The 55,410-nt window shown below is 73.2% G+C and carries 52 protein-coding genes; 34 read left to right on the forward strand and 18 right to left on the reverse strand.

Features of this window, described 5'->3' with window-relative positions; genetic code table 11:
* The first annotated feature begins 135 nt into the window (after nucleotides 1-135).
* The 7 genes from ABT129_RS24240 to ABT129_RS24270 all read left to right on the forward strand — a co-directional run bounded on the left by ABT129_RS24240 (nucleotide 136) and on the right by ABT129_RS24270 (nucleotide 9,670).
* Entirely contained in the window at nucleotides 136-975 is an 840-nt protein-coding gene (locus tag ABT129_RS24240; RefSeq protein ID WP_351905260.1) for a TrmH family RNA methyltransferase, read from the forward strand.
* Nucleotides 976-1,056: 81 nt separating this feature from the next.
* Complete coding sequence (locus ABT129_RS24245) at nucleotides 1,057-2,202, forward strand: sensor histidine kinase (protein ID WP_351905263.1); 1,146 nt, start codon at nucleotides 1,057-1,059, stop codon at nucleotides 2,200-2,202.
* Nucleotides 2,203-2,367: 165 nt separating this feature from the next.
* Nucleotides 2,368-3,507: a phenylalanine--tRNA ligase subunit alpha gene (gene pheS, locus ABT129_RS24250; RefSeq protein WP_351905266.1), complete on the forward strand. Its 1,140-nt coding sequence runs from the start codon at nucleotides 2,368-2,370 to the stop codon at nucleotides 3,505-3,507.
* The gene (pheT, locus tag ABT129_RS24255) at nucleotides 3,507-6,035 is read left to right on the forward strand and encodes a phenylalanine--tRNA ligase subunit beta (protein ID WP_351905269.1); all 2,529 of its coding nucleotides are present in this window, start codon (nucleotides 3,507-3,509) and stop codon (nucleotides 6,033-6,035) included. The genes pheS and pheT overlap by 1 nt, the downstream gene beginning before the upstream one ends.
* A gap of 315 nt (nucleotides 6,036-6,350) precedes the next feature.
* Nucleotides 6,351-7,418 (forward strand): PP2C family protein-serine/threonine phosphatase, encoded by a 1,068-nt coding sequence (locus ABT129_RS24260; protein ID WP_351905272.1) that lies wholly within the window; start codon nucleotides 6,351-6,353, stop codon nucleotides 7,416-7,418.
* 318 nt (nucleotides 7,419-7,736) lie between these two features.
* Entirely contained in the window at nucleotides 7,737-9,077 is a 1,341-nt protein-coding gene (locus ABT129_RS24265; RefSeq protein ID WP_351905275.1) for an NsdA family TPR-like regulatory protein, read from the forward strand.
* A gap of 62 nt (nucleotides 9,078-9,139) precedes the next feature.
* A complete protein-coding gene (locus tag ABT129_RS24270) occupies nucleotides 9,140-9,670 on the forward strand; it encodes an NUDIX hydrolase (protein ID WP_351905278.1) in 531 nt (176 codons plus the stop codon).
* Between the two features lie 94 nt (nucleotides 9,671-9,764).
* Here ABT129_RS24270 and ABT129_RS24275 read toward each other — a convergent pair whose 3' ends face one another.
* Nucleotides 9,765-10,625 carry a 3-hydroxybutyryl-CoA dehydrogenase gene (locus tag ABT129_RS24275; protein WP_351905281.1) on the reverse strand — a complete coding sequence of 287 codons (861 nt, stop codon included), beginning with the start codon at nucleotides 10,623-10,625 and terminating at the stop codon, nucleotides 9,765-9,767.
* 174 nt (nucleotides 10,626-10,799) lie between these two features.
* Between ABT129_RS24275 and ABT129_RS24280 the strand changes: the two genes are divergently transcribed.
* Nucleotides 10,800-12,047: a glycoside hydrolase family 10-like protein gene (locus ABT129_RS24280; protein ID WP_502981888.1), complete on the forward strand. Its 1,248-nt coding sequence runs from the start codon at nucleotides 10,800-10,802 to the stop codon at nucleotides 12,045-12,047.
* A 44-nt stretch (nucleotides 12,048-12,091) separates the two neighbouring features.
* Here the strand turns inward: ABT129_RS24280 and ABT129_RS24285 are convergent, their stop codons facing one another.
* Together ABT129_RS24285 and ABT129_RS24290 are read right to left on the reverse strand one after the other, a co-directional pair.
* Nucleotides 12,092-12,295 (reverse strand): DUF1918 domain-containing protein, encoded by a 204-nt coding sequence (locus tag ABT129_RS24285; protein ID WP_351905286.1) that lies wholly within the window; start codon nucleotides 12,293-12,295, stop codon nucleotides 12,092-12,094.
* 84 nt (nucleotides 12,296-12,379) lie between these two features.
* Entirely contained in the window at nucleotides 12,380-13,453 is a 1,074-nt protein-coding gene (locus ABT129_RS24290; RefSeq protein ID WP_351905289.1) for a DMT family transporter, read from the reverse strand.
* On the opposite strand from ABT129_RS24290, the gene ABT129_RS24295 reads away from it, so the two are divergent.
* The 4 genes from ABT129_RS24295 (at nucleotide 13,452) to ABT129_RS24310 (ending at nucleotide 17,315) form a co-directional block, all read left to right on the forward strand.
* The gene (locus ABT129_RS24295) at nucleotides 13,452-14,888 is read left to right on the forward strand and encodes an aminotransferase-like domain-containing protein (protein WP_351905291.1); all 1,437 of its coding nucleotides are present in this window, start codon (nucleotides 13,452-13,454) and stop codon (nucleotides 14,886-14,888) included. The genes ABT129_RS24290 and ABT129_RS24295 overlap by 2 nt on opposite strands.
* 111 nt (nucleotides 14,889-14,999) lie before the next feature.
* Entirely contained in the window at nucleotides 15,000-15,452 is a 453-nt protein-coding gene (locus tag ABT129_RS24300; RefSeq protein WP_351905294.1) for a GNAT family N-acetyltransferase, read from the forward strand.
* Between the two features lie 69 nt (nucleotides 15,453-15,521).
* The gene (locus ABT129_RS24305) at nucleotides 15,522-16,097 is read left to right on the forward strand and encodes a histidine phosphatase family protein (protein ID WP_351905296.1); all 576 of its coding nucleotides are present in this window, start codon (nucleotides 15,522-15,524) and stop codon (nucleotides 16,095-16,097) included.
* 54 nt (nucleotides 16,098-16,151) lie between these two features.
* Nucleotides 16,152-17,315, forward strand: a complete 1,164-nt coding sequence (locus ABT129_RS24310) for a methyltransferase (RefSeq protein WP_351905299.1) — start codon at nucleotides 16,152-16,154, stop codon at nucleotides 17,313-17,315.
* A gap of 123 nt (nucleotides 17,316-17,438) precedes the next feature.
* Here ABT129_RS24310 and ABT129_RS24315 read toward each other — a convergent pair whose 3' ends face one another.
* Entirely contained in the window at nucleotides 17,439-17,843 is a 405-nt protein-coding gene (locus tag ABT129_RS24315; protein ID WP_351905301.1) for a VOC family protein, read from the reverse strand.
* 134 nt (nucleotides 17,844-17,977) lie between these two features.
* On the opposite strand from ABT129_RS24315, the gene ABT129_RS24320 reads away from it, so the two are divergent.
* Both ABT129_RS24320 and ABT129_RS24325 read left to right on the forward strand, forming a co-directional pair.
* Nucleotides 17,978-18,997, forward strand: a complete 1,020-nt coding sequence (locus ABT129_RS24320) for an MDR family NADP-dependent oxidoreductase (RefSeq protein ID WP_351905304.1) — start codon at nucleotides 17,978-17,980, stop codon at nucleotides 18,995-18,997.
* Nucleotides 18,998-19,088: 91 nt separating this feature from the next.
* Nucleotides 19,089-19,493 carry a MerR family transcriptional regulator gene (locus ABT129_RS24325; RefSeq protein ID WP_351905307.1) on the forward strand — a complete coding sequence of 135 codons (405 nt, stop codon included), beginning with the start codon at nucleotides 19,089-19,091 and terminating at the stop codon, nucleotides 19,491-19,493.
* A 144-nt stretch (nucleotides 19,494-19,637) separates the two neighbouring features.
* Here the strand turns inward: ABT129_RS24325 and ABT129_RS24330 are convergent, their stop codons facing one another.
* The 7 genes from ABT129_RS24330 to ABT129_RS24360 form a co-directional block, all read right to left on the reverse strand.
* Complete coding sequence (locus tag ABT129_RS24330; protein ID WP_351905310.1) at nucleotides 19,638-20,552, reverse strand: sigma factor-like helix-turn-helix DNA-binding protein; 915 nt, start codon at nucleotides 20,550-20,552, stop codon at nucleotides 19,638-19,640.
* A gap of 235 nt (nucleotides 20,553-20,787) precedes the next feature.
* A complete protein-coding gene (gene argG, locus ABT129_RS24335) occupies nucleotides 20,788-22,242 on the reverse strand; it encodes an argininosuccinate synthase (RefSeq protein ID WP_351905312.1) in 1,455 nt (484 codons plus the stop codon).
* Between the two features lie 218 nt (nucleotides 22,243-22,460).
* Nucleotides 22,461-23,060 carry a dihydrofolate reductase family protein gene (locus ABT129_RS24340; protein WP_351905315.1) on the reverse strand — a complete coding sequence of 200 codons (600 nt, stop codon included), beginning with the start codon at nucleotides 23,058-23,060 and terminating at the stop codon, nucleotides 22,461-22,463.
* Entirely contained in the window at nucleotides 23,057-24,049 is a 993-nt protein-coding gene (locus ABT129_RS24345) for a metalloregulator ArsR/SmtB family transcription factor (RefSeq protein ID WP_351905318.1), read from the reverse strand. Before ABT129_RS24345 ends, ABT129_RS24340 begins: the two co-directional genes overlap by 4 nt.
* A 179-nt stretch (nucleotides 24,050-24,228) precedes the next feature.
* Entirely contained in the window at nucleotides 24,229-24,747 is a 519-nt protein-coding gene (locus tag ABT129_RS24350) for a DUF3291 domain-containing protein (protein ID WP_351905321.1), read from the reverse strand.
* A 32-nt stretch (nucleotides 24,748-24,779) separates the two neighbouring features.
* The gene (locus tag ABT129_RS24355; RefSeq protein WP_351905324.1) at nucleotides 24,780-25,562 is read right to left on the reverse strand and encodes a helix-turn-helix transcriptional regulator; all 783 of its coding nucleotides are present in this window, start codon (nucleotides 25,560-25,562) and stop codon (nucleotides 24,780-24,782) included.
* A gap of 178 nt (nucleotides 25,563-25,740) precedes the next feature.
* Nucleotides 25,741-26,478: a VOC family protein gene (locus ABT129_RS24360; RefSeq protein ID WP_351905327.1), complete on the reverse strand. Its 738-nt coding sequence runs from the start codon at nucleotides 26,476-26,478 to the stop codon at nucleotides 25,741-25,743.
* Between the two features lie 181 nt (nucleotides 26,479-26,659).
* On the opposite strand from ABT129_RS24360, the gene argC reads away from it, so the two are divergent.
* Genes argC through ABT129_RS24385 form a run of 5 tightly spaced genes read left to right on the forward strand, consistent with a single transcriptional unit; the run spans nucleotide 26,660 to nucleotide 31,541 of the window.
* Nucleotides 26,660-27,688, forward strand: a complete 1,029-nt coding sequence (gene argC / locus ABT129_RS24365; protein ID WP_351905329.1) for an N-acetyl-gamma-glutamyl-phosphate reductase — start codon at nucleotides 26,660-26,662, stop codon at nucleotides 27,686-27,688.
* On the forward strand, nucleotides 27,685-28,863 hold the full coding sequence (gene argJ, locus ABT129_RS24370; RefSeq protein WP_351905331.1) for a bifunctional glutamate N-acetyltransferase/amino-acid acetyltransferase ArgJ: 1,179 nt from the start codon (nucleotides 27,685-27,687) through the stop codon (nucleotides 28,861-28,863). The genes argC and argJ overlap by 4 nt, the downstream gene beginning before the upstream one ends.
* On the forward strand, nucleotides 28,860-29,801 hold the full coding sequence (argB, locus tag ABT129_RS24375; RefSeq protein ID WP_351905334.1) for an acetylglutamate kinase: 942 nt from the start codon (nucleotides 28,860-28,862) through the stop codon (nucleotides 29,799-29,801). Before argJ ends, argB begins: the two co-directional genes overlap by 4 nt.
* Nucleotides 29,801-31,003 (forward strand): acetylornithine transaminase, encoded by a 1,203-nt coding sequence (locus ABT129_RS24380; RefSeq protein WP_351905337.1) that lies wholly within the window; start codon nucleotides 29,801-29,803, stop codon nucleotides 31,001-31,003. The genes argB and ABT129_RS24380 overlap by 1 nt, the downstream gene beginning before the upstream one ends.
* Before the next feature lie 7 nt (nucleotides 31,004-31,010).
* The gene (locus ABT129_RS24385) at nucleotides 31,011-31,541 is read left to right on the forward strand and encodes an arginine repressor (protein WP_266889818.1); all 531 of its coding nucleotides are present in this window, start codon (nucleotides 31,011-31,013) and stop codon (nucleotides 31,539-31,541) included.
* 16 nt (nucleotides 31,542-31,557) lie between these two features.
* Here ABT129_RS24385 and ABT129_RS24390 read toward each other — a convergent pair whose 3' ends face one another.
* Complete coding sequence (locus ABT129_RS24390) at nucleotides 31,558-32,244, reverse strand: L,D-transpeptidase family protein (protein WP_351905340.1); 687 nt, start codon at nucleotides 32,242-32,244, stop codon at nucleotides 31,558-31,560.
* A gap of 10 nt (nucleotides 32,245-32,254) precedes the next feature.
* Nucleotides 32,255-32,854: a pyridoxamine 5'-phosphate oxidase family protein gene (locus ABT129_RS24395; protein ID WP_351905343.1), complete on the reverse strand. Its 600-nt coding sequence runs from the start codon at nucleotides 32,852-32,854 to the stop codon at nucleotides 32,255-32,257.
* Nucleotides 32,855-33,032: 178 nt separating this feature from the next.
* Here ABT129_RS24395 and argH point away from each other — a divergent pair, with 178 nt between their 5' ends.
* Nucleotides 33,033-34,460, forward strand: a complete 1,428-nt coding sequence (gene argH / locus ABT129_RS24400) for an argininosuccinate lyase (protein WP_351905345.1) — start codon at nucleotides 33,033-33,035, stop codon at nucleotides 34,458-34,460.
* Nucleotides 34,461-34,504: 44 nt separating this feature from the next.
* On the opposite strand, the gene ABT129_RS24405 is transcribed toward argH, so the two are convergent.
* Nucleotides 34,505-35,014 (reverse strand): HAD domain-containing protein, encoded by a 510-nt coding sequence (locus ABT129_RS24405; RefSeq protein ID WP_351905346.1) that lies wholly within the window; start codon nucleotides 35,012-35,014, stop codon nucleotides 34,505-34,507.
* An 84-nt stretch (nucleotides 35,015-35,098) separates the two neighbouring features.
* Between ABT129_RS24405 and ABT129_RS24410 the strand changes: the two genes are divergently transcribed.
* Both ABT129_RS24410 and ABT129_RS24415 read left to right on the forward strand, forming a co-directional pair.
* Nucleotides 35,099-35,650 carry a TetR/AcrR family transcriptional regulator gene (locus ABT129_RS24410; RefSeq protein WP_351905348.1) on the forward strand — a complete coding sequence of 184 codons (552 nt, stop codon included), beginning with the start codon at nucleotides 35,099-35,101 and terminating at the stop codon, nucleotides 35,648-35,650.
* Nucleotides 35,647-37,191: an MFS transporter gene (locus ABT129_RS24415; RefSeq protein ID WP_351905350.1), complete on the forward strand. Its 1,545-nt coding sequence runs from the start codon at nucleotides 35,647-35,649 to the stop codon at nucleotides 37,189-37,191. Before ABT129_RS24410 ends, ABT129_RS24415 begins: the two co-directional genes overlap by 4 nt.
* Before the next feature lie 71 nt (nucleotides 37,192-37,262).
* Here the strand turns inward: ABT129_RS24415 and ABT129_RS24420 are convergent, their stop codons facing one another.
* The gene (locus ABT129_RS24420; RefSeq protein ID WP_351905352.1) at nucleotides 37,263-37,934 is read right to left on the reverse strand and encodes a lysophospholipid acyltransferase family protein; all 672 of its coding nucleotides are present in this window, start codon (nucleotides 37,932-37,934) and stop codon (nucleotides 37,263-37,265) included.
* A 220-nt stretch (nucleotides 37,935-38,154) separates the two neighbouring features.
* On the opposite strand from ABT129_RS24420, the gene ABT129_RS24425 reads away from it, so the two are divergent.
* The 3 genes from ABT129_RS24425 (at nucleotide 38,155) to ABT129_RS24435 (ending at nucleotide 40,585) form a co-directional block, all read left to right on the forward strand.
* Complete coding sequence (locus ABT129_RS24425) at nucleotides 38,155-39,336, forward strand: glycerophosphodiester phosphodiesterase (RefSeq protein WP_351905354.1); 1,182 nt, start codon at nucleotides 38,155-38,157, stop codon at nucleotides 39,334-39,336.
* 102 nt (nucleotides 39,337-39,438) lie between these two features.
* Entirely contained in the window at nucleotides 39,439-40,044 is a 606-nt protein-coding gene (locus ABT129_RS24430) for a sigma-70 family RNA polymerase sigma factor (RefSeq protein ID WP_351905356.1), read from the forward strand.
* A gap of 37 nt (nucleotides 40,045-40,081) precedes the next feature.
* Nucleotides 40,082-40,585, forward strand: a complete 504-nt coding sequence (locus ABT129_RS24435) for a GNAT family N-acetyltransferase (RefSeq protein WP_351905358.1) — start codon at nucleotides 40,082-40,084, stop codon at nucleotides 40,583-40,585.
* A gap of 28 nt (nucleotides 40,586-40,613) precedes the next feature.
* On the opposite strand, the gene ABT129_RS24440 is transcribed toward ABT129_RS24435, so the two are convergent.
* A complete protein-coding gene (locus tag ABT129_RS24440; protein ID WP_351905360.1) occupies nucleotides 40,614-41,048 on the reverse strand; it encodes a hypothetical protein in 435 nt (144 codons plus the stop codon).
* Nucleotides 41,049-41,050: 2 nt separating this feature from the next.
* Nucleotides 41,051-41,413, reverse strand: a complete 363-nt coding sequence (locus ABT129_RS24445) for a hypothetical protein (RefSeq protein WP_351905362.1) — start codon at nucleotides 41,411-41,413, stop codon at nucleotides 41,051-41,053.
* A gap of 572 nt (nucleotides 41,414-41,985) precedes the next feature.
* Here ABT129_RS24445 and ABT129_RS24450 point away from each other — a divergent pair.
* The 8 genes from ABT129_RS24450 (at nucleotide 41,986) to ABT129_RS24485 (ending at nucleotide 53,370) form a co-directional block, all read left to right on the forward strand.
* On the forward strand, nucleotides 41,986-43,065 hold the full coding sequence (locus tag ABT129_RS24450) for a methionine ABC transporter ATP-binding protein (protein ID WP_351905363.1): 1,080 nt from the start codon (nucleotides 41,986-41,988) through the stop codon (nucleotides 43,063-43,065).
* Entirely contained in the window at nucleotides 43,062-43,730 is a 669-nt protein-coding gene (locus ABT129_RS24455; protein WP_351905365.1) for a methionine ABC transporter permease, read from the forward strand. The genes ABT129_RS24450 and ABT129_RS24455 overlap by 4 nt, the downstream gene beginning before the upstream one ends.
* Nucleotides 43,731-43,824: 94 nt before the next feature.
* Entirely contained in the window at nucleotides 43,825-44,679 is an 855-nt protein-coding gene (locus ABT129_RS24460) for a MetQ/NlpA family ABC transporter substrate-binding protein (protein ID WP_351905367.1), read from the forward strand.
* 197 nt (nucleotides 44,680-44,876) lie between these two features.
* On the forward strand, nucleotides 44,877-45,512 hold the full coding sequence (locus tag ABT129_RS24465) for a GNAT family N-acetyltransferase (RefSeq protein WP_351905369.1): 636 nt from the start codon (nucleotides 44,877-44,879) through the stop codon (nucleotides 45,510-45,512).
* A 69-nt stretch (nucleotides 45,513-45,581) separates the two neighbouring features.
* Nucleotides 45,582-46,823, forward strand: a complete 1,242-nt coding sequence (gene cbiE, locus ABT129_RS24470; protein ID WP_351905371.1) for a precorrin-6y C5,15-methyltransferase (decarboxylating) subunit CbiE — start codon at nucleotides 45,582-45,584, stop codon at nucleotides 46,821-46,823.
* Between the two features lie 316 nt (nucleotides 46,824-47,139).
* Nucleotides 47,140-50,766, forward strand: a complete 3,627-nt coding sequence (cobT, locus tag ABT129_RS24475; protein WP_351905373.1) for a nicotinate-nucleotide--dimethylbenzimidazole phosphoribosyltransferase — start codon at nucleotides 47,140-47,142, stop codon at nucleotides 50,764-50,766.
* 427 nt (nucleotides 50,767-51,193) lie between these two features.
* Complete coding sequence (cobA, locus tag ABT129_RS24480) at nucleotides 51,194-52,456, forward strand: uroporphyrinogen-III C-methyltransferase (protein ID WP_351905375.1); 1,263 nt, start codon at nucleotides 51,194-51,196, stop codon at nucleotides 52,454-52,456.
* Between the two features lie 95 nt (nucleotides 52,457-52,551).
* Nucleotides 52,552-53,370 carry a TrmH family RNA methyltransferase gene (locus ABT129_RS24485; RefSeq protein ID WP_351905377.1) on the forward strand — a complete coding sequence of 273 codons (819 nt, stop codon included), beginning with the start codon at nucleotides 52,552-52,554 and terminating at the stop codon, nucleotides 53,368-53,370.
* Between the two features lie 33 nt (nucleotides 53,371-53,403).
* Here the strand turns inward: ABT129_RS24485 and ABT129_RS24490 are convergent, their stop codons facing one another.
* Complete coding sequence (locus tag ABT129_RS24490) at nucleotides 53,404-54,648, reverse strand: serine/threonine-protein kinase (RefSeq protein WP_351905379.1); 1,245 nt, start codon at nucleotides 54,646-54,648, stop codon at nucleotides 53,404-53,406.
* A gap of 511 nt (nucleotides 54,649-55,159) precedes the next feature.
* Between ABT129_RS24490 and ABT129_RS24495 the strand changes: the two genes are divergently transcribed.
* Nucleotides 55,160-55,327, forward strand: coding sequence for a hypothetical protein (locus ABT129_RS24495; protein WP_351905380.1), 168 nt, complete (start codon nucleotides 55,160-55,162; stop codon nucleotides 55,325-55,327).
* The last annotated feature ends 83 nt before the right edge of the window (nucleotides 55,328-55,410 follow it).

Consider the following 55,410-nt stretch of genomic DNA (forward strand, 5'->3'; position numbering starts at 1 on the left):
GTGCGGCGGAACCGGGCCCGACCGGCCCGGAGCCGCCGCCCCCGGTCACCGAAGCCGCCGGGCACCGTAGCCGCCCGGCCGGTGGAACCCCGGACCCCGTAGCCCCCGGCCCCGAAGAGAGAACCGCCGCACCTCATGGTCACCCCCGAGCTGATCTCCCCGCGTTCCCCGCGCGTCGTCGCCGCCCGGCGGCTCGCCAAGCGCAACTTCCGGGGCAAGGACCGCCTCTTCATCGCCGAGGGCCCGCAGGCCGTCCGCGAGGCCGTCGAGCACCGCGGCTCCACCGGAGAGCCCACGCTCGTCGAGCTCTTCACCACCGTCGAGGCCGCCGAGCGCCACAGCGCCATCATCGACGCCGCCCTCGCCGCCGGAGCCCGTGTCCACCACGCCTCCGACGCCGTCCTCGCCGAGGTCTCCCAGACCGTCACCCCGCAGGGGATCGTCGGCGTCTGCCGGTTCCTCGACTCGCCGTTCGAGGAGATTGTCGCGGCCCGGCCCAAGCTGGTCGCCGTCCTCGCCCACGTACGCGACCCCGGGAACGCCGGCACCGTGCTGCGCTGCGCCGACGCCGCCGGCGCCGACGCGGTGGTCCTCACCGACGCCTCCGTCGACCTGTACAACCCGAAGTCCGTCCGGGCCTCCGTCGGCTCGCTCTTCCACCTGCCGGTCGCCGTCGGCGTCCCCGTCGAGCAGGTCGTCGCCGGGCTGAAGGGCGCGGGCGTCCGGATCCTCGCCGCCGACGGGGCCGGCCAGGACGACCTCGACGCCGAGCTCGACGCCGGCACCATGGGCGGCCCCACCGCCTGGATCTTCGGCAACGAGGCCTGGGGACTGCCCGAGGAGACCCGGGCCCTCGCCGACGCCGTCGTCCGCGTCCCCATCCACGGCAAGGCCGAGAGCCTCAACCTCGCCACCGCCGCCGCGGTCTGTCTGTACGCCTCCGCCCGCGCCCAGCGACCCCGAACCTCCGCCTGAGGGGTCCATTCCGCCCTCCCCGCCCAGTAGAGTGACGCACTCGGGGGCCCACTGCGCTACACGGAGGGGTGGGGTACGGGGATGACGGTCGGCACGGACAGTCCCGCACAGGCACGGAGCGCCGAGCCGCACGCCCCGGAGCCACCGGACCCGGCGGACGTGACCGACGGTTTCGTCGGGGTCGGCCCCGACGACCTGCCCGACGGGCTCGTCGTCGCCGACGAGAACGGCCTCGTCGTCTGCTTCAACGCCGCCGCCAGCCGCATCACCGCCGTCCCCGGCGACCGCGCCCTCGGCCTCCCCCTGGACGTGGCACTGCCCCTGGAGGACCTCAAGGGGCGCCGCTGGTGGTCCCTGACCGACCCGTACGGCGGGCTCGCCACCCGCCGCGGCCAGCCCGAGCGCAACCTCCTGCTGCCCGGCGGCCGCGAGGTCCTCGTCTCCGCCCGGTACGTCCGAGAGCACCCCACCGGCCCGGTGCGCCGGGTCGTGGTCTCGCTGCGCGGCACCGAGGCGCGCCGCCGCACCGAGCGCAGCCACGCCGAGCTCATCGCCACCGTCGCCCACGAACTGCGCTCCCCGCTGACTTCCGTCAAGGGCTTCACCGCCACCCTCCTGACCAAGTGGGAGCGGTTCAACGACGAGCAGAAGCGGCTGATGCTGGAGACCGTCGACGCCGACGCGGGCCGCATCAAGCGGCTCATCGCCGAACTCCTCGACATCTCCCGGATCGACTCCGGCCGGCTGGAGGTGCGCCGCCAGCCCGTCGACATCGCCGCCGCCGTCGGCCGGCACGTCCAGGTGCACACCACCGGCGGCCAGTCCCCGGACCGGTTCTTCGTACGGATCAGGCCCCAGCTGCCCGCCCTCTGGGCCGACCCCGACAAGATCGACCAGATCCTCGGGAACCTCCTCGAAAATGCGGTGCGCCACGGAGAGGGAACCGTCACCATCGAGGTGGCACCCGCGAGCGCGGGCGACGACGGAGAAGAGGGGACGGAGGTCACCGTGAGCGACGAGGGCCCCGGCATCCCCGAGGAGTCGATGAGCCGCGTCTTCACCCGCTTCTGGCGGGGCAGCAAACGCGGCGGCACCGGGCTCGGCCTCTACATCGTCAAGGGCGTCGTCGAGGCCCACGGCGGCACCATCACCGTCGGAAGGGGCCCCCGAGGCGGGGCCGAGTTCCGATTTATCCTGCCCGTCGGCACCCCGGCCCATCTCATCTGACGAGATCTGACAGGAATCAGACAGGATCGGACGAGATCAGGAGCCGCCCGGCCTGCCCACGGGCTCATTCGCGTCCCCCCACCCCGTTAGACTCGTCCTTTGGCACGTTTGCGCCCTTGACGTCGAGCGGGGCCGCCCAGCCAGCCAACGGAAGCACGGGAAGAGATGTCCGCACCCAATAAGTCGTACGACCCGGTTGAGGTCGAGGCACTGAAACCGGAAGAGATCGAGCGCATGCGGGACGAGGCGCTCGCCGCCTTCGCCACCGCGGGCGACCTCGACGCGCTCGCGCAGGCGAAGACCGCGCACACCGGCGGCACCTCGCCGCTGGCGCTCGCCAACCGGGAGATCGGTGCCCTGCCCCCGCAGGCGAAGGCCGCCGCCGGAAAGCTCGTGGGCCAGGCCCGCGGCGTCGTCTCCAAGGCGCTCGCCGCCCGCCAGACCGAGCTGGAGGCCGAGCGGGACGCCCGCGTCCTCGTCGAGGAGGCCGTCGACGTCACCCTGCCGTACGACCGCGTCCCGGCCGGTGCCCGCCACCCGCTGACCACCCTCATGGAGCGCGTCGCCGACGTGTTCGTCTCCATGGGGTACGAGGTCGCCGAGGGTCCCGAGGTCGAGGCGGAGTGGTTCAACTTCGACGCGCTCAACTTCGTACCGGACCACCCGGCGCGCCAGATGCAGGACACCTTCTTCGTCCAGGGAACCTCCGCCGAGGGAACCGCCACCACGGGCGACGAGTCCGGTGTCGTGCTCCGTACGCACACCTCCCCGGTGCAGGCCCGCACGCTCATCGACCGGGAGCCCCCGGTCTACGTCGTGTGCCCCGGCCGCGTCTACCGCACCGACGAGCTCGACGCCACGCACACTCCGGTCTTCCACCAGATCGAGCTGCTCGCCGTCGACGAGGGCCTGACGATGGCCGACCTCAAGGGCACCCTGGACCACATGGTCCAGGCGCTCTTCGGGTCGGACATGAAGACCCGGCTCCGCCCGAACTTCTTCCCGTTCACCGAGCCGTCCGCCGAGATGGACATGCTCTGCTACGTCTGCCGCGGCGAGTCCGTCGGCAACCCCGACCGCCCCTGCCGCACCTGCGGCAGCGAGGGCTGGATCGAGCTCGGCGGCTGCGGCATGGTCAACCCGAAGGTGCTCGTCGCCTGCGGTGTGGACCCCGAGAAGTACAGCGGATTCGCCTTCGGGTTCGGCATCGAGCGGATGCTGATGTTCCGCCACAACGTCGACGACATGCGAGACATGGTCGAGGGTGACGTCCGGTTCACCCGGCCGTTCGGGATGGAGATCTGATGCGGGTCCCGCTTTCTTGGCTGCGGGAGTACGTCGACCTGCCGGCGACGGAGACCGGGCGTGACGTCCAGGCCAAGCTCATTTCGGCAGGCCTCGAGGTCGAGACCGTCGAGCAGCTCGGCGCCGGCCTGACCGGCCCGCTGGTGGTCGGCAAGGTCCTCACCATCGAGGAGCTGACGGATTTCAAGAAGCCCATCCGCTTCTGCACCGTCGACGTCGGCCAGGCCAACGGCACCGGCGAGCCCCAGGAGATCATCTGCGGCGCCCGGAACTTCGCCGCCGGGGACAAGGTCGTCGTGGCCCTGCCCGGCGCCGTGCTCCCCGGTGACTTCCGGATCGCCGAGCGCAAGACGTACGGCCGTGTCTCCCGGGGCATGATCTGCTCCGGCGACGAGCTCGGCATGGGCGACGACGGCACGCACGGCATCATCGTGCTGCCGCCGGAGCACGAGATCGGCACCGACGCCACGGTCCTCCTGGAGCTCTTCGACGAGGTCCTCGACATCGCCGTCACCCCGGACCGCGGCTACTGCCTCTCGATGCGCGGTGTCGCCCGTGAGACGGCCACCGCCTACGGGCTGCCGCTGCGCGACCCGGCGCTGCTCGACGTGCCCGCGCCCAACTCGTACGGCTACCCGGTACAGATCACCGACCCCATCGGCTGCGACCGCTTCACCGCGCGCACCGTGGTCGGCCTGGCGCCCGAGGCCCGCTCCCCGATCTGGCTGCGTCGCCGGCTCCAGAAGGCCGGCATGCGTCCGATCTCGCTGGCCGTCGACGTCACCAACTACGTGATGCTGGAGCTCGGCCAGCCGCTGCACGCCTACGACCGCAGCCGGCTCGACGGCCCCATCGGGGTCCGCCGCGCCGACGCCGGCGAGAAGATCACCACTCTCGACGGCACCGTGCGCGTCCTGGACGCCGCGGACCTGGTCATCACCGACAACCGCGGCCCGATCGGCATCGCCGGTGTCATGGGCGGCGCCCACACGGAGATCGCGGATCCGGAGACCGACCCGGAGACCGGGTACGTCACCGGCACCTCCGAGGTCGTCATCGAGGCCGCGCACTTCGACGCGATCTCGATCGCGCGGACGGCCCGCCGTCACAGGCTCGCCTCCGAGGCGTCCAAGCGCTTCGAGCGCGGCGTCGACCCGCAGGCCGCCGCGGCCGCCGCGCAGCGCACCGTCGACCTCCTCGTGCTGCTCGCGGGCGGCACGGCCGAGGCCGGCGTCACCGAGATCAGCGCCCCGTCCGCGCCGCGCACGATCACCATGCCGGCGAACCACCCGGACAAGGTCGCGGGCGTCGGCTACGGCCGCGAGACCGTCGTCCGCCGCCTCCAGGAGGTCGGCTGCGACGTCTACGGCCAGGACGAGCTCGTCGTCACCGTGCCGTCGTGGCGCCCCGACCTCAACGAGCCGAACGACCTCGCCGAAGAGGTCATCCGGCTCGAAGGCTACGAGAACCTGCCCTCCACGCTGCCGAAGCCGCCGGCCGGCCGCGGGCTCACCGAGCGCCAGCGCGTCCACCGCCGGGTGGGCCGCGCCCTGGCCGGCGCCGGTTACGTCGAGGCGCTGAACTACCCGTTCATCGGGGAGCAGGCCCTCGACAACCTCGGTCTCGACGCGGACGACGCCCGTCGCCGCCTCGTCACCCTGGTCAACCCGATCTCGGACGAGGAGCCCGCGCTCCGCACGACCCTGCTCCCGGGTCTGCTCGGCGCGCTCCGCCGGAACGACAGCCGTGGCAGCCACGACCTGGCGCTCTTCGAGACCGGTCTGGTCTTCCGTCCCCAGGGGCAGCCCGGCGTCGCCGTCCGGCTGCCCGTCGACCGCCGCCCCACCGACGAGGAGATCGCCGAGGTCAACGCCGCGCTGCCCGCGCAGCCGCGCCGTGCCGCCGTCGTCCTCACCGGTGCGCGCGAGCAGGCCGGCTGGTGGGGCAAGGGTCGTCCGTCCGACTGGGCCGACGCGGTCGAGGCCGGCCGGACCGTGGCCGCCGAGGCCGGGGTCGAGCTGATCATCAGCGCCGACCGGCACGCCCCGTGGCACCCGGGCCGCTGCGCCGCGTTCCACGTCGAGGTGGACGGCGAGAAGGTCCTCGTCGGTCACGCCGGCGAGCTCCACCCGCGCGTGGTGAAGGCGTTCGGTCTGCCGGCGCGCAGCTGCGCGATGGAGATCGACCTGGACCTGCTGGAGAAGGCGAACGAGGGCCCGCTCAAGGCCCCCCGGATCTCCTCCTTCCCGGTCGCCACCCAGGACGTCGCCCTGGTCGTCGCCCACGACGTCCCGGCCGCCGACGTCCAGGCCGCCCTCAGCGAGGGCGCGGGTGAACTCCTGGAGTCCGTCCGGCTGTTCGACGTCTACACCGGCGACCAGCTCGGTGCGGGCGCCAAGTCCCTGGCGTACGCCCTGAGGTTCCGCGCCCCGGACCGCACGCTCACGGTCGAGGAGGCCACCGCGGCCCGCGACGCGGCGGTGGCCCTGGCCGCCGAGCGCACGGGAGCCGTCCTGCGCGGCGCCTGACGCACGAGCACGGCACCAGGAGGGCCGCCCCGGGGAATCCCCGGGGCGGCCCTCCGTCGTTCGCCGGGCTCCGGGGCGGCCCGCGTGGCGGAGCGGGGCTCCGTCGTGCGTACGGGCGAGCGGTGTCCGGCCGTGCGTGCGCGTGGCGGAGTCCTGGCGAAGGGCGGCGCGGCGGGGGTGCTCACTCCTTCGGGTGAGATCGTCGGGGGGTGTTCCCCGGTGGCCCGTGCGGTCGGCAGAATCGACGCGGCCGCAGGGGCGGACCTGTGAGCCGCAGGGCCTTCGGGCGCTGTCGGGGCTCGGGAAGGGCCGTGCATGATCCGTACGAGGTCGTTGGTCTCCGATGGCTCCCGGCTCCGCCGGCTGGCCCCGCTCGCTCTTCCCGCCGCGTGGGGTGCGGTGGCCGTTGCATGGAGGTTCGGCTGTCCGCTGGCGCGGCAGCCGGGACTGCCGATGAGGATCGCCACCAGTGTCGTCTTCCTCACCGTCGGCATCGGTCTGGTGCTCGGGCTCCGGCGCGGGCTCGCCCGTGAGCTGGCGCGGGTGCGGGCCGTCGCGCACGTCACCCAGCAGGTGCTGCTTCGCCCGCCGCCCGCCCGTCTCGACGGACTCACGCTGGCAGCCGGGCTGTTGTCCGCCTCCCGGGACGCGTCCGTCGGCGGCGATCTGTACGAGGCGGTGGCCACCCCGCACGGGGTGCGGATCGTCATCGGGGACGTCCGGGGGCACGGTCTCGCCGCGCTCGGCGCGGTGGTCGCCGTGCTCGGGAGCTTCCGCGAGGCCGCCCATGACGAAGCCGAACTCGGCGGGGTGCTGCGGCGTCTCGAACGGGCCCTGGAGCGGCATCTGCGGGAGCGGGCGCGGGACGAGCATCCGGCGCGGACCGGGACGGAGCCGACGCATCCGGTGGCGGAGGAGTTCGTGACCCTGCTGCTCCTGGAGGTCCGCCCGGACGGCCGGCTCGCCGTGCTCAACTGCGGTCACCCCGGCCCGTACCGCCTCGGGCGGACGGCGGAGCGGCTGCCGGTCGGGGACCCGCTTCCCCCGCTGGGCGTGCTGCCCCTGCCCGCCGCGCCCGTTCCGTACACGGCGGCCCGACTGCTGCCCGGCGAGACGCTGGTGCTCCACACCGACGGCGCGGAGGAGGCCCGTGACCGCCGGGGCCGGTTCTTCGCGCTCGACACCGCGTTGGCCGGGATGCCGGGCGAGGCGCCCGCGGCCCTGGTCCGCCGGATCCACACGGAGCTGCTGCACCACACGGGCGGCCGGCTCGCGGACGACGTCGCGCTGCTCGTCGTACGCAACGACCGTGTCCGGGTGCCGGCGCAGCCCGCCGAACCCGGGCTGCGCCGCCCCCGGCCCGCCTCCTCCTCCCACTGTTGAGGGGAGGGGGCGGTGCCGGCGTCGCCCGCCCCGCCACGGAGTGTCGGGCAGATCAGCGGGGCGGGCGACGCGGACCGGGCGGCCGCACTGTTTGAGGGGGGAGCCGGCGGCCCGGTCTTCGCCTTGCGGCGAGAAGCACAGTCAATCGGTACGGGGACGAGCGCGGCAGAGTACGCGGACCGGAAGAACGAGTACTTCGTTCACACCCCGTGCGAAATCCCCCGCGCGGAGTTGACCCGAAGGGGGTCCTCCGGACCGGTTCGTCCCGTACGAATTCGGCCACCGCTACGCTGAGTTCACCGAGCGACCGGAGCGGCCATGCAGCCCAACACCTTGCTCGACGCCCTGCTCGACGAAGCGGGCGTCTCGAACGCCGGCCTGGCCGCCCATGTGAACCGGGCCGGCCGGGCCAGGGGTCTTCCCCTGCGGTACGAACACACCGCCGTGGCGCGCTGGTTGAAGGGTCAGCGGCCGCGCGGCCAGGTGCCGGACCTGATCTGCGAGGTGCTCGCCGCGCGGCTGCGCCGGCAGGTGACCCTGGACGACATCGGTTTCGGGGTGCCGGACGGCCCGCTGCCCGCGACGGGTTCGCCGCTCTCCGGGTTCGTGGAGCGGGCGGCCGCCCTGTGGCGCTCCGACGAGCAGCAGCGGCCGCACATAGTCGGTGCGCCGACGGTGACCGGAACCCCCGCGGTGATGCCCGTGTGGGAGTGGGAGAACCCGCCGGAGGACATGGACGTCTCCCGCTCCGGCCGGACGTCGGTCTCGGCCGCCGACATCACGGTGCTGAGCGCCGCCCGGTCCCACTACGAGCAGATGTACCGCAAGGCCGGGGGCATCGCGACCAGGGCCCGGATCGTCGGCTTCCTCACCACCGAGACCGCGCCGCTGCTGCGGGGCTCGTACAACGACGCCCTCGGCCGTCGGCTGCACCGGGCCACCGGCGGACTCGTCGCGGTGGCGGGCATCTGCGCGTACGACGCCGACGCGCACGGTCTCGCCCAGCGCTACTTCCACCAGGCGCTGCGGCTCGCCAAGGCGAGCGGGGACCGGGGGCTGGGCGCCTACGTGATCGCGCTCCTCGTCAACCAGTCGCTGTTCATGGGGGAGTACCGGCAGGCGGTCGCGTTCGCGGAGGCGGCGCTGCGGACGGCGGGGCGGCAGATCACCCCGGCGCTCGCCGCCGATCTCTCGGCGATGCAGGCGAAGGCGTACGCGCATCTGGGTGACGGGGTGGCCGCGCTGGCGTGCATCCGGCGGGCCGAGACGGCTGCGGAGCGGATCAGCCCGGGGGAGGAGCCGGCCGAGACGGGGTACGTCCAGCCGGGCTTCGTCAACGTCCAGGTCGCCGAGGCCCTGCTCAGTCTGGGTGATCTCGCCGCCGCCCACGAGCACGCGTCGATGGCGGTGGGCACGCCCTCGCACGACCGGGGCCGGGTGCACCGGCTCGCCATGCTGTGCCAGATCGAACTGCGGCGGGGGGAGGCGGACGGGGCGGCGCGCACGGCCGTGGAGATGACCGAGCGGGCGCGGGGGATGGAGTCGCGGAGGCTGCGGGACCGGCTGCGTCAGGTGCGGGAGCATCTCCTCGCGAGCGGCGGAGGCGATGCCCGGGAGGCGGCGGCTCTCATCGACGGAGCGCTACGCGTTCCCCTGTGAGGAGCCAACTGCTGCGATATTGCCACCAAACAAGCACCGACCAGTCGGAAGGTGGCAAGAACGTGCAGTGGACGAAACTGAGTGAACACTCTGTCTATGAGAATCGCTGGTTCCAGGTGAACCTCGCGGACGTCGAACTCCCGGACGGCCGCCACCTCGACCACTATCTGATCCGGCTCCGTCCGGTCGCCGTCGCGACCGCGGTCAACGACGCCGACGAAGTCCTGATGCTCTGGCGCCACCGTTTCATCACCGACAGCTGGGGCTGGGAGCTGGCCGCCGGAGTCGTCGAGGACGGCGAGGACATCGAGACCGCCGCCGCCCGCGAGATGGAGGAGGAGACCGGCTGGCGGCCGGGGCCGCTGCGCCATCTCCTCACCGTCGAGCCGTCCAACGGCCTCACCGACGCCCGCCACCACCTCTACTGGGCGGAGCGGGCCACGTACACCGGACCGCCGGAGGACGCGTTCGAGTCCTCGCGGCGGGCCTGGGTCCCGCTGAAACAGGTCCCCGACATGATCGCCCGGGGCGAGATCCCGGCCGCCAACATGGCCGCCGGTCTGTTGATGCTCCACCACCTGCGCCTCGGCTGAGACGCGCCCCGCGCCCCGACCGCGGGCGGGAACGCCGGACGGCCCGTACCTGTGCGTGTGTACGGGCCGTCCGGTGCCTGGCGGGTGCGGCGGATCAGGGGTACGGGTAGAAGCCCGAGCCCGTCTTCCGGCCGAGCCGGCCCGCGTCCACCATGCGCTGGAGCAGCGGGGGAGCGGCGTACAGCGGCTCCTTGAACTCCGCGTACATCGAGTCGGCGATCGAGGCGATCGTGTCCAGACCGATCAGGTCCGAGAGCTTCAGCGGGCCCATCGGGTGGGCGCAGCCGAACTCCATGCCGTTGTCGATGTCGTCGCGGCTCGCGATGCCCGACTCGAACATCCGGATCGCCGAGAGGAGGTACGGCACGAGCAGGGCGTTGACCACGAAGCCCGAGCGGTCCTGCGCGCGGATCGCGTGCTTGCCGAGGGCCTTCTCCGCGAAGGCCTGGGCGCGGCTGATCGTGCCCTCGGAGGTGGTGAGGGCCGGGATCAGCTCCACGAGCTTCTGCACCGGGGCCGGGTTGAAGAAGTGGATGCCGATGACCTGGTCGGGGCGGGAGGTCGCCACGGCCAGCTTCACCAGCGGGATGGACGAGGTGTTCGAGGCCAGGATGGCGTCCGGGCGGGTCATCACCTGGTCGAGGATCTGGAAGATCTCGGTCTTGACCTGCTCGTTCTCCACGACCGCCTCGATGACGAGGTCGCGGTCGGCGAACTCGCCCAGGTCGGTGGTGAAGCTGAGCCGCGCGAGCGTGGCGTCCCGCTCCTCCTCGGTGATCTTGCCGCGTTCGGCGGCCTTCGCCAGCGAGTTGTAGAGCCGTGTGCGGCCGATCTCCAGCGCCTCGCCGGTGGTCTCGGCGACCTTCACCTCAAGGCCGCTCCGGGCACACACCTCTGCGATGCCCGCGCCCATCTGGCCGCAGCCCACCACTCCGACGCGCTCAATGTCGGCCATGGAGTCCGTCACCTCGTGCCTTTCGCTCTTCTCTGGCGGCGGGGGCCACCGTGTGATTCCGGGTCCGTCCGCCTCGACCCCCACGACGTTACCGCTCATTAACCGATGATCGATCGCCCAGGGCGGGCATGCTGTCCGGGTGGGTGTGACGTATCCGACAGAAGAGGGGTACAAGTGCGGCCTATCGGCAGAAGAGGGTTCGTGGCCGGTGCCACCGGAGCGGTCCTCGCCGTGACGGGGGCGACAGGGACGACACCGGCCGGGGCCGAACGGCGGGAGCGGAGCAGACCGCTCCGCCGCGCGCAGTTCCGCGGCATGTGGGTGGCCACGGTCGCCAACCGCGACTGGCCCTCCCGGACCGGCCTCCCGGCCGCTGAACAGCGCGCCGAACTCCTCGCCCACCTCGACACGGCGGTCGAGCGCCGGCTCAACGCGGTCGTCCTCCAGGTCAGGCCGACCGCCGACGCGCTGTGGCCCTCGCCGTACGAGCCGTGGGCGCAGTGCCTCACCGGGACCCAGGGCCGCGATCCCGGCTGGGACCCGCTGGGCACGGCCGTCGAGGAGGCGCACGCGCGGGGCCTCGAACTGCACGCCTGGTTCAACCCGTACCGAGTGGCGAACCACACGGACCGGACCCGGCTCGTCGCCGGCCATCCGGCCCGCGTCAACCCGGGGTGGGCGCTGCCCTACGGCGGCAAGCTCTACTACAACCCGGGGCTGCCCGAGGTCCGGCGCTTCGTCCAGGACGCGATGCTGGACGCGCTGCGCCGCTACGCCGTCGACGCCGTGCACTGGGACGACTACTTCTATCCGTACCCGGTGGCCGGGCAGGTCTTCGCCGACGACGAGGCGTACGCGCGGTACGGCGGGGACTTCCCCGACAAGGCCTCCTGGCGGCGGAACAACACCGACCTGCTCGTCTCCGAGATGTCCGCTCGGATCAAGGAGATCAAGCCGGACGTGGACTTCGGGGCGAGCCCGTTCGGGATCTGGCGGAACATCGCCACCGACCCCGAGGGCTCGGACACCAGCGCCGGCGTCCAGACCTACGACGACCTGTACGCCGACACCCGGAAGTGGATCCGGGAGGGCTGGCTGGACCACGTGGTGCCGCAGCTGTACTGGAACATCGGCATGCCCGGCTCCGACTACGCGAAGCTGCTGGCCTGGTGGGACGGGGTGGTACGGGGCACCGGCGTCGGCCTCTACATCGGCGAGGCGCTCTACAAGGCGGGCGACCCCGCCCAGCCCGCGGCCTGGCGGGACCCGGGGGAGCTGTCACGCCATCTGGAACTCGCCGCCGCGTACCCGGGGGTCGGCGGCCACTGCTACTTCGCCGCGAAGGAGGTCGCGTCGGACCCGATCGGGGCGATGACCACCGTGGTGGCCGACCACTACCCGAGCGTGGTCCGCCCGCCGTGATGACGGGGGACGGCAGCGGCTCGGGCCCGGGACGGTACCGGCCCTCAGCCGGTGCCCGCCTCCGGGTGATGGCGTACGACGGTGTCGGGGCCGGGTGACATCAGGGCCTCGTGACCGTCGTCGTCGAACTTCACGCGGTAGGGGGGAGTGCCGTCCTCCCCCAGCACCTGAAGGACCTCGGCCGTACGGTCGTGGTGACCGACGGTCCTGCCGTGCACCAGCAGTTTGTCGCCCACGTTCGCCTGCATCGGGGTGACCTCCTCGCGGCCGGGCTCGTCCTGATTAGCGGTCTGTTCCTGCCATTGTGACCCGTTTCACCCCGATCCGTCTCGTCAGCTCCTCGCCCGCTGCGTGACGGCGATGCAGACCAGGACCCCCACTGCCGCGAGCGGGGCGGCGAGCGGCAGGGTCTCGCCGAGCAGGCAGACCGACCAGATGAGGGTGAGGAGCGGCTGGGCGAGCTGGAGCTGGCTCGCCTTCGGGATGCCGATCGACGCCATGCCCCGGTACCAGACGTACAGGCCGAAGAAGGTGGAGCCGGCGGCGACCCAGACGAGGCCGATGACGCCGTGGGCGTTCAGGTGGACGGGCTCCAGCGTCAGCGCCACGGCGGAACCGGCCGCCATCAGCGGCAGGCACAGGATCAGGGCCCAGCCGATGACCTGCCAGCCCGGCATGAGCCGGGCGAGGCGGCCGCCCTCGGTGTAGCCGGCGGCGCACACGAGGAGCGCCCCGAAGAGGTACAGGTCGCCCCGCGACACCGCCCCGCCGCTCTGCTGGAGCGTGAACGCGATGACCACGACCGCGCCCGACACGGCCGCGAACCAGAACGTACGGGACGGCCGGCGGCCGGTCCGCAGCGCGGCGAAGGCCGCCGTGGTGAGCGGCAGCAGGCCGACCACGACGGCGGCGTGCGAGGTGGTGGAGGTCTGCAGGGCCAGGGTCGTCAGGAGCGGGAAGCCGATGACCACACCGCCCGCGACCACGGCGAGGCCCGCCCAGTGGCGCCGCTCCGGCAGCGGCACCCGGCCGACGAGGAGGAAGACGCCCGCGACGAGGGCGGCGAGCGTGGAGCGCACGGCCACCAGCGACCAGGGGCCGAAGCTCTCCAGACCCCAGACGGTCGAGGGGAAGGTGAGCGAGAAGGCGACCACACCGAGAGCGGCGAGCAGGGTGCCGCGGGGGAGCGGGTCCGGGCGGCTGGCGCGGGTCTCGTCGGAGGCGGCGGGAGCTGCGGCGGCCGAGGCGTGTGGGGTGGCTGTGGCGCGCGTGGCGGCCGTGCCCGGGAGGGGGCCGGCGCTCGGGGCGGGGGCGCTCGCGGTCGCCGTGCGTCCGGCGGAGGTGCTTCCGTCGGTAGCGGTCACCGCTATCGTCGTCGAGGTAGTAGCGCTATCCTGGGCTCTCATGAACGAGCGTAGCAGTGTCGCGGAACTGGCGCATTCCTTGAGAGCGGAGCTCAACCGCTACTCACCTGGTAGAAAGCTGCCGTCGAGTCGCGCTCTCGTGGAGCGCTATCGGGTCTCCCCGGTGACCGTCACCCGGGCCCTCGCGCAGCTCGCCGCCGAAGGCCTCGTGATCACCCGCCCCGGCGCCGGAGCCTTCCGCGCGGAGCCCCGTGCCGCCACCCCCGTCACCGGCGACACCTCCTGGCAGGAGGTCGCCCTCAGCGCCGACACCGCCACCGAACTCGTCCCCCGGGCCGTCGACGCCTCCGGCGTCCTCGTCACCCTCGCCGCGCCGCCGCCGGGCGTGATCGAGTTCAACGGCGGCTACCTCCACCCCTCCCTCCAGCCCGAGCGGGCCCTCGCCGCCGCCCTCGCCCGCGCCGGGCGCCGGCCCGGCGCCTGGGGCCGACCGCCCACCGACGGCCTGCCCGAACTGCGCGAGTGGTTCGCCCGCGAGATCGGCGGCGGCGTCACCGCCGCCGATCTCCTCATCACGGCCGGCGGCCAGTCCGCGATCACCACCGCCCTGCGCGCCCTCGCCCCGCCCGGTACCCCCGTCCTCGTCGAATCGCCCACCTACCCGGGCATGCTCGCCGTCGCCCGCGCCGCCGGACTGCGCCCCGTCCCCGTCCCCGCCGACGCCGACGGAGTCCGCCCCGAACTCCTCGAAGCCGCGTTCCGCGCCACCGGAGCCCGCGTCCTCGTCTGCCAGCCGCTCTTCCAGAACCCGACCGGTGCGGTCCTCGGGCCGGACCGGCGCCGCGAGGTCGTCCGCATCGCCCGCGCCGCCGGAGCCTTCGTGGTCGAGGACGACTTCGCGCGCCGGCTCGTCCACGAGGACGCGCCCCCGCTCCCCGCCCCGCTCGCCGCCGACGACCCCGACGGCGTCGTCGTCCACGTCTGCTCGCTCACCAAGGCCACCTCGCCCAGCCTCCGGGTCGGCGCGCTCGCGGCGCGCGGCCCGGTCCTGGAACGGCTCCGCGCCATCCAGGTCGTCGACAGCTTCTTCGTGCCGAGGCCGCTCCAGGAGGCAGCGCTCGAACTCGTCGGCTCGCCCGCCTGGCACCGCCACCTGCGGGCCGTCGGCCAGGAGCTCAGGAGCCGCCGGGAGGCACTGACCGGCGCCGTCGCCCACCAGCTCCCCGAGCTCGCCCTGCCCCACGTCCCCTACGGCGGCTACCACCTCTGGCTCCGCCTGCCCGACACCCTCCCCGAGGCCTCCCTCGTCGCCACCGCCCTGCGGACCGGGGTCGCCGCGGCGCCCGGACGCCCGTACTTCTGCGCCGAGCCCCCCGCCGGACACATCCGGCTGAGTTTCGCGGGTGTGGCGGGTCCGACCGAACTCGCGGAGGGCGTGCGCCGCCTGCGGACGGCGGTCGACGAGCTCTCCGCCTGAGCGCCGGGGCGGGCCGTGCCGGGGACGGCGTGGCCCGGCCGCCCGCTCCCCTCCCGGCCGCGCCCGGCAAATTCGCCTGACAAGCCCCGGCGTCACTGGCAGCCTTCGGCCATGAGCGACAGCACGACCACGGAGGGCCCCGTCATGCACGGGACGTACGAGATCTCAGCCGACCCCGCGCGGATCGACGCCGCCCGCGTCCACCACTGGCTGTCCACGGACGCCTACTGGGCCCTCGGCCGACCTCGGGAGAAGCAGGACAGCGCCATCGCGGGCTCGCTGAACCTCGGGGCCTACCACCGTGAGTCCGGCGAGATGGCCGCCTACGCGCGCGTCGTCACCGACTACGCCACCTTCGCCTGGCTCTGCGACGTCTACGTCGACCGCCCGGCCCGCGGCACCGGCCTCGGCACCGCGCTCGTGACCGCCGTCCGTGACCACCTCGCGCCGTACGGACTGCGCCGCATCCTGCTCGCCACCGCCGACGCGCACGGTGTGTACGAGAAGGTCGGTTTCACGCCACTCCAGAATCCGGACAAGTGGATGGCTCTCGGGCAGCAGTGAGCCGGAGCCCCTCCGTCCCCGCGGAATGACCCCTTGACCTGCGGAGCCCTCGGCCTCACGATCGCGCCCATGAGTCTTCGGGTGACGCTCGTCACGGCGGCACGCAGCTCCTCCCTGCTCGCCGAACGGTTCGACGACGACCGGCCGCTCGACGAGGCCGGATGGTACGAGGTGCAGCAGGCCGCGCCCGGGCTCATCCCGCTCGGCGCGGCCGAACTCCGCTACTGCTCCCCGACCCCGCGCAGCCGCGCCACCGGCACCGCCCTCGGCTACGCGCCGCTCGTCCAGCCCGCGCTGCGCGACTGCGACATGGGCCGCTGGCGGGGCCTGACCCTCGCCGAGGTCGCCGCCCTCGAACCGGCCGCCGTCGACGCCTGGCTCACCGACGCCCGCACCGCGCCCCACGGCGGCGAACCGCTCCTCGCCTTCATCACCCGGATAGGGAACTGGCTCGACACCCGTCCCGCCGACGACGGCGCCATCGTCGCCGTCGCCGAACCCTCCGTCGTGCGCGCGGCCCTCGTCTACGCGCTGAAGGCCCCGCCCGCCACGTACTGGAACGTCGACGTGCGCCCCCTCTCCACCGTCACGCTCACCGGCCGTCCCGGCCTCTGGCACCTCCAGCTCGACGCCTCCCTGCGCTGAACGCGGGCGTGCGCGGGGGAGCGGGCGGCCGCGACCGGCTAGCCTGGGAGCACGATGAACCGTTTGACCGCGTCATGGGGCGCCTTCACGCTGACCCGCCATCCCGAGGACCCGCGCGACCCGCTGCGCGCCTGGGACGCGTCCGACGAGTACCTCCTGAGCCATCTGGCCGAGAGCGGTACCGACCTGTCCGGCACCGTCGCCGTCCTCGGCGACCGCTGGGGAGCCCTCGTCACCGTCCTCCAGGCCGCCGGGCCCCGCGAACTCGTCCAGATCTCCGACTCGTACCTCGGCCGGCAGGCCACCCGGACCAACCTGGAGCGCGCCGGTGCCGCCCCGGACGCCGTCCGGCTGCTCACCACCCAGGACGCGCCGCCCGAGCGGATCGACGTCCTCCTCGTCCGCGTCCCCAAGAGCCTCGCGCTCCTGGAGGACCAGCTGCACCGGCTCGCCCCCGCCGTGCACGAGGACACCGTGGTGATCGGCACCGGAATGGTCAAGGAGATCCACACCTCCACCCTCCGGCTCTTCGAACGGATCCTCGGGCCCACCCGCACCTCGCTCGCGGTGAAGAAGGCCCGGCTGATCCACACCACGCCCGACCCCGCCCTCGTCCCGCGCCCGAACCCGTGGCCGCACCGGTACGACCTCCCGGCGGACACCCCGGCGCCCGGCCTCCCCGGCCTGACCGTCACCAACCACGCCGGAGTCTTCTGCGCCGACCGCCTCGACGTCGGCACCCGCTTCCTCCTCGCCAACCTGCCGGGGAACATCGGCCGGGTCCGGGTCGCCGACCTCGGCTGCGGCAACGGCGTGGTCGGTCTCGCCATCGCCCTCCACGAACCCGACGCGGAACTGGTCTTCACCGACGAGTCCTACCCGGCCGTGGCCTCCGCGGAGGAGAACTTCCGCACCCACGTGGGCGAGGGGCGCAAGGCCGAGTTCATCGTCGGCGACGGGCTCTCCGACCTGCCCGAGGGATCGGTGGACCTCGTCCTCAACAACCCGCCGTTCCACAGCCACCAGGCCACCACCGACCGCACGGCCCGCCGCATGTTCGCGGACGCCCGGCGCGCGCTGCGGCCGGGCGGAGAGCTGTGGGTCGTCGGCAACCGGCACCTCGGCTACCACGTCACCCTCCGCCGGATCTTCGGCAACAGCCAACTCGTCGCGAGCGACCCGAAGTTCGTGGTCCTGCGGGCGGTACGGCAGGCGTAGGGAGCGGCGGCCGGAGGGTCCTGTCGGCGCTGCCCGGCGGGCAGCGCCCTACCGGACCCCGGCGCGACCCCTCCTGGCCCCCGGCACGGGGCGGCCGGCCCCGGCCGGGCCCCCCGGTCGTGGTCAGCTGCCCCAGGTGCGGGAGCACAGCACGAGCTGGTACCCGTCGGGATCGGTGACGGTCACGCCGTACTCGTCCCAGTACGGGTTGTGCGCGGCCACTCTCGTCCCGCCGACGGCGAGCAGCCGCTCGACCTGCTCCTCCTCGACCGGCGCCCCGAGGTAGACGACGAACAGGTCCTCGACGGTGGGGACGGGCTCCACCGGGTTCTCCGGATCACGGGTCAGCTCGAAGTGCCAGCTCCCGTCCTTCGGCCCGACCATGAGCAGATCGTGCTTGCCGGACACCCGCTCCGTGGTCCGCCAGAGCACGTCGAGCCCGAGCCCGTCGACGTAGAACCGCTCGGCGGCGGCCAGATCCCGCGAGGGGCGGGCGACCCGTACCCGGGTCTGCGCAGTGATGATCATGTCTCCAGGCTAGGCGGCGCCCCGTCGGTACGCCCTCCGGGGTCGCCCTGGTCCGTCACGGACTTGACCCTGACGCGCGGGTCAGGGTTTACGGTCCGGCCCAACCCGACCGCACCTCCTCCTGGAGAACAGCCATGGCCACCCACCGCGAGTTCCGGCTGCGCACCCGCCCCCTGCGCGGACTCCCGACCCCCGAGCACCTCGACCTCGTCCGCACCCCGGTCCCGGTGCCCGCCACCGGTGAGATCCTCGTCAGGAACCGCTGGTTCGCGGTCTCCGCCGCCCTGCGCACCCTCATCGGCGGCGGCCTCGAAGGAGCCCCCTTCCCGTCCGTGGAACCGGGCGACCCGCTCTTCGGAGCGGCCGTCGGCGAAGTCGTGTCGACCGCGTCCGACGGCGGACCGCGCCCCGGCGAACTCGTCTCCCACTGGCAGGGATGGCGCGAGTACGCCTGCGTACCGGCGGACTCCTGCGCACCGCTCGGCGACGCCCTGCCCGACCCGGTCGCTCACCTCTCGCAGGGGTGGACCGCGTACGCGGCCCTCACCCGCGGCGCGCGGGTGGGCGCCGGGGACACGGTCCTCGTGACCGGCGGGGCCGGCGCCGTCGGCACGATGGCCGGGCAGATCGCCCGGCTCCTCGGCGCCGGCCGCGTGATCGGCACCACCGGGTCGCCGGCCAAGGCCGAGCGGCTCGTCGCCGAGTTCGGCTACGACGCGGCTCTCCTCCGCGGCGCCGACGCGCCCTTCGCCGCGCGGCTCGCCCGGGCGGCGCCCGAGGGGATCGACGTCCTCCTCGACACCGTCGGCGGCGAGCAGTTGAGCGCGGCCGTCGGCGCGGCCCGCCCCGGAGCCCGCGCCGTGCTCGTCGGCGCGCTCTCGGGCCAGCTCGACCCCGAGGGGACCGGAGCCACCGCGCGCGTGGAGCTCGATTCGTACGCGCTCGTCCTCAAGCGGATCTCGCTGCGCGGCTTCAGTCCGCTCGACCACCCCGAGACGGAGGGGGAGTGGCGGAGCCGCTTCGGCGACTGGCTCCGCTCGGGGGCGATCACCTTCCCGCACGTCAGGGTGGCGGGCATGGAACGGGCCGCCGAGGCGTTGAGCGAGGTGATGGCGGGGCGGCATCTCGGTTCGGTCGTGGTCGAGTTGCCGTGACGGCGTCGCCTCGGTGCCGCTGTCCGGAGGGGTCCGCGCGGGTCCACCCGGGCGGCGACGACGGCGGGGACGACGGAAGACGGGCGGCGGTATGCGGATCGGTGACGCGGCGGCGGCGGCGGGGACCACACCCCGGGCACTGCGCCTCTACGAACAGCGCGGGCTCCTCCCGCCGCCGGTCCGCACCCCGACCGGCCAGCGGATCTACAGCCCCGAGGACGTGGTGCGCGTCCGGGTCGTGCGCGAACTCCTCGCCCTCGGCCTGACGATCGAGGACGTACGCGCGCGCGTGGACCGGCTTCCCCTGCTCGACGAGGAGGCGCTGCGCACCGGTCAGGTCCAGGAGGGCGTCTGCGCCCAGGCGTCCCCGGTCGTGAGCCGCAGGATCGCGGTCCTCGACGAGGAGATCGCCCGCCTCACCCACCTGCGCGACGAACTCACGGCGCGCTCCGGACCCCGCCCCGACCCGAAGGGGCTGACGGCCGGGCGGGGTTGACGGTCGGGCGGGGTTGACTGTGGGGCGGGGATGACCGTGGGGCGGCCGGGGCGACGGCCGGGCCCCTGCGCCCGGACCCTGCGCCGCACCCCCGCCACCGTCCCCGGTCCGCCACCGTCCCCGGTCCGGTCGGCGGGCACGGTGTCAGCAGTCGGGGAAGGCCAGGTCGAGCGCCCGTACCCGGTCCTCGCCCGAGGTGACCGAGAGGGCGACGATCCGGTCGTGGCGGAGGGTGAACGCCACCGCGGAGACCGGTCGCCCCGCGACGAAGGCGACCGCTCCGACGGCTCCGTCGACCAGCGCGGGCCGTGACACGTCCGCGAACCGGGCGAAGGCGGCCGCCCTCTCGGCGACGGCCGGGGCGCCGTGCACCGGGCCGCGTTCGGACCAGGCGATCACGTCCGGGTCGAGGAGGGCCGCGAGCGCGCGGGCGTCACGCGCGCTCGCGGCCGCCAGGAACCGGTCCACGACCGCCCGCTGCCCTCCCGCGTCCCCTTCGGTACGGGCCGACCCGTCGCCCCTGATCCGCTCGCGGGCCCGCCGGGCGAGCCGGGCGACCTCCTCGGGGGAACCGCCGGTGATCCGCGCCGTCTCGTGGGGCGGCAGCCCGAACACGTCGTGCAGGACGTAGACGAGCCGCTCCGCCGGGGCGAGGGACTCGAGGACGACGAACAGCGCGAGCCACACGGAGTCGACCCCGGCGCCGTCCTGTCCTTCGACCGCACCCTGTTCGGCGGCCCTGTCCTGTCCGTAGGCGCCGTCGGGTCCGTAGGCCCTGGCCGGTGGCGCGTCGGCTTCGGAGGGCGCCCAGGTTCCGCGCGCCCCGTCCGGCGCTCGCCGCTCCTGGAGCCCTCGTACACACTCCCGTCCCACAAGCGCCGTCAGCCACGCCCGTACCGTGGCCGCCCCGTCGCCCCCTCCCAGCCCCGCCCGCGCCGCCGCGAGTGCCTCCTCGGCCCCCGTCCGCGAACCCGTCAGCCGCAGGGCCACGCCCCGCAACTGCTCCTCGTGGGCGTCGAAGCGCCCGGTCAGGGCGGTCAGAAAGGTGTCGTCGTGCATGGCGCCTCACTCCTCGTCGGTTCCGTCACCGCCTTGACGTGAGGGCCCACCGGGATGTGACACGACCGGCCCGGCCCGACGACGGAGGTGCAGAAGCAGGGCAAGGGGAGTTCGGCAAGGGAACGGGGTCAAGGGGTGCTTGGCAACGGAAAGGCCGGCTCGACGCGGGGGACGTCGAGCCGGCCTTCCGGGGGTGTCGAGCAGGTGCCGCTCGACGGGAGACGGATCCGTGGGATCAGTCCGTGCCGAACTCCATCGCGGCACGGTCGAGCAGCTGGTCGTCGTCCGAGGCCTCGCCGCGGGAGGCGATGGCCTCGGCGCCGCCCTCGGGCAGCTCCGTCATGGTGCCGATCAGCCCGGCCGCGGCCGCCTGGGCGGCGCCGATGGCGGGGTTGGACGTGCCGATCAGACCGAGGCCAGCGTACTGCTCCAGCTTGGCGCGCGAGTCGGCGATGTCGAGGTTGCGCATCGTGAGCTGGCCGATCCGGTCCACCGGGCCGAAGGCCGAGTCCTCGGTGCGCTCCATCGACAGCTTGTCCGGGTGGTAGCTGAACGCCGGGCCCGTCGTGTCGAGGATCGAGTAGTCCTCGCCGCGCCGCAGCCGCAGCGTGACCTCGCCGGTGACGGCCGTGCCGACCCAGCGCTGGAGCGACTCCCGCACCATCAGCGCCTGCGGGTCCAGCCAGCGGCCCTCGTACATCAGCCGGCCGAGACGCCGTCCCTCGTTGTGGTACTGGGCGAGGGTGTCCTCGTTGTGGATCGCGTTCACGAGCCGCTCGTACGCCGCGTGGAGCAGGGCCATGCCGGGCGCCTCGTAGATGCCGCGGCTCTTGGCCTCGATGATCCGGTTCTCGATCTGGTCCGACATGCCCATGCCGTGGCGGCCGCCGATGGCGTTGGCCTCCATGACGAGGTCGACGGCGGAGGAGAACTCCTTGCCGTTGATGGAGACGGGCCGGCCCTGGGCGAAGCCGATCGTGACGTCCTCGGTGTCGATCTCGACCGAGGGGTCCCAGAACCGCACGCCCATGATCGGCTCGACGGTCTCCACGCCGGTGTCGAGGTGCTCCAGCGTCTTGGCCTCGTGGGTGGCACCCCAGATGTTGGCGTCGGTGGAGTACGCCTTCTCGGTGCTGTCGCGGTACGGCAGGTCGTGGGCGACCAGCCACTCCGACATCTCCTTGCGGCCGCCGAGCTCCGTCACGAAGTCGGCGTCGAGCCAGGGCTTGTAGATGCGCAGGTGCGGGTTGGCGAGCAGACCGTAGCGGTAGAACCGCTCGATGTCGTTGCCCTTGAAGGTCGAGCCGTCGCCCCAGATCTGGACGTTGTCCTCGAGCATCGCCCGCACGAGGAGGGTGCCGGTGACGGCACGGCCGAGCGGCGTGGTGTTGAAGTAGGCGCGGCCGCCGGAGCGGATGTGGAACGCCCCGCAGGTGAGTGCGGCAAGACCCTCCTCGACCAGCGCCGCGCGGCAGTCGACCAGGCGCGCGATCTCGGCACCGTAGGTCTTGGCGCGGCCGGGCACCGAGGCGATGTCGGGCTCGTCGTACTGGCCGATGTCGGCGGTGTAGGTGCACGGGATGGCGCCCTTGTCGCGCATCCATGCGACCGCGACGGAGGTGTCGAGGCCGCCGGAGAAGGCGATGCCGACGCGCTCGCCGGCGGGCAGGGAGGTGAGGACCTTGGACATAGGAAGAGTATGCATCATCTCGCATGGTCATGCAAAGGGGCCGGTGGACGATTGCGGAATCGATCCGTCCGGCACGTTGCGAGGACCCGAAACGCCCCGGTCGGGCCGCGTGGCCGGGGTGCCTGGTCGGGTCGCGTGGCCGGGCGTCCCGTCGGGTCGCGTGGCCGGGTGTGTCCAGGAAGGCCGAGTGGCCGGGTGCGCCCGGCAGGCGGGCGGGGTCAGCGGACGCGGTCGTAGATCGCGGCGATCTCGCCGAGCGCGCCCGTCTCCTGGCGGGAGAGCGCCCATCGCGACTCGGGCAGGCCGTCCTCGAACAGCCGCTCACCGCCCCCGGCGATCTCCGGGCAGATCATCAGGTACAGCCGGTCGAGCAGGTCCGCCTTGAGGAGCGCCTTGATGACGCTCGCGCTGTTGTTGACGAGGATGTCGCCCTCGCCGGTCGCCTTGAGTTCGGCGACGACATCGGCGACGGGGGCGTTCACCACGCGGGAGCGTGCCCAGGGCGCCTCGGTCAGGGTGGTCGACAGGACCACCTTCTCCGCGTCGACGAGCCACTTCGCGTATCCCCGGTCGCGCGGGTCGGCGTCCTCGTCCGAGGCGACCGCCGGCCAGTACCCCAGGAATCCCTCGGCGTTGCGCCGGCCGAGCAGCGCGGTCGTCGCGTGCTCCCAGATGCGGGTGAGGTGGTTCCGGGCCGTCTCGGTGGTCGCGTACCGGACGATCGCGGCGAGGTCGGCGGGCCCGCCGGGGCCGTTGTAGCGCCCGTCGAGGGTGAGGGAGATGTTGGCGGTCACCTTGCGTCCGGTCGGGGAGGTCATGGCTGTACCTGCTTTCCTTCGGTGCGGGCTGCCGTGCGGGGGATGGTGCGGGCTGTGTCGGTGGCGTCGTGGCCGACGGCGGCGGCGGTGACGGCGGAGACGAGCTTGTCGAGGCTCTGGCCGAAGCCGATCTCGATGCCCGCGACGAAGTCGGCGGAGTCGACGGTGCTGTCGGTGATCCGGTACCGCACGTCGAGGTCGGTGCCGGTGCCGGTGTCGGAGGCGGGGCCGATGGTGGGATCGGCGGCGCCTGCTCGGAGGTCGATGTCCACGTGGGCCGTGAAGGCGGGACTGCCGTCCGGGAGGTGGGGGGAGAGCCGGTAGGAGAGGCGCTCGCCGGGACGGGCGTCGACGACGACGCCCACCCCGCGCCCGGCGGCCGGGTCGGAGCCGCCGGTGTCCGGGCCGCCCTCGGTCTTCCCGGCCTTCCCGGCGGGCTCTGTCCGTCCCGTGTCCTCGATGTCGCGGTACTCCACGAGGATCCGGCCGCCCGGAGTGGCCTCGAAGACCAGCTCGGAGACGCGCAGGTCGTCGGGCGCCCACCAGCGGGCGAGCAGGGAGGGTTCGGTCAGGTGGTGCCAGACCAGCTCGGGGCTGCCGGCCGGTGACCGGTGGAACCGGAACGACCGGCCGTCCGCCCATCCTGGCTCCTCCGCGGCGAGCCGCTCGGTCGCGAGGCTGAGTCCGTAGCGGTCGTAGGTTTCCTGCGGCCCGCCGGCCCGGTCCGCGGTGTCGGCGAGCCGGCCCAGCGAGGCGGCGAGGTCCCGCAGGGGGCCGGACCGCAGCGCGTAGACGCGGAGGCGGCCGCTGCGCCGGGAGGTGACGACGCCGGCCCGTTCGAGCGTCTGCAGGTGTTTGGTCGTCTGCGGCTGGCGCGCCTCGGCGAGCTGGGCGAGGACGCCGACCGGGCGGGGGCGCTCGGCCAGCAGGCGTACGAGCCGCCAGCGGGCCGGGTCGGCCAGCGCGGTGAGGAGGGGGTCCGGGGTCATGGCGTCAAGTATTCTCCGTGGAGAATATTCCCGTCAAGGAATATGAGAGCCACGCCCCGCCGTCTCGCGGCACGCCCCGGGCCGCGGCTGGGTCCGTGGGTCGCCCCGGGGTGTGGTCGAGTCCGCAGGTCGCCCCGGGCCGCGGACGAGTCCGGAAGTGACCTCGCGTCGCGGCCCGCCTAGGCCGTGGCCGAGTCCGCGGCCCGCGTCGGCGGTACGGCCGGAAGCTCCTCGGCGGCCTCGTCGGCGGTGTACGAGGAGGCGAAGGTGAACGCGCGCGGGGACGGCCCGTGCGCCCGCAGGTCCGCCAGTCGCTCCAGGGCCTCGCCGACGGTCGGCAGGTGCCCGGCGGGGACCCACCAGAGCGCCAGGTGCGCCTCGACGTGGCGCGCGAACCACTCGCGCCGCCGCCGCATCACCTCCAGGTGCCCGCTGCGGTACGCGAAGTCCCACAGCGCCTCCTGGTTCTCCCACACCGACAGGTTGACGATGACGTTCTCGCCGGCGGGGCGCAGGCCGGTGGCGTCGGCGGCCCCGTCCGCCACGAGGCGCCACACGAAACCGGGCGCGTCGTCGGCGGCGGCGTTGACCGGGTCGAGCATCTCGACGAACGGGGCCACACGAGGGTCGTCGAGCGGATACCGGAGCGTGGCGACGTTCAGTTGGGCGAGGTGGGCGGCGCGCGCGGGTGCGGTCATGGCCTCATCCCAGCACGCCCCGCTTTTCTATGTCAATCATCATTGTTTTTAGAAGCTTCGACCACCACGCAGCACTCTCCCGGCCGGGCGTCCATGCGGGCGCGCACGGGCCCGTCCGTACCGAGCAGGCCTTCGAGGAGCGCGAGATTCATGCCGCAGACGAGCGGCGGGAAGCGTTCGGCGACGGCGTGGAAGGGGCAGTTGCGCATACGGACGACGCGCGCGCCGATGCCGCCCGCCTCCTCGTCGCGGTTCGCGCCGCCCGTACCGCCGCCGACGCCGTCCGTATCCCCGGATCCCCCGGTGCTCCCGGTGCTCCCGGTGCTCCCGGTGCTCCCGGGGCCCTCGGCGTCCTCCATGTGCGGTTCGTAGCCACGGGCGGCCAGTACCGCCATGGCCGCTTCGAGGTCGCCGCAGGGGGCGGCCGAGCCGCGCAGGGACTCGCCCCGGCGGCGCGCGGCCGCGCAGAGCCCGGCGTCGAGCCCGGCCTGTTCGGCGGCCTCGGCGAGCAGTTCGGCGGCGGTGCGGTAGTCGCGGGCGGGCAGTGACACCGACCGCTCGGCACGCGCGCGCGTGTAGACCTTGGCGGGACGGCCCGCCCCGGGCCCCGAGCGCCCCGTCAGGCGGCGGCTGCCGCTCTCCAGGAGTCCGACCTCGGTCAGCCGGTCCAGGTGGTGTGCGGCGAGGGTGCGGGCCACGCCGACGGCCTCGGCGGCCTCGTTGCGCCCGACCTCGCGGCCCTGCGCCGCCACGTACTCGTACAGGCGTCGCCGTACGGGGTCCTGCAGCAGCGCGATCGCGTCGATGTCCTCCATTCGGCCATTCTAGGAACAACGCGGATTGGAGTTAGAAGCCGAGCCCCACCCGGCGCGAAGGCCGGTTCCCCGCCCTCCTGCGTGGCCGGTTCCCCGCCCTCCTGCGTGGACGGTGTCCCGCCCTCCCGCGTGGACGGGTCCCCGTCATCCTGCGCGAAGCAAGCCCCGAACGCCCGCGTCAGCGCGGCGTGAGCAGGCAGAACTCGTTGCCCTCCGGGTCGGCCAGGACCGTCCACGGCACGTCTCCCTGGCCGAGGTCGACGTCGGTGGCGCCGAGGGTCCTGAGCCGGGCCGCCTCCGCGGCGTGGTCGTCTCCGGGGTACGGGCGGAGGTCGAGGTGGACGCGGTTCTTCACGGTCTTCGCGTCGGGCGTGCGGATGAACTCGAGGTACGGGCCGACGCCCTCGGCGGAACGCAGCACCGCCTGGTGTTCGGTCACCTCGTGCAGCGTCCAGTCCATCGCCTCGCCCCAGAACCGTGCCAGGGCGCGAGGGTCGGCGCAGTCGACCACCACCGCGGCCATGGGTCCGGTGTCCCGGTAGATCTCCCGGGGCTCCAGCACGCAGAACTCGTTGCCCTCGGGGTCGGCCAGGACCGTCCAGGGCACGTCCCCCTGGCCCACGTCGGCGGGTGTCGCGCCGAGGGCCCGGAGGCGTGCGACCAGCTCCGCCTGGTGGGCGACGGAGCTGGTGGCGAGGTCGACGTGCACCCGGTTCTTGACCGTCTTGGGCTCGGGGACGCTGAGCACGTCGATGAAGACGGCGGAGGGGTCGGGGTAGGCGAGGCCCGTGGGCTCGACGTTCGTCACGCCGGGTTCCTCGCTGTCGATGCCCCAGCCGAGCACCTCGGCCCAGAACCGCCCCACCGCGGAGTCGTCCCGGGCGTTCATCGCAATCTGCACCAGCCGTGTCGCCATACGGTCGACCCTATGCACGCCACCCCGCGAGGACAACGCCGTCCCGTCACCGGGCGGCGGGGTCCGACCGCCGCCTCCCGCGCCCCGTCACCGAGCAGGGGCCCCCACCCACCCACCCCTTCCGTCGTTGCATAAAAGTGCGTAGACACGTATAGTCATGCCATCCATGAGGAGGGTTTCGATGACGGTACGAGTAGCAGTGGCGGGTGCGAGCGGATACGCGGGCGGTGAGCTCCTGCGTCTGCTCCTCGCCCACCCCCACGTGGAGATCGGCGCCCTGACCGGCCACTCCAACGCCGGCCAGCGGCTCGGGGGCCTCCAGCCCCATCTGCTGCCGCTCGCCGACCGGGTCCTCGTGCCCACCACCGCCGACGAGCTGGCCGGGCACGACGTCGTCTTCCTCGCCCTGCCGCACGGCCAGTCCGCCGCCGTCGCCGAGCAGCTCGGGCCGGACGTCCTCGTCGTCGACATGGGGGCCGACTTCCGGCTCGTGGACCCCGCCGACTGGGAGACGTACTACGGCTCCCCGCACGCCGGGACCTGGCCCTACGGCCTGCCCGAACTGCCCGGTGCCCGCGCCGCCCTCGAAGGGTCCAAGCGGGTCGCCGTGCCCGGCTGCTACCCCACCGCCGTCTCGCTCGCGCTCTTCCCGGCGTACGAGAACGGGCTCGCCGAACCCGAGGCCGTGATCGTCGCCGCCTCCGGCACCTCCGGCGCGGGCAAGGCGGCCAAGCCGCACCTGCTCGGCAGCGAGGTCATGGGCAGCATGTCGCCGTACGGCGTCGGCGGCGGTCACCGGCACACCCCCGAGATGATCCAGAACCTCAGCGGACCGGCGGGGGAGCGGGTCACCGTCTCCTTCACGCCGACCCTGGCGCCGATGCCCCGGGGCATCCTCGCCACCTGCACCGCCACCGCGAAGCCGGGCGTCACCGCCGAGACCGTACGGGCCGCGTACGAGAAGGCCTTCGCGGACGAGCCGTTCGTCCACCTGCTCCCCGAGGGGCAGTGGCCGGCGACGGCGTCCGTCCACGGTTCCAACGCCGTTCAGGTACAGGTCGCGTACGACGCGGCGGCGAACAGGATCATCGCGATCAGCGCCATCGACAATCTCACCAAGGGCACCGCCGGCGGCGCGGTGCAGAGCATGAACATCGCCCTCGGCCTCCCCGAGAGCACCGGACTTTCCACGATTGGAGTCGCTCCGTGAGCGTCACCGCAGCGAAGGGATTCACGGCAGCGGGCATCGCCGCCGGGATCAAGCAGAACGGCAACCCGGACCTGGCCCTCGTGGTCAACACCGGGCCCCGCCGCGCCGCCGCGGGAGTCTTCACCTCCAACCGCGTCAAGGCCGCCCCCGTCGTCTGGTCCCAGCAGGTCCTCGCCGACGGCGAGCTGACCGCCGTCGTCCTCAACTCCGGCGGAGCCAACGCCTGCACCGGCCCCCAAGGCTTCCAGGACACCCACGCCACCGCCGAGAAGGTCGCCGAGGTCCTGAGCGGTCGGGGCGCGGAGGTCGGCGCGGGCGAGGTCGCCGTGGCCTCCACCGGCCTCATCGGCATCCTGCTCCCCATGGACAAGCTCCTCCCCGGCGTCGAGAAGGCCGCGGCCGAGCTCTCCGAGCACGGCGGCGAGAAGGCCGCGATCGCCATCAAGACCACCGACACCGTGCACAAGACCTCCGTGGTGACGAAGGACGGGGCGAACGGCGGCTGGACGGTCGGCGGCATGGCCAAGGGCGCCGGCATGCTCGCCCCGGGCCTCGCCACGATGCTCGTCGTCCTCACCACCGACGCCGACGTCGACGCCGAGGGCCTCGACAGCGCCCTGCGGGGCGCCACCCGCGTCACCTTCGACCGGGTCGACTCCGACGGCTGCATGTCGACCAACGACACCGTCCTCCTCCTCGCCTCCGGCGCCTCCGGCGTCACGCCCGCGCCGGACGCGTTCACCGACGCCGTCCGGGCCGTCTGCGACGACCTCGCCCGGCAGCTCATCGGCGACGCCGAGGGCGCCAGCAAGGACATCCGCATCGAGGTGGTCAACGCCGCGACCGAGGACGACGCCGTCGAGGTGGGCCGGTCCATCGCCCGCAACAACCTCCTCAAGTGCGCCATCCACGGCGAGGACCCCAACTGGGGCCGGGTGCTCTCCGCCATCGGCACCACCGCGGCGGCCTTCGAGCCCGACGCGCTCAACGTCGCCATCAACGGCGTCTGGGTCTGCAAGAACGGCTCCGTCGGCGAGGACCGCGACCTCGTCGACATGCGCTACCGGGAGGTCACCATCACGGCCGACCTCGCCGCCGGCACCGAGTCCGCCGTCATCTGGGCGAACGACCTCACCGCCGACTACGTCCACGAGAACAGCGCGTACTCCTCATGAGCGGCGACGAGAAGAACCCCGTGGGCGACGCCGACTCCGAGAGCCGGACCCGGAAGCACACCGCGCTCCCCAAGGCCGAGATCCTCATCGAGGCCCTGCCCTGGCTGACGCGGCACAACGGCAAGACCGTCGTCATCAAGTTCGGCGGCAACGCCATGATCGACGAGGACCTCAAGGCGGCCTTCGCCCAGGACGTCGTCTTCCTGCGCCAGGCCGGTCTCAAGCCGGTCGTCGTGCACGGCGGCGGCCCGCAGATCAGCGCCGCCCTGGACCGGCACGGCATCGTCAGCGAGTTCAAGGCGGGCCTGCGGGTCACCACCGAGGACGCCATGGACGTCGTACGGATGGTCCTCGCCGGCCAGGTCCAGCGCGAGCTCGTCGGGCTGCTCAACCAGCACGGCCCGCTCGCCGTCGGTCTCACCGGCGAGGACGCCCACACCATCACCGCCACCCGGCACAGGCCGTTCGTGGGCGGCGAGCAGATCGACATCGGCCGGGTCGGTGAGATCACCTCCATCGACACCGGCGCCATCCAGGCGCTCCTGGAGGACGGCCGGATCCCGGTCGTCTCCTCCATCGCCCGCTCCCAGGACGACGGACATGTCTACAACGTCAATGCTGATACGGCGGCTGCGGCACTCGCTGCTGCGCTGGGCGCCGAGACGCTGATGGTCCTGACCGACGTCGAGGGCCTCTACGAGGACTGGCCGCACAGCGACGAGGTCATCAGCCGGCTCACCGCGAGCCAGCTGGAGAAGCTGCTGCCCGAGCTTTCCAGCGGCATGGTCCCCAAGATGGAGGGCTGCCTGCACGCCGTACGGAACGGGGTCACCACGGCCCGCGTGATCGACGGCCGGGTCCAGCACTCGATCCTGCTGGAGATCTTCACCGACGAGGGCATCGGCACGATGGTCGTGCCGGACGGACAGGGGGACTGATGAGCGGCACCAACGAGCAGCTGACCCAGCGGTGGCAGGGCTCCCTCATGAACAACTACGGCACCCCCCGGCTGCCCCTCGTCCGCGGTGAGGGCGCCAGGGTCTGGGACGCCGACGGCAAGGAGTACCTGGACTTCGTCGGCGGCATCGCCGTCAACGCCCTCGGCCACGCCCACCCGGCGATCGTCGAGGCCGTCACCCGGCAGGTCCAGAGCCTCGGCCACGTCTCCAACCTCTTCGTCGCCGAACCGCCCGTCGCCCTCGCCGAGCGGCTCCTGGGCCTCTTCGGCCGGTCCGGCAAGGTCTTCTTCTGCAACTCGGGCGCCGAGGCCAACGAGGCCGCCTTCAAGATCGGCAGGCTCACCGGCCGCTCCCACATGGTCGCCACCGAGGGCGGCTTCCACGGTCGCACCATGGGCTCCCTCGCCCTCACCGGTCAGCCCGGCAAGCAGACCCCCTTCCTGCCGCTGCCCGGCGACGTCACCCATGTCCCGTACGGCGACGTGGAAGCGCTGCGCGCCGCGGTCACCGAGGCCACCGCCCTGGTGATCATCGAGCCCGTCCAGGGCGAGAACGGCGTCGTCGTCCCGCCCCCCGGCTACCTCAAGGCCGCCCGGGAGATCACCCGCGCCACCGGAACCCTCCTCGTCCTCGACGAGGTGCAGACCGGCATCGGCCGCTGCGGCCACTGGTTCGAGTACCAGGCGCACGAGGGCGTCGAGCCGGATGTCGTCACCCTCGCCAAGGGCCTCGGCGGCGGCCTCCCGCTCGGCGCGACCGTCGCCTTCGGCGCCGCAGCGGAGCTCTTCGCGCCCGGCCACCACGGCACCACCTTCGGCGGCAACCCGATCGCCTGCGCCGCCGGACTCGCCGTCCTGGACACGCTCGGCGCCGACGCGGCCCTGGACCACGTGAAGGCGGTCGGGGAGCGGCTGAGGCAGGGAATCGAGGGTCTGGGCCACCCGCTGGTCTCCCACGTCCGTGGTGCGGGCCTCCTGCTGGGTATCGTGCTCACGGAGTCCCTCGCACCCCAGGTGCAGCAGGCGGCTCAGGACGCCGGTCTCCTGGTGAACGCGCCCGCCCCCGATGTCGTACGGATCATGCCTCCGCTGGTCCTCACCGACGCCGAGGCGGACGCCTTCCTCCAGGCCCTGCCCGGAGTCCTCGACGTGGCGAACGGGCAAGGACGAACCGGAGAATGAGACGACGATGACCGACGCGCAGGAGAACGAGCACGGAGGGCCGTCGGTTCCGCAGACCCGTACCGCTCGCCACCGCAGGATCGTCGACATCCTCAACCGGCAGCCGGTGCGCTCGCAGAGCCAGCTCGCCAAGCTCCTCGCGGACGACGGGCTGAGCGTCACCCAGGCGACGCTCTCCCGCGACCTCGACGAGCTGGGCGCGGTGAAGATCCGCAACACCGGCGGCGAGCTGATCTACGCGGTGCCGAGCGAGGGCGGGTTCCGCACCCCGCAGGCCCCGCTGGGCGAGTCCGCCAAGGAGGAGCGCATGCGGCGCCTCTCCGGCGAACTGCTGATCTCCGCCGAGGCCTCGGCCAACCTGGTGGTCCTGCGGACCCCGCCGGGCGCCGCCCAGTTCCTCGCGTCGGCCATCGACCAGGCCGAACTCCGCGCGATCCTCGGCACGATCGCGGGTGACGACACGCTGCTGCTCATCAGCCGCGACCCGGCGGGCGGCCAGGCGCTCGCGGACCACCTGCTGAAGCTGGCGCAGAAGTGACCGGTGCGCGGGAAGCTCAGTAACGCGTGATCGCCGTCGGACCGCCCCGCGTTCCGACGGCGATGTGCGGCCGGCGCGCGGGATCGGCCCAGGCGAGCACCGCGCGCATGGCGTCCGCCGGTACGGAGACACAACCGGCGGTCGCCCCCCGTCCGTTGACGTGCAGGAAGATCCCGGCGCCGCGCCCGCGCACCGGACGGTCGTAGTTGAAGCCGATCACCAGCGCGTGGGCGTACTGCCCGGTGTACGAGACGAGGCGCTCGGCCTGGGCGGCCCGGCAGTCCCGGGGCAGCCCCTCGACCCAGCGGTTGTAGGAGCGGGAGTCGTTGTCCTGGCACCACCAGGAACGCCGGCCCACGCGCGCGTAGCGGTACGAGGTCCCCGCGGGCGCGGGCGCGATCCCGAAGGCGTACGGCAGCCGGTACAGGCCGGTGGGCGTGGTGTTCGTGCCCTGCCGGCGCCGGGTGCCGTCGGCGAGCCCCTTCGCCCCGAACCGGGCGGGCGCGGAGCCGGCCCGCACCCACCGCCCGTCGCGCCGGTCCCACCAGGTCAGGGTGCCGGTGGTGGCGTGGGTGTCCGCGGCCTCGGCGGTGATCAGCTGGGAGCCGCCGCCGGTGTCCGCCATCCGCTCGGGCAGCGGTGCGGGTGCGGGCGCGGCGCCCAGGGACAGCAGGGCGGCGCCGAGCAGGAGGAGGGTGCGCATGGGCGCGAGGCTAATCGGCGTGCAGCGGCGGGAGGGGGAGCGGCAGCGCGGGCAGCCCGTCGAGGCTGGTGGCGATGTGGTCCTTGCGCTCGCAGTACGCGTTGAACTCGTCGTCCGTCTTCCGGTTGAAGTACTCGGCGTGCAGCGTCCGGTCCTCCTGGTACTCCATCAGCGGGACGGCGAACCCGCAGGCGTCGCTGACCCGTCGCGCGTGCACGACGACGATCGCCCGCGCGCTGCCCTGCCCCTCGACGGCCTCGGCGGGGAACCGGGCGAACAGCTCCGCCCAGCGCGGGTCGTCCCGGAACACGGCCTCCCCGGTCCCGTGCACCCGTACGACGGTCGGCGGTCCGGAGAACGCCGTCCACATGAGGGTGATCCGCCCGTTGCCGGGCTCCCGCAGGTGGGCGATGGTCTCGGCGCTGCTGCCGCCGAAGTCGACGTAGGCGAGGGTCAGTTCGTCGATCACGACGAGGGTGCCCCGGCGGCCCTTGGGGGAGAGGTTGACGTGGCCGTCCCCGGCGAGAGGGGCGGTCGCGGTGAAGTACACCGGCTGGGCCTCTATGAAGGCACGGAGTCGTCCGTCGATGTGGTCATACGTTTTTCCCATGCCCGGGATTCTCCCGAACCGCCGGTCCGGCCGCGAGGGCGTTCTGCCCGTCGGTCCCGGCAGGCGCGATCCCGGACGCGGTGGGCCGCTGGGGTGGCGCGCCCCTCGTCGATTGACGAATCATGCGGAGTTCTGCATACTCATGCATATCGATGGTCGCGAGGACTGAGGAGCAGCAGTGAGCAGCAACAACGGAGATGTCCGGCTCTGGGGCGGACGGTTCGCCGACGGTCCCGCCGAGGCCCTCGCGAAGCTCTCCGCGTCGGTCCACTTCGACTGGCGCCTCGCGCCGTACGACATCGCCGGCTCCCGTGCCCACGCGCGCGTGCTCCACAAGGCCGGGCTGCTCACCGAGGACGAACTGACCCGCATGCTCGCCGGCCTCGACCTGCTGGAGGCCGACGTCGCGGACGGCTCCTTCGTCGGCACCATCGCCGACGAGGACGTCCACACCGCCCTGGAGCGGGGCCTCCTGGAGCGCCTCGGCCCGGACCTCGGCGGCAAGCTGCGGGCCGGCCGGTCCCGCAACGACCAGGTCGCCACCCTCTTCCGGATGTACCTGCGCGACCACGCCCGGATCGTCGGCGGCCTCGTCGCCGACCTCCAGGACGCCCTGGTCGGCCTCGCCGAGGCGCACCCGGACGTCGCCATGCCCGGCCGTACGCACCTCCAGCACGCCCAGCCCGTGCTCTTCGCCCACCACGTCCTGGCCCACGTCCAGTCCCTCTCGCGGGACGCCGAGCGGCTGCGGCAGTGGGACACCCGGACGGCGGTCTCCCCGTACGGCTCCGGTGCCCTCGCCGGTTCCTCGCTCGGGCTCGACCCGGAGGCGGTCGCCAGGGACCTCGGCTTCGAACGCGGCTCGGTCGGCAACTCGATCGACGGCACGGCCTCCCGCGACTTCGTCGCCGAGTTCGCCTTCATCACCGCGATGATCGGCATCAACCTCTCGCGGATCGCGGAGGAGATCATCATCTGGAACACGAAGGAGTTCTCCTTCGTGACCCTGCACGACGCCTTCTCCACCGGCTCGTCGATCATGCCGCAGAAGAAGAACCCCGACATCGCCGAGCTGGCCCGCGGCAAGTCCGGCCGCCTCATCGGCAACCTCAGCGGCCTCCTCGCCACCCTGAAGGCCCTCCCGCTCGCGTACAACCGCGACCTCCAGGAGGACAAGGAGCCGGTCTTCGACTCCTGCGACCAGCTGGAGGTCCTGCTCCCGGCCTTCACCGGCATGATGGCCACGCTCACCGTCAACCGGGAGCGCATGGAGGAGCTGGCCCCGGCCGGCTTCTCGCTCGCCACGGACATCGCGGAGTGGCTGGTCAAGCAGGGTGTGCCGTTCCGGGTGGCGCACGAGGTGGCCGGCGAGTGCGTGAAGGTCGCCGAGTCCGAGGGCAAGGAGCTGGACGAGCTGACGGACGAGCAGTTCGCCAAGATCTCCGAGCACCTCACCCCCGAGGTCCGCACGGTCCTGAACGTCCCCGGCGCCCTCGCCTCCCGCGACGGCCGCGGCGGCACCGCCCCCTCGGCGGTCGCCGTCCAGCTCGTCGAGGTCAAGGCGGACCTGGTCATCCAGCACGCCTGGGCCACCGCCAAGAAGTAGCCCCCGGGGGCGTCACGGCGCCCCCGGACGCAGCCCTCGGAACGTCACAGCGCCGCCGCCCACTCCGCGAGCGCGTCGAAGTCCGGCCGGATCAGCCCGATCCGTGGATCGACGTGCAGGAGCAGGGCGGCGGCGAGGTGGTTCCGCTCGACGTACTCGTGGTCGTACGAGGTGATGTCGTCGTCCACCCAGGCGAACGGCCGCCCCGCCGCGTACTCCAGGAGGTACTGCGTCTTCCAGAAGGTCCCGCGAGGGGCCTTTCCGTGCATCCGGGGCCAGTCGACGAACGGCAGCTCGGGCAGCCCGAGGTGCGGCCCGATCCACTCGTTGGCCTCGCCCTTCCAGGTCGTCGCCCAGACCAGCTCGTACGCCTCGGCGAGGGCGCGCAGCTCGGCCCCGTGGTCCGGGTTGAGCCAGACCCGCAGCGGCTTCCCGTCGAACCAGCCCGAGGGCCGCATCCGGTGGGTCGTGTACCCCTCCGGCCGCCGCTCGCGCTGCGCCGCGTACGGATTCAGCGGCCCGTCCACATCGATGAGCAGCAGTGGCTTCGTCATGTTCACAGCATCCCGTCCCCGCCCCGGTGAGGCGTTGATTTATCGAATGAGACATTGATGTCTCATTAGGTGTATGGTCGTCTCATGTCAGTCGATCGCACCCAGGTGCTCCGCGCCGCTGCCGCCCTGCTCTCCCGCAAGGCGACCGCCACCATGGACGAGGTCGCCCGGGCCGCCGGGATCGGCCGCGCCACCCTGCACCGGCACTTCGCCGGGCGGGACGCCCTGGTGCGCGCGCTCGAAGAACTCGGGCTGCAGGAGATGGAGGCCGCCCTCGACCGGGCCGGGCTCGACGAAGGCCCCGAGGACGCGGCCGTACGCCGGCTCGTGGCCGAGGTGGAGGACGTCGCCCCCCTGCTGTCGTTCCTCGTCACCGAGAACCAGCTCTTCGAGGGCGAGCAGCAGCACGAGGGCTGGGCCCACGTCGACGCCCGCGTCTCCGCGCTCTTCCGGCGCGGACAGGAGCGGGGCGTCTTCCGGATCGATCTGACCCCCGCCTGGCTCGCCGAGGCCTTCTACGGGCTCGTCGGCGCCGGCGCCTGGGCCGTGCAGGACGGCCGGGTCGCCGCCAAGGACTTCCAGTACATGATCGCCGAGCTGCTGCTCGGCGGAGCGCGCAGGAGCGTGGAGAAGTGACCGTCAGCACCCTCAAGACCACGGGCCATACGGAGGGCGTGCGCCGCCCCGGCCGGTGGCTCGCCCTCTCCGTCCTCGTCCTGGCCGTCCTCCTGGTGGCGGTCGACGCCACGGTGCTCGGCCTCGCCACCCCCTTCCTCTCCGAGGACCTGAAGCCCTCCGGCACCCAGCTCCTCTGGATCGGCGACGTCTACTCGTTCGTCATCGCCGGTCTCCTGGTCTCCATGGGCAGCCTCGGCGACCGCATCGGCCGCAAGAAGCTGCTCCTGATCGGTGCCGTCGCCTTCGGCGCCGTCTCGGTCCTGAACGCCTACGCGACCACCCCCGAGATGATGATCGTGGCCCGTGCGCTGCTCGGCGTCGCCGGCGCGACCCTGATGCCGTCGACCCTGGCGCTCATCCGGAACCTCTTCCACGACCCGCGCGAGCGCAGCCTCGCCATCGGCATCTGGGGTGCCATGGCCTCGGCCGGCGCCGCCGTCGGACCGGTCGTCGGAGGGTTCCTCCTGGAGCACTTCTGGTGGGGCTCGGTCTTCCTCATCAACCTGCCCGTGATGGCGGTCCTCGTCCTCGTCGGCGTCAAGCTGATCCCCGAGTCCAAGAACCCGAACCCGGGCCCCTGGGACGTGCCGAGCGTCGGGCTCTCCCTCGTCGGCATGATCGGAATCGTCTACGCGATCAAGGAACTGGCCTCGCACGGCCCGTCCCTCGACGCGGCAGCCGCCGCCCTCCTCGGCGCGGCCGCCCTGACCTGGTTCGTCCGCAGGCAGCTGACCCTGCCCTCGCCGCTCCTGGACATGCGCCTCTTCCGCCACCGCGGCTTCTCGGGCGCCGTCCTCGCCGACCTGCTGACCATCCTCGGCCTCTCCGGCCTGGTGTTCTTCCTGTCCCAGTTCTTCCAGCTGGTCCAGGGCCGCCAGCCCCTGGAGGCCGGACTCGCCGAACTCCCGGCGGCGGTCGGCGCGGTCACGGCCGGACTGATCGCGGGCCTCGTGGCCCGGCGCTTCTCCGTCCGGCTCGTGGTGGCCGGCGGTCTCGCGGCGGTCGGCCTCTCGCTCGCCGTCCTGACGACGCTCGACCAGCACACCGGCTACCCGCTGCTCGGTGCCGCCCTGCTCGTCGTCGGTGTGGGCGCCGGTTTCGCCTTCACCGTCACCGCCGACGTGATCCTCTCCAGCGTCCCGAAGGAGCAGGCCGGTTCCGCCTCCGCGGTCTCCGAGACCGCGTACGAACTGGGCGCCGCCCTCGGCATCGCCGTGCTCGGCTCGATCGTCACCGGTGTCTACCGGGGCTTCGCCACCCCGGCCGGAGTCCCCTCCGACGTGGCGTCCGCGGCGCACGAGTCGCTCGGCGGCGCGGTCGAGTCCTCCGGCGTCCTCGCCCCGGACACGGCGACGGCCCTCGTCTCCGCCGCCCAGGCGGCGTTCGTCGACGGTCTGCGGATCGCGGCCGGCGTCGGCGCGGCGGTCCTCCTCGCGACGGCGGTCGCGGCCTGGTTCCTGCTCAAGGGCCAGAAGCTGGAGGACGGCGTCGAGCACTGACGCCCGGCCCCGGACGTGACGGTGCCCCGTACAGCGCTGCTGTACGGGGCACCGTCACGTCTGCACGGCGCCTACGCGGCCTTCGCCTTGGTGGCGTACATGTCCACGTACTCCTGCCCCGAGAGCCGCATGACCTCGGTCATCACCGAGTCCGTCACGGCCCGCAGCACGTAGCGGTCGCGGTCCATCCCGTCGTACCGCGAGAACTCCATCGCCTCGCCGAAGCGGACCGTCACCTTGCCGGGACGCGGGAAGCCCGCCCCGCCCGGCTGGATCTTGTCGGTGCCGATCATCGCGAACGGCACCACCGGCGCGCCCGTCATCAGGGTGAGGCGCGCGATACCCGTGCGGCCCCGGTACAGCCGGCCGTCGGGGGAGCGGGTGCCCTCCGGGTAGATCGAGAAGATCCTGCCCTCCTCCAGGACCCGGCGCCCGGTCATCAGCGCCGCGACACCGCCGCGGCCGCCGTCCCGGTCCACCGGGATCATGCCGACGCTGGTGAAGAACCAGGCCATCGCCCGGCCCTTGATGCCCTTGCCCGTCACGTACTCGTCCTTGCCGATGAAGTAGACCGGACGGTCCAGGCAGATCGGCATGATCATCGAGTCGATGAAGGTCAGGTGGTTGCCCGCGAGGATGACGGGACCGGTCCCCGGAATGTTCTCGGCGCCCTCCACGCGGGGGCGGAACATCAGGCGCATGACCGGCCCGAGCACGGCCTTGATGATCGCGAGACGGGACAACGGTTCCTCCGGTGGGACGCGGGTCAGTCGAGCCGACGGTGCAGCTGAGGACGATACTCGCGGGTCACCACCGTACGCACATCGGGTTCACCGAGTGGATACGCAGTGTTGACGTGAGTTTCCGCCATGTTCCGCCGGGGTCTGCCGTCCGTAGGGGGTCGGTGCCTAGCGTCGGGGGCACCCGTCGACAGGTACGGGACAGGACACAGGAGGACACCTCATGACCCAGGGCGAACGCCGGATCCCGGCACGGCGCACGGTTCTCGGAGCGGCGGGCGCCACCGTCCTCGGCGCGTCCACGGCCCTCGCGGCCGGCGCGGGCACGGCCCGGGCCGCCGGGTCGGGCACCGCCGGCGCCGCCCACGGTCACGGCCGCGGCTACCGCTCCCTCCCCGTCCCCACCGTCATCGCCCACCGCGGCGCCAGCGGCTACCGCCCCGAGCACACCCTCGGCTCCTACCGGCACGCCCTCGACCTCGGCGCCCACGTCATCGAGCAGGACCTCGTCCCCACCAAGGACGGGCACCTCGTCTGCCGCCACGAGAACGACATCACCGGCACGACCGACGTCGCCGACCACCCCGAATTCGCCTCCCGGAAGACCACCAAGAGCGTCGACGGCATCGCGTACACCGGCTGGTTCACCGAGGACTTCACCCTCGCCGAGCTCAAGACCCTGCGGGCCAAGGAGCGCATCCCCGGCACCCGCCAGGAGAACACCCTCTACGACGGCCGGTGGACGATCCCCACCTTCGAGGAGGTGCTCCGCTGGGCCGAGGAGGAGGGCCGCCGCCGGGGCCGCGAGATCTGGCTCCACGTCGAGACCAAGCACCCCACCTACTTCCGCTCCCTCGGCCTCGGCCTGGAGGAGCGGCTCGCCAGGCTGCTCCGCCGCTACGGACGCCACCGCGCGAACTCCCCGGTCTTCCTCCAGTCCTTCGAGCCCAGCAGCGTCCAGCGCCTGGCGAAGCTGGTGGACTCGCCCGGCGTGGTCCTGCTCTCCGGCGCGACCACCCGCCCCTGGGACTTCGTGCAGGCCGGGGACCCGCGCACGGTCGCCGACCTGGTCACCCCCAAGGGCCTGCGCTGGATCGCCTCGTACGCGAAGGGCATCGGCCCGACCCTCGACCTGGTGATCCCCAGGGACGCGAGCGGCCGTCTCGGCGACCCCACCACCCTGGTCCGCGACGCGCACGCGGCGGGCCTGATCCTCCACCCGTACACCCACCGCAACGAGAACTCCTTCCTGCCCGCGGACTTCCGCCGGGGCACGGACCCGAACGCCTACGGCGACTCCTTCGGCGCGCTGAAGCGGTACCTGGAGACGGGGATCGACGGCATCTTCTCCGACAACCCGGACACCGCCCTGCTCGGCGCGGCGGACCTCACCGCCCGCGACTAGGAGGCGCGTGCGGGCCCCCCGACCGGGCCCGCACACCCCCCTCCCGGGTGGTTTGAGCCCCGTACCGCAACCACGCCCGCGTCCCCCGGCATGGAGCGGTTCATGACGACCCCCGGCACCACCGCCCCCGCCAGCACGAGCGACCTCACCACCCCCGCCCGCACCGGCGGCACCGCCACCCCCGGGCTCCTCGCCTCCCTCGCGCCGCTGCTCGCCGCCGAGTCGGACGCCGAGGCGCCGGCCGCCGGTGTCGATCCGGGCGATCTCGAACAGGCCGTCTGGCTCCGCCTCCTCGAACAGCTCCAGGAGACGGGCACCGCCCCCGAGCGGCCCGCCGAATGGCTCCGCCGGGCCGTCCGCGCCGAGGCCCGCCGGGCCCGCCGGACCAGCGACCGCGAACGCCCCTACCGCGACGAGCCCGCCGACGACCCCACCGGCTCCCTGCCCCACGGCTCACCCGAGCACTCCCTGATGGCGGCCGAGGGCCGCCGCACCCTGCGCGCCGCGGTCACCAGGACGCCCGGCCGCTGCCCCCGCGTGCTGACCGCGATGCTCGACCCCGAGGACCCCACGTACCGGGAAATCGCAGGAGAGTTGGGTATCTCACAGGGCAGTCTGGGGCCGATGCGTTCCCGTTGCCTGGGATGCCTGCGCAGAATGCTGGCTGCAGAGGTTCCCGCCCCCGGTCGACGGGGAAGGGTGCGTTAAACCGATGATCGACCAGATGAGCGGGAGGCGTGCACACATGGGCCTGAGTGTGACCATCTCAGCGGCGGACGCACGGGACGCGGAGCACATCCTGAAGCTGCAGTACCTCTGCTACCAGAGCGAGGCGGAGCTGTACGGGGACTGGTCCATCGAACCGCTCACCCAGTCGCTCGACGACCTGCGCACCGAACTCGACGAGGGGTACGGGCTCGTGGCCCGGCTCGGTGACGAGGTCGTCGCCTCCGTACGGGCCCGCCTCGACGAGGACGGCACGGTGCGGATCGCCAAGCTGATCGTGCACCCGCGGCTGCGGCGCCACGGTCTCGGCGGCAGACTCCTCGACGGCATCGAGCGCCACTTCGCCGACCCCACCGGCACCGCCGGGCCGCCCGCGCCGTCCGCCAAGCGCTTCCAGCTCTTCACCGGCCACCGCAGCGAGGGCAACCTCCGCCTCTACCGCCGCAAGGGGTACGCGCAGACCGGCACCCGCGAGGTCGGCCCCAGGCTCACCCTGGTGACCCTGGAGAAGGCCGCGGCCTGACCGCCGCGACCCCTTCGGCCGTCCCGGCTCAGGCGGCGGTCGCGGTACGCGACCTGCGCAGCCACCAGATGCCGGACAGCGGAAGCAGGACCGGAATGAAGAGATAGCCGTAGCCGTAGTCCGACCAGACCGTGGTGTCCGGGAAGGCGGACGGCTCGACCAGCGTCCAGGTCCCGACGATCAGCACGCCCGCGAGCTCGGCGGCGCAGCACACCAGCGCCGCCCTCCGGGCCGTCTCCCCGCCCCGTACCAGCGTGTAGGTGATGAAGGCGTAGACGACGGCCGCCACCGCCGACAGGGAGTACGCGAGCGGCGCGTGGTCGAACTCGGTGGTGATCTGGTAGATCGAGCGGGAGACCGCGCCGACCGACATCACGCCGTACAGCCAGACCAGCAGGATGCCCGGGCCCGTGACGAGACGGGTCCTCGCGCCCTGTGCCGCCTTCTCCTGCGTCCCGGTCATGGTCAGCCCACCGTCCAGATGTCGTAGAGGCGCACTTCGAGCACGGCCAGGACGACCGCTCCGGCGGCCACCGTGGCCGAGCCCCACCGGCTGCGCTCCGCGAGCGACATGAAACCGGCGATGGGCACCGCGCACAGCGCCCCGATCAGATAAGCGACGAAGATCGTCGCGCCCTCCTCCGCCTGCTCGCCGCGCACCAGCTGCACGATCCCGACGATCAGCTGGACCAGGACGAGGAAGGTCACCACGGCCATGCCGATGAAGTGCCAGTCCTTGGTCGGCTGGTCGCGGAGGGCGGCGAAGCCGCACCAGGCGGCGAGGGCGAGCGCGGCCACGGAGACCGCGACCGTCAGGGCGTCAAGCATGCGCCCGAGGGTATTACGGTCCGAAAGGCCCGATGCGCTCGCCCCCCGCGCCTCCGCCGCCGCCCCGCGCGCGGACCGTGGCCTTGGCCACACCGGGCCCCCGCGCCGCCCGCCCCACCCCCTCGCGATCACCGATCCACCGGGCCCGTCCCCGCAGGCCACACCGGGGAATCGGACCGGAACGGAAGCCTCCGAAGTGTCCGCATGGCGTCTCAACGACGTCCGCTATTCGGACAGCCCCCTTTCGTTCGCACCTGCGCATGCTTTACTTGCAGACATGACCACGACGAGCAGCCGCATCCTTGCGACCGAGGCGATCCTTACGCCCGGTGCTCGTTGTATGTGTCGAATGTGCGCCTTCTGAGGGCCCCCGCCTGAGTTTCGCGCCCCGAAGCGAGACCCGACGGCTGTGCCGCTCCTCCCGCCGACCGGCGGCGGAGCGTGCCCGCCCCGCGCACAGCCCACTCCCGGCCCGCCCGCCGGAGCGGCCTCCGTGCGCCTGACTGTCCGAAGACGAATGCCCCGTGCACGACGGACCCCGCGTCGTGCACTCGACAGTGACGGAAACCCCTGTGATCACCACTTCGGGCCTGACCAAGGTCTACGAGTCGCGCGGCCGGCAGGTCACCGCTCTGGACGGCGTCGACCTCCACGTCCGCGAGGGCGAGGTGTTCGGCGTGATCGGCCAGAGCGGCGCCGGCAAGTCCTCGCTCATCCGCTGCGTCAACCTCCTGGAGCGCCCCACCTCCGGCACGGTGACCGTCGACGGCGTCGACCTCACCGCCCTCGCCGGGAAGGGCCGCCGCGCGGGCAAGGACCTGCGCCGGGCGCGCAGCAGCATCGGCATGGTCTTCCAGCACTTCAACCTGCTGTCCTCCCGCACGGTGAAGGACAACATCGAACTCCCCCTGGAGATCCTCGGCGTCTCCGGCGCCGAGCGGTCCCGCCGGGCCCTCGAACTCCTCGACCTGGTCGGCCTCGCCGACAAGGCCAAGTCCTACCCCGGCCAGCTCTCCGGCGGACAGAAGCAGCGCGTCGGCATCGCCCGCGCCCTCGCCGGCGAGCCCAAGGTCCTGCTCTCCGACGAGGCCACCAGCGCCCTCGACCCGGAGACCACCCGCTCCATCCTCCAGCTGCTGCGCGACCTGAACCGGCAGCTCGGCCTGACCGTCCTGCTCATCACGCACGAGATGGACGTCGTGAAGACGATCTGCGACTCCGCCGCGCTGATGCAGCACGGCCGCGTCGTCGAGACCGGCACCGTCGGTGAACTGCTCGCCACCCCCGGCTCCCAGCTGGCGGCCGAGCTCTTCCCGGTCAGCGGCTCCCACACCGGCCCCGACCGCACGGTCGTCGACGTCACCTTCCACGGAGAGGCCGCGACCCAGCCGGTCATCTCCCAGCTCTCCCGCACGTACAACATCGACATCTCGATCCTCGGGGCGGCGATGGACACCGTGGCCGGCAAGCAGATCGGCCGGATGCGGATCGAGCTGCCCGGGCGGTACGAGGACAACGTCGTCCCGGTCGGCTTCCTGCGCGAGCAGGGGCTCCAGGTCGAGGTCGTCGAGGAAGCGGTCGTCGAAGAAACGGTTGTCCAGGAATCGGTGTCCGACGTGGCGACCGTGCTGGTGAAGGAAGGTGCCAAGTGACCTGGTCCGAGATGCAGCCCCTGCTGGAGCAGGGCACCGTCGACACGCTCTACATGGTCCTGTGGGCCACCGTCGTCACCGTCCTCGGCGGCCTCCCGCTCGGCATCCTCCTCGTCCTCACGGACACGGGCGGACTGCTGCAGAACCTGGCCGTGAACAAGATCGTCGGTGCGATCGTGAACGTGGGGCGCTCGCTGCCCTTCATCATCCTGCTGATCGCCCTGATCCCCTTCACCACCTTCGTCGTCGGCACCTTCATCGGCCCGACCGCGATGATCGTGCCGCTCGCCATCGGCGCCATCCCCTTCTTCGCCCGCCTCGTCGAGACCTCGATCCGCGAGGTCGACCACGGACTCGTCGAGGCCGTCCAGGCCATGGGCGGCGGCATCCCCACCATCGTCCGCAAGGTGCTGCTCCCGCAGGCCCTGCCCTCGCTGGTCTCGGGCGTCACCACCACGGTCATCGTCCTCATCGGCTACTCGGCGATGGCCGGCGCGGTCGGCGGCGAAGGCCTCGGCTCCAAGGCCGTCACCTACGGATACCAGCGCTTCGACACCACGTTCATGCTGGTCACCGTCGTCGTCCTGGTCCTCGTCGTGACCGTCGTCCAGCTCATCGGCGACGGGGTCGTACGGCTCCTCGCCCGCCGGGGCCGCACCGCGTAACGGCCCCCCGGCCCCCCCAGACTTCGTCCTTTCGAAGAACAGCCCGGACTTGTTGTCCAGGCGTCCACCGCACCACCGGAAAGAGGCACTCTTCGTGCGTAAGAACATCAAGCTCACCGCCGGTATCGCCGCCACCGCTGCCCTCGCCCTCGGCCTCAGCGCCTGCGGCACCTCCTCGGACCCGTCCTCCTCCAAGGACGCGGCCGGCGCCGCCGACAAGCCGCTCGTCGTCGCCGCGTCCCCGACGCCGCACGCCGACATCCTCAACTACGTCAAGGACAAGCTGGCCGCGAAGGAAGGCCTGAAGCTGGAGGTGAAGGAGTTCACGGACTACGTCCTGCCGAACACCGCCACCCAGTCCGGCCAGGTCGACGCCAACTTCTTCCAGCACAAGCCGTACCTCGACGACTTCAACCAGAAGAACAAGACCACCATCGTCCCCGTGGTCAACGTCCACCTGGAGCCGCTGGGCCTCTACTCCAAGAAGCTCGCGTCGGTGAAGGACATCAAGCCCGGCCAGACCATCGCCGTGCCGAACGACACCACCAACGGCGGCCGCGCGCTCCAGCTGCTCGCGGAGAACGGCCTGATCACCATCAAGCCCGGCGTTGGCACCAACGCCAAGATCTCCGACATCACCGACAAGAAGGGCCTGGAGTTCAAGGAGCTGGAGGCCGCCACCGTGCCCCGCGCCCTGAACGACGTGGACGCCGCCGTCATCAACGGCAACTACGCCATCGAGGCCAAGCTGGAGCCGGCGAAGGACGCCCTCGTCCTGGAGAAGGCCGAAGGCAACCCGTACGCCAACTTCCTCGCCGTCAAGGAGGGCAACGAGAAGGACGCCCGCGTGCAGAAGCTCGCCAAGCTCCTCAACTCGCCCGAGGTGAAGAAGTACATCGAGGACACCTACAAGGGCTCGGTCATCCCGGCCTTCGGCGCCGTCAAGTAGGGCCCGGCCGTCCGAGGGGCCGTCAGACCGGTTCCCCCGTACAGTCCTTGTGCAGAAGGCCCCCGCATCCCGTCCGGTGCGCGGGGCCTTCGCCGTACCCCCGCCCGACACCCCACCCGGCCATGCGCACCGGCGGTCGCATGCTGCATGCTGTGCGTTCACGGTCGATTCGGACGGTCCACGGCATGGAGCTGAGCATGACTACCACCTTTCCGGACATCTCCATCAACACGGACCGGTTGGTGCTGCGCGCGCTCGAAGAGGCGGACGCCCCCGCCCTCGCCGACATGATGAACGACGAACTCGTCGGCGCCTGGACCGCCGTGCCCCAGCCCTACACCGAGGCCGCCGCCCTCCACTGGATCACCGAGTACGCGCCCACCGAACGCGCCGCGGGCCGCGGCATCGACCTCGCCGTCACCGAGTTCCTCACCCAGCGCCTGGTCGGCGTCGTCCAACTGGGCAACACCGACTGGCGCGTCCGCTCCACCGAGATGTCCTACATCATCGCCCCCTGGGCCCGCGGCGAGGGCTACGCCTCCGAAGCGGCGCTCGCCACCGCCCAATGGCTCTTCGGCGACCAGAAGTTCGAGCGCCTCGAGCTGCGCACCGCCGCCGACAACACCGCCTCCCAGCAGGTCGCCCAGAAGATCGGCTGCATCAGCGAGGGCGTCCTGCGCAACGCCTGCATAGCCCGCACCCGCACCGAGGACGGCGGCTGGACCGAACTGCGCACCGACTTCATCGTCTGGGGCCTCCTCCCCGAGGACCTCGACGACGTCGCCGACCAGATGGCCGAGGCCGGATACTCCTCGTACACCGACTGGAACTGATCCCGGACTCCCTTCCGGGGTACCCTCGGCACGCCCCCGACCTGCGACGACACCAGGAGACAGACGACCATGGCCGACCGCGTCACGGTGATCGGCTGGGACGGCTCGCCCCTCACCGCGGCGGCCCGGTCCGCGCTCTCGGCCGCCACCCTGGTGGCCGGTGCCGCGCACCACCTGGCCCTGCCCGAGGTACCGCCCGCCGCCGAACGCATCCGGCTCGGCAGCGTCGACCTCGCCGCCCGCCGCATCGCGGGCCACCGCGGCACCGCCGTCGTCCTCGCCGACGGAGACCCCGGCTTCTTCGGCGTCGTCCGCACCCTGCGCGCCCCCGAGCACGGGCTGGAGGTCGAGGTCGTCCCCGCCGTCTCCTCCGTCGCCGCCGCCTTCGCGCGGGCCGGGATGCCCTGGGAGGACGCCCGGACCGTCGTCGCCCACCAGCGCACCCTCCGCCGCGCCGTCAACGTCTGCCGCGCCCACCCCAAGGTCGCCGTCCTCACCTCCCCCGGTGCGGGACCGGCCGAGCTCGCCCTCCTCCTCGACGGCGTCCACCGCACCTTCGTCGTCTGCGAGGAACTCGGCACCGACCGGGAACAGGTCTCCGTCCTCACCTCCGACAAGGCCGCCGACCACGCCTGGCGCGACCCGAACGTCGTCCTCGTCATCGGCGGCGTCACGGGCGGCGGCACCCCCGCCGCCGCCCCCTGGCTCTCGGGTCAGGACACGTCGGGCCACCCGGTCCGCGGCTGGGGCCTGCCCACGGAGGAGTACGCCCCCGAGGGGTACGCCACCGCCCGCAGGACCGGCGCGGGCGGGGACCCCTCCCTGCGCGCCCTCCAACTCGCCCGCCTCGGCCCCCGGGCCGGCGACCTCGTCTGGGACATCGGCTGCGCGGGCGGCGCCTTCTCCGTCGAGGCGGCCCGCTTCGGCGCCGCCGTCATCGCCGTCGACGCCGATCCGGCCGCCTGCGCCCGCACCGAGCAGGCCGCCCGCCGCAACGGCGTCCTCCTCCAGACCGTCCCCGGGCGCGCCCCGCACGTCCTGGAGAACCTGCCCGAACCCGATGTCGTCCGGATCGGCGAGGGCGGTGTCGCCGTCGTCACCGCCTGCACCGACCGGCGGCCGGAACGCATCGTCGCCCACGCCTCCACCCGCGACGAGGCCGAGGCGATCGGCGCCGCCCTCGCCGACGGCGGCTACACCGTGGAGAGCCTCCTCCTCCAGACCGTCGGGCTCGAACCGGACGACTGGTCGGAACGCGAGCGCTCGGTCGTCTTCCTGCTCTCCGGCCGCAGGACCGACCTTTCCCACTGACCGAACCCGTGCCCCTGCCGCCCGCGCGGGCAGGTAGGCTGGCCGATTGTTGTACCGCATCCGGATGTTCGGCGCTTCGTTCGCCAATGTCCCGAAATGGTGGCCAGATCGCGCCGCTGATGTGGTAGGCGACAAGGGGGGACCGCGCGACGTGGCGCAGTCCACAGCGCACCGTGGCGGATCTCCCTGCCACGAGGGCCGCGGGCCGCGACAATGTACGGGTGTCCGCGTGTCCTTCGTGCCGCGCGGCGCGCGCGCTCGTTCTTGTCGACGGGCGCAGGTCTGAAGGAGCACAAGCGATGGGCGAGGGGTACGCATGACGGACACCGGCCAGGTCCCGGGCGAGGGGCTGCCGGAGAACGCAGGCATGGTCGAGCAGCCGGGCATCCCCGCTCCGGGCGCGTACACCTTCCTGGACCCCTCCGAGCACACCACCGAGGACGACGACCTGCTTCTGATGCCGGGCGCCCAGGGCGCCTGGAGCGAGCACCCGCCGGGCGTCGCGCCCGCACCGCCGGTCGCGGTCCCGCCGCCGGCACCCGTCCTCCCGCACCAGTCGGCACCCCACGAGAGCGTGCCGCGGGCGGCCGTCCCGCACCCGGCGTCCCCCGACGCGCAGACCCCGCCGCACGACCCGCTGACGGCCCCGCTGGACTCGATCGCCCTCGGTGACGTCCTCACGGCCCCGCAGAGCCACACCCCGCCGCAGGGCGTCCCCGTCGGCACCCCGCCGCACGGCGTGCCGCTGGACCAGTACCCCGGCACTCCGGCCCACGGCGTCCCGCTCGGCCACCAGCCGAACGGCACCCCGGCCCACGGCGTTCCGCTGGACCAGCAGTTCACCGGTACCCCGGCCCACGGCGTCCCGCTGGACCAGCAGTTCACCGGTACCCCGGCCCACGGCGTCCCCCTGGCACCCCAGGAGCAGGCGCCCACCGAGCACGGCTACGAGCCCGGCATCCTCGACACCGGCGCGCACGAGGCCGCCGGTCGCGACTCCGGCTCCGTGGACCTCAGCGGGGTCCGTGTGCCCCCGCCCGCCACGGCGCCGACCCCGCAGCCCGCCCGCCGTCCGCTGCACATGGGCCCGGCCGTCCCCGAAGCCGGCGGCGTCGTGCTCTCGCTGGCCGACCGCGGCCCCGCCGCCGCGCACGCCCCGGCCCCCCAGCCCGCCCCGGTCCCCGTACCCGAACCGCTCGTGGCCACCGGTCCCGCGCCCGTACCGGTACGGAACCCGGGCCCGCCGACCACCGGCCCCGAGTACTTCGACATCGCGCAGGACCAGCAGCTCGCGCCGCAGGGCGCCGAGCCGTGGGCCGCGCAGCCGCAGGAGACCGCGGCCGCCCCGCCGGCCGAGTCCCTTTCCGCAGAAACGGTCGTCCCGCAGAGCGGCCAGTTCATCCAGGTCGAGGGCAACGTACCGACGACCCCCCACCTGGCCCCGGTCCCGGCGACCGAGCCGGCTCCCGAGGAGGCCGCGACGGCCCCCGAGGCCCCGGCCGACGAGGTCACCGACGCCCCGGCCCCGGTCGTGGAGGCCGCCCCGGAGACCGTCGACGCCCCGGTCACCGTCCCCGCCCCGCGCGAGGGCGAGCCCGCGGCCGAGACGCCCGAGCCCGTTCCGGCGGACGCCGAGGAGCCCGAGCCGGTCGCCGTCCCCGAGCCGGTCGCGGTCCCCGAGGCCGTCGCCGTGCCCGAGGCCGTCGCCGTCCCCGAGGCCGAGCAGGCGCCGGAACCCGTGCCGGCCGAGGAGCCGGTCGCCGAGGCCCCGGCCGAGGTCGCCCCGGCCGAGGAGCCCCAGGCCGAGCCGGTCCCCGAGGCCGTGGCCGCGGAGGCCCCTGAGGAGGCCCCCGTCGAGGCGGTCGCCGACGAGGTCCCGTTCGTCCCGGAGGACACGCCGGAGCAGACCCCCGAAGCGACCCCCGGACCGGAAGCGGCCACCGAGCAGCCGGCGGAGCCCCTCCCGGAGCCGGTCGAGGCCGCGGAGGACGCCCCCGAGGCGCTGCCGCAGGAGCCGGCGGCCCCCGAGGAGTCCGCCGAGGAGTCCGCCGAGGCGACCCCCGCGTCCGACCTGCCGGAGCAGTCGCCCCAGGCCCGGCCCGTCGCGGCCGCCGCCCCGGAGGACGACCGGCTCACCCCGGAAGCCGACCGGCCCGCCCCCGAGGACGAGCCGACCGACCCGGAGGACGACGACCGGCCCGTGGCCGAATCGGCCCCGGCGCCCGGCTACGACGACGCCGAGCGCGAGGCGGTCCTCCGCGTCATGCGCGAGCGCCGCGACATCCGCAACGGCTTCCGCTCCGACCCGATCCCGCACGAGGTGCTGCTCCGCGTCCTGGAGGCCGCCCACACGGCCCCCAGCGTCGGCCACTCGCAGCCCTGGGACTTCGTCGTCATCCGCTCCGCCGAGACCCGGCAGACCATGCACGAACTGGCCGGGCGCCAGCGCGAGGCGTACGCCAAGTCGCTGCCGAAGGCCCGGGCCAAGCAGTTCAAGGAACTGAAGATCGAGGCCATCCTCGACACCCCGGTCAACATCGTGGTGACGGCCGATCCCACCCGGGGCGGCCGCCACACCCTCGGCCGCTACACGCAGCCGCAGATGGCCCCGTACTCCTCGGCGCTCGCCGTCGAGAACCTCTGGCTCGCCGCCCGCGCCGAGGGCCTCGGCGTCGGCTGGGTCAGCTTCTTCGACGAGCGCGAGATGGTCCGCGCCCTCGGCCTGCCCGAGCACCTCGAAGTCGTCGCGTACCTCTGCGTGGGGTACGTCGACGAGTTCCCCGAGGAGCCCGAACTGATGCAGGCGGGCTGGTCCAAGCGCCGCCCGCTGGCCTGGGTCGTCCACGAGGAGACGTACGGCCGCCGCGCCCTGCCCGGCGAGGAGCCGCACGACCTGCTCCAGGAGACCATCGCCGGCATCCGCCCGCTGGACGCCAAGGCGCTCGGCGAGGCCTGGGAGCGCCAGAAGCGCATGACCAAGCCCGCGGGGGCCCTGGGCATGCTGGAGATCATCTCCGCCCAGCTCTCCGGCCTCTCCCGGGTCTGCCCGCCGCCGATCCCCGAGCCCGCGGCCGTGGCGATCTTCGCGGGCGACCACGGCGTCCACGCGCAGGGCGTGACGCCCTGGCCGCAGGAGGTCACCGGCCAGATGGTGGCCAACTTCCTCGGCGGGGGAGCGGTCTGCAACGCCTTCGCCAACCAGGTCGGCGCCGAGGTCTGCGTCATCGACGTGGGCGTCGCCTCCGAACTCCCGGCCACCCCCGGCCTCCTGCCCCGCAAGGTCCGCCCCGGCACCGGCGACTTCACCACGGGGCTCGCCATGAGCCGCGACGAGGTCCTGGCCGCGATCGAGGTCGGCATCGAGACGGCCCGGGACCTGGTCGCCGCCGGGAACAAGGCGCTCCTCACCGGCGAGATGGGCATCGCGAACACCACCGCGTCCGCCGCCCTGATCTCCGTCTACACCGATGTGGACCCGGCCGAGGTCACGGGCCGCGGCACGGGCATCAACGACGAGACGCACGCCCGCAAGGTGGACGTGGTCCGGCGCGCCCTGGCCCTGCACCGGCCCGACCCGGAGGACCCCATCGGCGCCCTCGCGGCGGTCGGCGGCCTGGAGCACGCGGCCCTCGTCGGCCTGATCCTGGGCGCGGCCTCCCTGCGGACCCCGGTCATCCTCGACGGGGTGTCCACCGGTGCGGCGGCCCTCGTGGCCCGAGCCATCGCGCCGGAGTCCCTCGCGGCCTGCATCGCCGGTCACCGCAGCGCCGAGCCCGGCCACGTGGCCGCGCTCAACAAGCTGGGGCTGCGCCCCCTGGTCGACCTGGACCTCCGTCTCGGCGAGGGCACGGGCGCACTGCTCGCCCTCCCGCTGGTGCAGAGCGCGGCCCGCGCGATGCACGAGGTGGCCACGTTCGACTCGGCCGGTGTGACAGAGAAGTAGCGGCACCCCCGGCGCGTCTCCCGCCCACGATGGGAGTGGGGGACGCGCCGGGGCCGTGTTCGGGACGTAAAGCGTGATTCGTGGCGCGGAGAAGAAGCGCTCAGCTCTCCAGGGCCGGACACGCGCCGTACATCATGCAGTCCCGAACACGACCCCGGAGCGGCCCCCACACACGACGTGCCACCGGGCAAGGCCCACCGTGAATCAGCCCTCCCACCCACCAGGAAACGATCCCCACCCCCACCAGGGAACGATCCCCACCCCCCACCAGGGAACCGTCCGGCCCCCACCCAGGAGCCGTCCTACCCCCGTCCGGGAGATCCGTCACAGAGTGACGCCCCAGGGCCACGGATATCGTGGTCCTACCAGCCGCTTCACCGCAGCAGCGGCCCGCGCCAGCACCCGCCCTCCGAGGAGCCGCTCACCCATGGCCGAGCACGCCGATCACACCGCCCCAGCGACGACGCACCCCGCCTACCCCGTAGGCCTGCGCCTCGCCGGCCGCCGGGTAGTCGTCCTCGGCGGCGGCCAGGTCGCCCAGCGCCGGCTCCCCGCCCTGATCGCCGCGGGCGCCGACATCACCCTGATCTCCCCCTCCGCGACCCCGTCCGTGGAGGCGATGGCCGAGGCCGGCGAGATCACGTGGACGAAGCGGCGCTACGAGGACGGCGACCTCGCCGACGCCTGGTACGCCCTGGTCGCCACCACCGACCCGGTCTCGAACGCCGCCGCCTCCGCCGAGGCCGAGCGGACCCGGACCTGGTGCGTGCGTTCCGACGACGCGGAGGCGGCCACCGCCTGGACCCCGGCCACCGGCCGCGGGGAGGGCGTCACCGTGGCCGTGCTCACGGGCCACGATCCGCGACGCTCCGCCGCCGTGCGGGACGCGATCCTGGAGGGCCTGCGGGACGGTTCGATCGCGGCCCCGCAGCACCGCGCGCGCACCCCCTTCGTGGCCCTGGTCGGCGGTGGCCCCGGCGACCCGGACCTGATCACGGTGCGCGGCCGCCGTCTGCTCGCGGAGGCGGACGTGGTCATCGCGGACCGCCTCGGCCCCCGGGACCTCCTGGACGAGCTGCCCCCGCACGTCGAGGTGATCGACGCGGCCAAGATCCCGTACGGCCGGTTCATGGCCCAGGAGGCCATCAACAACGCGCTGATCGAGCACGCGAAGGCGGGCAGGTCCGTCGTACGGCTCAAGGGCGGCGACCCGTTCGTCTTCGGCCGGGGCATGGAGGAGGCGCAGGCGCTCGCCGCCGAGGGCATCGCCTGCACGGTGGTGCCGGGCATCTCCAGCTCGATCTCGGTGCCGGGCGCTGCGGGCATCCCGGTGACGCACCGGGGCGTGGCCCACGAGTTCACGGTGGTCAGCGGCCACGTGGCCCCGGACGACCGGCGTTCCCTCGTCGACTGGGCGTCGCTGGCGAAGCTCACCGGCACGCTCGTCATCCTGATGGGCGTGGACAAGATCGGGAAGATCGCCGAGACGCTGATCGCCCACGGCAAGGACCCGGAGACTCCGCTGGCCCTGGTCCAGGAGGGCACGACGGCGGCCCAGCGCCGGGTGGACGCCACGCTCGCGACGGTCGCGGAGACGGTCAGGGCGCGGGAGGTCCGTCCGCCCGCCGTCATCGTCATCGGCGACGTGGTGACCGAGGGCCCGAACCGCCCGACCGGTCCGGCCGTCTGACGGGCCCCACCCACCTGCGCGACCCCTCCCCGAGGGTTCCCGAACCCCACCGCACACACATTGGCACCACACGCCGGACAGGGCAGTATCACACCGTGGCCGAACTCATCACGATCGACGACCCCGACGACCCGCGCCTGCGCGACTACATCGGTCTGACCGACGTAGAACTCCGCCGCAGACGGGAGCCGGCCGAGGGCCTGTTCATCGCCGAGGGCGAGAAGGTCATCCGCCGGGCCAGGCAGGCGGGGTACGAGATGCGGTCGATGCTGCTCTCCGCCAAGTGGGTCGACGTGATGCGGGACGTCATCGACGAGGTCCCGGCGCCCGTGTACGCGATCCAGCCGGACCTCGCGGAGCGGGTCACGGGCTACCACGTGCACCGGGGCGCCCTCGCCTCGATGCAGCGCAAGCCGCTCCCGGACGCCGCCGAACTGCTCGTGGGCGCCCGCCGCGTGGTGGTGATGGAGTCGGTGAACGACCACACCAACATCGGCGCGATCTTCCGCAGCGCGGCGGCGCTCGGCATGGACGCCGTGCTGCTGTCGCCGGACTGCGCGGACCCGCTGTACCGGCGTTCGGTGAAGGTGTCGATGGGCGCGGTGTTCTCGGTGCCGTACGCCCGCCTGGACAGCTGGCCGCGCGGCCTGGAGACGGTGCGGGAGGCGGGCTTCAAGCTGCTGGCGCTGACCCCGGCCGAGAAGGCGATGTCGATCGACGAGGCGGCCCCGCACCGCCTGGAGCGGGTGGCGCTGATGCTGGGCGCGGAGGGCGACGGCCTGTCCACACAGGCCCTGCGCGCCGCGGACGAGTGGGTCCGCATCCCGATGGCCCACGGCGTCGACTCGCTGAACGTGGGCGCGGCGGCGGCGGTGGCGTTCTACGCGGTGGCGACGGGCCGCCCGGAGTCCTGAGCCCCGCGGGAGAAGCCAGCGGCCCCGCCGCGGCTACCCCTGGAGCGCCTGGGCGGCGGCGATGCCGAGCGCCACGACCAGGGTCACGACGACGAAGACGAAGAGCCGCTGCCGCAGCAGCCGAGGGTTGGCGGGGCGGCGGCCCGTCGATGTCGAGCGCCCGCCGGGCCGGGTGGCGGGGCGCCCCCCGGTGCGGGGTCCGGCGGAGGGCCGGGAGGAGGGCCCGGGCCCACGCCCGTGGCCACGCTCGGAGGAGCGCTCCGGCCCACGATCGGCCCCTCGGTCGGCCGCCCGCTCGGCGCCGCGCTCGGTGTTCCGGTCGACACCGCGACCGGGTGCGTCCCGCTCCGGCCCCCGGCCGGGCACGTCCCGCTCGGTGTAGCGCTCGGTCGGCCGCACGGCGTGCCGCTCCTCGGCCCGGTCGCGCTGGACGGGCGGCCGGGAGACCGGCAGCCCCTGCGCCTCGCGCGCTGCGATCTCCTTGAGCCGCATGGACAGCTGGAGCGTGCTGGGCCGGTCCTCGGGGTCCTTCGCGAGACAGGCGCGGATGAGCGGCGCCAGCGCGTCCGGCACCCCGCTCAGCTGCGGTTCCTCGTGCACCACTCGGTAGAGCATGACCTCGGAACTGCCGTGCCCGAAGGGGGAGTCGGCCATCGCCGCGTACGCCAGGGTGGCGCCGAGCGAGAACACGTCGGTGGCGGGGGTGACGGCCGCGCCGCGCACCTGCTCGGGGGCGAGGAAGCCGGGGGAGCCGACGGCGGTGCCCACATGGGTCAGGGTGCTGGCCCCGGTGGCCCAGGCGATGCCGAAGTCGATGATCCGGGGGCCCTTGGGGGAGAGCAGGATGTTCGAGGGCTTCAGGTCGCGGTGCACGACCCCGGCCTCGTGGACGGCGACGAGGCCTTCCGAGAGCGCGGCCCCGATCGTGGCGACGTCGGCGGCGCGCAGCGCGCCCTCCTCGGCGACCCGGTCGTGCAGCGAGGGACCGGGTACGTACTGGGTGGCGAACCAGGGGCGCTCGGCCTCCAGGTCGGCGGCGACGAGCCGGGCCGTACAGCCGCCACGGATCCGCCGGGCCGCCGACACCTCACGGGCGAACCGCGAACGGAACTCCTGGTCCTCGGCCAGATCGGGCCGGATCACCTTCAGCGCCACCCGCTGGCCGCGCCGGTCGGACCCCAGGTACACGACGCCCATCCCGCCGGCCCCCAGCCTGCGGTGGAGCCGGAACGACCCGACGATCCGCGGATCCTCGCGCCGGAGCCGCATCATCGCCATGTCCGTCCCCTCGTCCGTTCGACGTGGCACAGCTTACGTAGTGGCGCCCGTACGTGCTCATAGGCCGCGCCCTCGCACCGGGATCGATTGTCAGTACTGAGGGGGAGAGGGGACGGCGGCCCGCAACGGGCACCGCGCCAACCCCCGGCCCCGACACCCCAGTTGACGATCAGTCCAGGAACGGGCCGCCGGGTCCCGGGGATGCCGGGGAAGCCCCCCGGACCAGGGCGTTCGTCCGGCCCCCGGCGATGTGGGCGAAGTCACGCCGCCGCCACCCCTCCGCCGGCCCTCCCGCAATCCCTCAGGGAAGACCCCGGCTTCCCGGCCCCCGTCTCCACCCAGGGGAGTACGCCGTCCGGCCGGGCGTCATCCTCCGGGAGGCCCGCAAGTCGGTACGCGGGCATGACGTCCAGGCCCTCCCGGCTCCCTAGTGTTGAGGTCAAGCGGCGGGTGCAGCACTCGTCCCCCGAGGTCACGCACCCGCCGCGCCAGACACGACAGGAGAGGAACCATGGCTTTCTCGGCACTTCGGACGAGCACGCAGCCTTCGAGCCGGCGTCACCCCCTGGTGGCCACCGCCATGGTCCTCCCTCTCGCGGCCCTGCTCGTGGTCGTCTTCGGCGGCTGGGAAGCGGTGGTCACACAGGCGTCGTCCGTGGGCGTGATGCTGGGGCGCTGAGAAGCGCCCCGGACCCGGGAGAGCGGCCCGGGTCGGGACATCCGGCCATCAGCCCCGTGGGGACGGGGGTGCGGCGGACGGCA

Source organism: Streptomyces sp. NPDC002057 (assembly GCF_040296665.1).
GTDB lineage: Bacteria > Actinomycetota > Actinomycetes > Streptomycetales > Streptomycetaceae > Streptomyces.

Excerpts from the sequence above, each read along its gene's own strand:
- ABT129_RS24330 (WP_351905310.1), bottom strand. The coding sequence starts at position 20,552 with ATGCACGACGACACCTTTCTGACCGCCCTGACCGGGCGCTTCGACGCC.
- ABT129_RS24305 (WP_351905296.1), top strand. The coding sequence starts at position 15,522 with ATGAGTCTTCGGGTGACGCTCGTCACGGCGGCACGCAGCTCCTCCCTG.
- ABT129_RS24275 (WP_351905281.1), bottom strand. The coding sequence starts at position 10,625 with ATGGCCGACATTGAGCGCGTCGGAGTGGTGGGCTGCGGCCAGATGGGC.
- ABT129_RS24430 (WP_351905356.1), top strand. The coding sequence starts at position 39,439 with ATGACGACCCCCGGCACCACCGCCCCCGCCAGCACGAGCGACCTCACC.
- ABT129_RS24240 (WP_351905260.1), top strand. The coding sequence starts at position 136 with ATGGTCACCCCCGAGCTGATCTCCCCGCGTTCCCCGCGCGTCGTCGCC.
- ABT129_RS24445 (WP_351905362.1), bottom strand. The coding sequence starts at position 41,413 with ATGCTTGACGCCCTGACGGTCGCGGTCTCCGTGGCCGCGCTCGCCCTC.
- ABT129_RS24355 (WP_351905324.1), bottom strand. The coding sequence starts at position 25,562 with ATGGAGGACATCGACGCGATCGCGCTGCTGCAGGACCCCGTACGGCGA.
- cbiE (WP_351905371.1), top strand. The coding sequence starts at position 45,582 with ATGGCCGACCGCGTCACGGTGATCGGCTGGGACGGCTCGCCCCTCACC.
- pheT (WP_351905269.1), top strand. The coding sequence starts at position 3,507 with ATGCGGGTCCCGCTTTCTTGGCTGCGGGAGTACGTCGACCTGCCGGCG.
- ABT129_RS24435 (WP_351905358.1), top strand. The coding sequence starts at position 40,082 with ATGGGCCTGAGTGTGACCATCTCAGCGGCGGACGCACGGGACGCGGAG.
- ABT129_RS24490 (WP_351905379.1), bottom strand. The coding sequence starts at position 54,648 with ATGGCGATGATGCGGCTCCGGCGCGAGGATCCGCGGATCGTCGGGTCG.
- ABT129_RS24495 (WP_351905380.1), top strand. The coding sequence starts at position 55,160 with ATGGCTTTCTCGGCACTTCGGACGAGCACGCAGCCTTCGAGCCGGCGT.
- ABT129_RS24345 (WP_351905318.1), bottom strand. The coding sequence starts at position 24,049 with ATGACCCCGGACCCCCTCCTCACCGCGCTGGCCGACCCGGCCCGCTGG.
- ABT129_RS24395 (WP_351905343.1), bottom strand. The coding sequence starts at position 32,854 with ATGGGAAAAACGTATGACCACATCGACGGACGACTCCGTGCCTTCATA.
- ABT129_RS24385 (WP_266889818.1), top strand. The coding sequence starts at position 31,011 with ATGACCGACGCGCAGGAGAACGAGCACGGAGGGCCGTCGGTTCCGCAG.
- ABT129_RS24405 (WP_351905346.1), bottom strand. The coding sequence starts at position 35,014 with ATGACGAAGCCACTGCTGCTCATCGATGTGGACGGGCCGCTGAATCCG.
- ABT129_RS24360 (WP_351905327.1), bottom strand. The coding sequence starts at position 26,478 with ATGGCGACACGGCTGGTGCAGATTGCGATGAACGCCCGGGACGACTCC.
- ABT129_RS24340 (WP_351905315.1), bottom strand. The coding sequence starts at position 23,060 with ATGACCTCCCCGACCGGACGCAAGGTGACCGCCAACATCTCCCTCACC.
- ABT129_RS24285 (WP_351905286.1), bottom strand. The coding sequence starts at position 12,295 with ATGCAGGCGAACGTGGGCGACAAACTGCTGGTGCACGGCAGGACCGTC.
- ABT129_RS24295 (WP_351905291.1), top strand. The coding sequence starts at position 13,452 with ATGAACGAGCGTAGCAGTGTCGCGGAACTGGCGCATTCCTTGAGAGCG.
- argC (WP_351905329.1), top strand. The coding sequence starts at position 26,660 with ATGACGGTACGAGTAGCAGTGGCGGGTGCGAGCGGATACGCGGGCGGT.
- argG (WP_351905312.1), bottom strand. The coding sequence starts at position 22,242 with ATGTCCAAGGTCCTCACCTCCCTGCCCGCCGGCGAGCGCGTCGGCATC.
- ABT129_RS24265 (WP_351905275.1), top strand. The coding sequence starts at position 7,737 with ATGCAGCCCAACACCTTGCTCGACGCCCTGCTCGACGAAGCGGGCGTC.
- ABT129_RS24290 (WP_351905289.1), bottom strand. The coding sequence starts at position 13,453 with ATGAGAGCCCAGGATAGCGCTACTACCTCGACGACGATAGCGGTGACC.
- ABT129_RS24410 (WP_351905348.1), top strand. The coding sequence starts at position 35,099 with ATGTCAGTCGATCGCACCCAGGTGCTCCGCGCCGCTGCCGCCCTGCTC.
- ABT129_RS24245 (WP_351905263.1), top strand. The coding sequence starts at position 1,057 with ATGACGGTCGGCACGGACAGTCCCGCACAGGCACGGAGCGCCGAGCCG.
- ABT129_RS24315 (WP_351905301.1), bottom strand. The coding sequence starts at position 17,843 with ATGATCATCACTGCGCAGACCCGGGTACGGGTCGCCCGCCCCTCGCGG.
- cobT (WP_351905373.1), top strand. The coding sequence starts at position 47,140 with ATGACGGACACCGGCCAGGTCCCGGGCGAGGGGCTGCCGGAGAACGCA.
- argB (WP_351905334.1), top strand. The coding sequence starts at position 28,860 with ATGAGCGGCGACGAGAAGAACCCCGTGGGCGACGCCGACTCCGAGAGC.
- pheS (WP_351905266.1), top strand. The coding sequence starts at position 2,368 with ATGTCCGCACCCAATAAGTCGTACGACCCGGTTGAGGTCGAGGCACTG.
- ABT129_RS24425 (WP_351905354.1), top strand. The coding sequence starts at position 38,155 with ATGACCCAGGGCGAACGCCGGATCCCGGCACGGCGCACGGTTCTCGGA.
- ABT129_RS24350 (WP_351905321.1), bottom strand. The coding sequence starts at position 24,747 with ATGACCGCACCCGCGCGCGCCGCCCACCTCGCCCAACTGAACGTCGCC.
- ABT129_RS24310 (WP_351905299.1), top strand. The coding sequence starts at position 16,152 with ATGAACCGTTTGACCGCGTCATGGGGCGCCTTCACGCTGACCCGCCAT.
- ABT129_RS24300 (WP_351905294.1), top strand. The coding sequence starts at position 15,000 with ATGAGCGACAGCACGACCACGGAGGGCCCCGTCATGCACGGGACGTAC.
- cobA (WP_351905375.1), top strand. The coding sequence starts at position 51,194 with ATGGCCGAGCACGCCGATCACACCGCCCCAGCGACGACGCACCCCGCC.
- ABT129_RS24260 (WP_351905272.1), top strand. The coding sequence starts at position 6,351 with ATGATCCGTACGAGGTCGTTGGTCTCCGATGGCTCCCGGCTCCGCCGG.
- ABT129_RS24320 (WP_351905304.1), top strand. The coding sequence starts at position 17,978 with ATGGCCACCCACCGCGAGTTCCGGCTGCGCACCCGCCCCCTGCGCGGA.
- ABT129_RS24465 (WP_351905369.1), top strand. The coding sequence starts at position 44,877 with ATGACTACCACCTTTCCGGACATCTCCATCAACACGGACCGGTTGGTG.
- ABT129_RS24325 (WP_351905307.1), top strand. The coding sequence starts at position 19,089 with ATGCGGATCGGTGACGCGGCGGCGGCGGCGGGGACCACACCCCGGGCA.
- ABT129_RS24380 (WP_351905337.1), top strand. The coding sequence starts at position 29,801 with ATGAGCGGCACCAACGAGCAGCTGACCCAGCGGTGGCAGGGCTCCCTC.
- ABT129_RS24390 (WP_351905340.1), bottom strand. The coding sequence starts at position 32,244 with ATGCGCACCCTCCTCCTGCTCGGCGCCGCCCTGCTGTCCCTGGGCGCC.
- ABT129_RS24440 (WP_351905360.1), bottom strand. The coding sequence starts at position 41,048 with ATGACCGGGACGCAGGAGAAGGCGGCACAGGGCGCGAGGACCCGTCTC.